51 protein-coding genes (2 of these 51 cut by a window edge) are annotated in these 56,993 nt (G+C 64.2%); 10 read left to right on the top strand and 41 right to left on the bottom strand.

The annotated features are described in order from the left end of the window. Positions 1–3,227, top strand: partial view of a DEAD/DEAH box helicase gene (locus BMY03_RS23625; RefSeq protein ID WP_094012403.1) — the 3' portion only. The gene continues 1,057 nt to the left of window position 1, outside the view; the window shows 3,227 of its 4,284 coding nt (coding positions 1,058–4,284); the start codon falls outside the window, past its left edge; it ends in the stop codon at positions 3,225–3,227. Positions 3,228–3,258: 31 nt separating this feature from the next. On the opposite strand, the gene BMY03_RS23630 is transcribed toward BMY03_RS23625, so the two are convergent. Continuing rightward, positions 3,259–3,516, bottom strand: a complete 258-nt coding sequence (locus BMY03_RS23630; protein WP_046854432.1) for a type B 50S ribosomal protein L31 — start codon at positions 3,514–3,516, stop codon at positions 3,259–3,261. Positions 3,517–3,697: 181 nt separating this feature from the next. On the opposite strand from BMY03_RS23630, the gene BMY03_RS23635 reads away from it, so the two are divergent. Continuing rightward, entirely contained in the window at positions 3,698–5,317 is a 1,620-nt protein-coding gene (locus BMY03_RS23635) for an FMN-binding glutamate synthase family protein (RefSeq protein ID WP_094012404.1), read from the top strand. Between the two features lie 94 nt (positions 5,318–5,411). Here the strand turns inward: BMY03_RS23635 and BMY03_RS23640 are convergent, their stop codons facing one another. Then, entirely contained in the window at positions 5,412–6,830 is a 1,419-nt protein-coding gene (locus tag BMY03_RS23640) for an amino acid permease (protein WP_046854430.1), read from the bottom strand. 425 nt (positions 6,831–7,255) lie between these two features. On the opposite strand from BMY03_RS23640, the gene BMY03_RS23645 reads away from it, so the two are divergent. The 3 genes from BMY03_RS23645 to BMY03_RS23655 all read left to right on the top strand — a co-directional run bounded on the left by BMY03_RS23645 (position 7,256) and on the right by BMY03_RS23655 (position 11,770). Further along, positions 7,256–10,375, top strand: coding sequence for a biosynthetic peptidoglycan transglycosylase (locus BMY03_RS23645; RefSeq protein WP_094012405.1), 3,120 nt, complete (start codon positions 7,256–7,258; stop codon positions 10,373–10,375). A 103-nt stretch (positions 10,376–10,478) separates the two neighbouring features. Further along, positions 10,479–11,012, top strand: a complete 534-nt coding sequence (locus tag BMY03_RS23650; RefSeq protein ID WP_038706671.1) for a PadR family transcriptional regulator — start codon at positions 10,479–10,481, stop codon at positions 11,010–11,012. Further along, on the top strand, positions 11,009–11,770 hold the full coding sequence (locus BMY03_RS23655) for a siderophore-interacting protein (RefSeq protein ID WP_094012406.1): 762 nt from the start codon (positions 11,009–11,011) through the stop codon (positions 11,768–11,770). The genes BMY03_RS23650 and BMY03_RS23655 overlap by 4 nt, the downstream gene beginning before the upstream one ends. 49 nt (positions 11,771–11,819) lie before the next feature. Here BMY03_RS23655 and BMY03_RS23660 read toward each other — a convergent pair whose 3' ends face one another. The 8 genes from BMY03_RS23660 to BMY03_RS23695 all read right to left on the bottom strand — a co-directional run bounded on the left by BMY03_RS23660 (position 11,820) and on the right by BMY03_RS23695 (position 19,420). Further along, complete coding sequence (locus BMY03_RS23660; RefSeq protein WP_094012407.1) at positions 11,820–12,149, bottom strand: PA3694 family proteiin; 330 nt, start codon at positions 12,147–12,149, stop codon at positions 11,820–11,822. Then, positions 12,146–13,069, bottom strand: a complete 924-nt coding sequence (locus BMY03_RS23665; protein WP_023632435.1) for an alpha/beta hydrolase — start codon at positions 13,067–13,069, stop codon at positions 12,146–12,148. Before BMY03_RS23665 ends, BMY03_RS23660 begins: the two co-directional genes overlap by 4 nt. Continuing rightward, positions 13,041–14,318, bottom strand: a complete 1,278-nt coding sequence (locus BMY03_RS23670) for a flavohemoglobin expression-modulating QEGLA motif protein (protein WP_023632436.1) — start codon at positions 14,316–14,318, stop codon at positions 13,041–13,043. The genes BMY03_RS23665 and BMY03_RS23670 overlap by 29 nt, the downstream gene beginning before the upstream one ends. A gap of 78 nt (positions 14,319–14,396) precedes the next feature. Next, complete coding sequence (locus BMY03_RS23675) at positions 14,397–14,945, bottom strand: LolA-like protein (RefSeq protein WP_094012408.1); 549 nt, start codon at positions 14,943–14,945, stop codon at positions 14,397–14,399. Between the two features lie 29 nt (positions 14,946–14,974). After that, complete coding sequence (locus BMY03_RS23680) at positions 14,975–15,679, bottom strand: TetR/AcrR family transcriptional regulator (protein WP_046854423.1); 705 nt, start codon at positions 15,677–15,679, stop codon at positions 14,975–14,977. Between the two features lie 130 nt (positions 15,680–15,809). Continuing rightward, a complete protein-coding gene (lysS, locus tag BMY03_RS23685) occupies positions 15,810–17,312 on the bottom strand; it encodes a lysine--tRNA ligase (protein WP_023630948.1) in 1,503 nt (500 codons plus the stop codon). 92 nt (positions 17,313–17,404) lie between these two features. Next, positions 17,405–18,500 (bottom strand): peptide chain release factor 2 gene (gene prfB, locus BMY03_RS23690; RefSeq protein ID WP_104444985.1). Its coding sequence is split into 2 segments (ribosomal slippage): positions 17,405–18,427 and positions 18,429–18,500, totalling 1,095 coding nucleotides; the frame shifts between segments, so codons are not numbered across the junction. 137 nt (positions 18,501–18,637) lie between these two features. Then, complete coding sequence (locus BMY03_RS23695; RefSeq protein ID WP_094012409.1) at positions 18,638–19,420, bottom strand: class I SAM-dependent methyltransferase; 783 nt, start codon at positions 19,418–19,420, stop codon at positions 18,638–18,640. 96 nt (positions 19,421–19,516) lie between these two features. Here BMY03_RS23695 and BMY03_RS23700 point away from each other — a divergent pair, with 96 nt between their 5' ends. Then, positions 19,517–20,137 (top strand): energy transducer TonB, encoded by a 621-nt coding sequence (locus BMY03_RS23700; RefSeq protein ID WP_094012410.1) that lies wholly within the window; start codon positions 19,517–19,519, stop codon positions 20,135–20,137. A gap of 3 nt (positions 20,138–20,140) precedes the next feature. On the opposite strand, the gene BMY03_RS23705 is transcribed toward BMY03_RS23700, so the two are convergent. The 7 genes from BMY03_RS23705 to ppc form a co-directional block, all read right to left on the bottom strand. Continuing rightward, a complete protein-coding gene (locus tag BMY03_RS23705; RefSeq protein WP_094012411.1) occupies positions 20,141–20,830 on the bottom strand; it encodes an extensin-like domain-containing protein in 690 nt (229 codons plus the stop codon). 6 nt (positions 20,831–20,836) lie between these two features. Then, positions 20,837–21,667, bottom strand: coding sequence for an isocitrate lyase/PEP mutase family protein (locus BMY03_RS23710; RefSeq protein WP_094012412.1), 831 nt, complete (start codon positions 21,665–21,667; stop codon positions 20,837–20,839). 23 nt (positions 21,668–21,690) lie between these two features. Then, the gene (locus BMY03_RS23715) at positions 21,691–22,560 is read right to left on the bottom strand and encodes a DUF72 domain-containing protein (RefSeq protein WP_094012413.1); all 870 of its coding nucleotides are present in this window, start codon (positions 22,558–22,560) and stop codon (positions 21,691–21,693) included. 3 nt (positions 22,561–22,563) lie between these two features. Continuing rightward, on the bottom strand, positions 22,564–22,854 hold the full coding sequence (locus BMY03_RS23720) for a hypothetical protein (RefSeq protein WP_094012427.1): 291 nt from the start codon (positions 22,852–22,854) through the stop codon (positions 22,564–22,566). Between the two features lie 132 nt (positions 22,855–22,986). Further along, positions 22,987–23,661 carry a tRNA (adenosine(37)-N6)-threonylcarbamoyltransferase complex dimerization subunit type 1 TsaB gene (tsaB, locus tag BMY03_RS23725; RefSeq protein WP_094012414.1) on the bottom strand — a complete coding sequence of 225 codons (675 nt, stop codon included), beginning with the start codon at positions 23,659–23,661 and terminating at the stop codon, positions 22,987–22,989. Between the two features lie 88 nt (positions 23,662–23,749). Then, complete coding sequence (adk, locus tag BMY03_RS23730) at positions 23,750–24,400, bottom strand: adenylate kinase (RefSeq protein WP_023632584.1); 651 nt, start codon at positions 24,398–24,400, stop codon at positions 23,750–23,752. 258 nt (positions 24,401–24,658) lie between these two features. Then, positions 24,659–27,286 carry a phosphoenolpyruvate carboxylase gene (gene ppc, locus BMY03_RS23735; RefSeq protein WP_094012415.1) on the bottom strand — a complete coding sequence of 876 codons (2,628 nt, stop codon included), beginning with the start codon at positions 27,284–27,286 and terminating at the stop codon, positions 24,659–24,661. A gap of 143 nt (positions 27,287–27,429) precedes the next feature. Here ppc and BMY03_RS23740 point away from each other — a divergent pair, with 143 nt between their 5' ends. The 3 genes from BMY03_RS23740 (at position 27,430) to lptF (ending at position 29,280) form a co-directional block, all read left to right on the top strand. Then, entirely contained in the window at positions 27,430–27,774 is a 345-nt protein-coding gene (locus BMY03_RS23740; protein WP_023630100.1) for a hypothetical protein, read from the top strand. A gap of 255 nt (positions 27,775–28,029) precedes the next feature. Next, on the top strand, positions 28,030–28,443 hold the full coding sequence (locus tag BMY03_RS23745) for a DUF4398 domain-containing protein (RefSeq protein WP_023630101.1): 414 nt from the start codon (positions 28,030–28,032) through the stop codon (positions 28,441–28,443). Positions 28,444–28,491: 48 nt separating this feature from the next. Beyond that, positions 28,492–29,280, top strand: coding sequence for a lipotoxin F family OmpA-related lipoprotein LptF (gene lptF, locus BMY03_RS23750; RefSeq protein ID WP_023630102.1), 789 nt, complete (start codon positions 28,492–28,494; stop codon positions 29,278–29,280). Between the two features lie 128 nt (positions 29,281–29,408). Here the strand turns inward: lptF and rpoS are convergent, their stop codons facing one another. The 8 genes from rpoS to BMY03_RS23790 form a co-directional block, all read right to left on the bottom strand. Continuing rightward, positions 29,409–30,416: an RNA polymerase sigma factor RpoS gene (gene rpoS / locus BMY03_RS23755; RefSeq protein WP_011535249.1), complete on the bottom strand. Its 1,008-nt coding sequence runs from the start codon at positions 30,414–30,416 to the stop codon at positions 29,409–29,411. A 105-nt stretch (positions 30,417–30,521) separates the two neighbouring features. Next, a complete protein-coding gene (locus BMY03_RS23760) occupies positions 30,522–31,376 on the bottom strand; it encodes a peptidoglycan DD-metalloendopeptidase family protein (RefSeq protein ID WP_038706680.1) in 855 nt (284 codons plus the stop codon). Between the two features lie 183 nt (positions 31,377–31,559). Beyond that, positions 31,560–32,198 (bottom strand): protein-L-isoaspartate(D-aspartate) O-methyltransferase, encoded by a 639-nt coding sequence (locus BMY03_RS23765; RefSeq protein ID WP_177182947.1) that lies wholly within the window; start codon positions 32,196–32,198, stop codon positions 31,560–31,562. 38 nt (positions 32,199–32,236) lie between these two features. Next, positions 32,237–32,986: a 5'/3'-nucleotidase SurE gene (gene surE / locus BMY03_RS23770; RefSeq protein WP_038706681.1), complete on the bottom strand. Its 750-nt coding sequence runs from the start codon at positions 32,984–32,986 to the stop codon at positions 32,237–32,239. Beyond that, on the bottom strand, positions 32,974–34,032 hold the full coding sequence (gene truD / locus BMY03_RS23775) for a tRNA pseudouridine(13) synthase TruD (protein WP_094012417.1): 1,059 nt from the start codon (positions 34,030–34,032) through the stop codon (positions 32,974–32,976). The genes surE and truD overlap by 13 nt, the downstream gene beginning before the upstream one ends. Further along, a complete protein-coding gene (gene ispF / locus BMY03_RS23780) occupies positions 34,029–34,502 on the bottom strand; it encodes a 2-C-methyl-D-erythritol 2,4-cyclodiphosphate synthase (RefSeq protein WP_023630834.1) in 474 nt (157 codons plus the stop codon). The genes truD and ispF overlap by 4 nt, the downstream gene beginning before the upstream one ends. 76 nt (positions 34,503–34,578) lie before the next feature. Then, positions 34,579–35,427, bottom strand: coding sequence for an S-formylglutathione hydrolase (gene fghA, locus BMY03_RS23785; protein ID WP_094012418.1), 849 nt, complete (start codon positions 35,425–35,427; stop codon positions 34,579–34,581). Between the two features lie 10 nt (positions 35,428–35,437). After that, positions 35,438–36,550 carry an S-(hydroxymethyl)glutathione dehydrogenase/class III alcohol dehydrogenase gene (locus BMY03_RS23790; RefSeq protein ID WP_031315222.1) on the bottom strand — a complete coding sequence of 371 codons (1,113 nt, stop codon included), beginning with the start codon at positions 36,548–36,550 and terminating at the stop codon, positions 35,438–35,440. A gap of 108 nt (positions 36,551–36,658) precedes the next feature. On the opposite strand from BMY03_RS23790, the gene BMY03_RS23795 reads away from it, so the two are divergent. Further along, positions 36,659–37,555: a LysR substrate-binding domain-containing protein gene (locus BMY03_RS23795; protein ID WP_038706683.1), complete on the top strand. Its 897-nt coding sequence runs from the start codon at positions 36,659–36,661 to the stop codon at positions 37,553–37,555. A gap of 20 nt (positions 37,556–37,575) precedes the next feature. On the opposite strand, the gene ispD is transcribed toward BMY03_RS23795, so the two are convergent. From ispD to rseP, 16 genes are all read right to left on the bottom strand, one after another. Continuing rightward, positions 37,576–38,283 (bottom strand): 2-C-methyl-D-erythritol 4-phosphate cytidylyltransferase, encoded by a 708-nt coding sequence (gene ispD / locus BMY03_RS23800; RefSeq protein ID WP_094012419.1) that lies wholly within the window; start codon positions 38,281–38,283, stop codon positions 37,576–37,578. Further along, entirely contained in the window at positions 38,280–38,561 is a 282-nt protein-coding gene (ftsB, locus tag BMY03_RS23805; protein ID WP_011535259.1) for a cell division protein FtsB, read from the bottom strand. Before ftsB ends, ispD begins: the two co-directional genes overlap by 4 nt. A 157-nt stretch (positions 38,562–38,718) precedes the next feature. Continuing rightward, positions 38,719–40,008: a phosphopyruvate hydratase gene (gene eno / locus BMY03_RS23810; protein ID WP_094012420.1), complete on the bottom strand. Its 1,290-nt coding sequence runs from the start codon at positions 40,006–40,008 to the stop codon at positions 38,719–38,721. A 152-nt stretch (positions 40,009–40,160) separates the two neighbouring features. Then, positions 40,161–41,006, bottom strand: coding sequence for a 3-deoxy-8-phosphooctulonate synthase (gene kdsA / locus BMY03_RS23815; RefSeq protein ID WP_094012421.1), 846 nt, complete (start codon positions 41,004–41,006; stop codon positions 40,161–40,163). Positions 41,007–41,009: 3 nt separating this feature from the next. Next, on the bottom strand, positions 41,010–42,638 hold the full coding sequence (locus BMY03_RS23820; RefSeq protein WP_023630712.1) for a CTP synthase: 1,629 nt from the start codon (positions 42,636–42,638) through the stop codon (positions 41,010–41,012). A 270-nt stretch (positions 42,639–42,908) separates the two neighbouring features. Beyond that, positions 42,909–44,204 (bottom strand): tRNA lysidine(34) synthetase TilS, encoded by a 1,296-nt coding sequence (tilS, locus tag BMY03_RS23825; RefSeq protein ID WP_038706685.1) that lies wholly within the window; start codon positions 44,202–44,204, stop codon positions 42,909–42,911. Positions 44,205–44,342: 138 nt separating this feature from the next. After that, positions 44,343–45,290: an acetyl-CoA carboxylase carboxyltransferase subunit alpha gene (locus BMY03_RS23830; protein WP_023628729.1), complete on the bottom strand. Its 948-nt coding sequence runs from the start codon at positions 45,288–45,290 to the stop codon at positions 44,343–44,345. Between the two features lie 105 nt (positions 45,291–45,395). Then, positions 45,396–48,920 carry a DNA polymerase III subunit alpha gene (gene dnaE, locus BMY03_RS23835; protein WP_023628728.1) on the bottom strand — a complete coding sequence of 1,175 codons (3,525 nt, stop codon included), beginning with the start codon at positions 48,918–48,920 and terminating at the stop codon, positions 45,396–45,398. A 167-nt stretch (positions 48,921–49,087) separates the two neighbouring features. After that, positions 49,088–49,711, bottom strand: a complete 624-nt coding sequence (rnhB, locus tag BMY03_RS23840) for a ribonuclease HII (RefSeq protein ID WP_023628727.1) — start codon at positions 49,709–49,711, stop codon at positions 49,088–49,090. 1 nt (position 49,712) lies between these two features. Continuing rightward, the gene (gene lpxB, locus BMY03_RS23845) at positions 49,713–50,840 is read right to left on the bottom strand and encodes a lipid-A-disaccharide synthase (protein WP_038706686.1); all 1,128 of its coding nucleotides are present in this window, start codon (positions 50,838–50,840) and stop codon (positions 49,713–49,715) included. A 1-nt stretch (position 50,841) separates the two neighbouring features. Next, positions 50,842–51,618, bottom strand: coding sequence for an acyl-ACP--UDP-N-acetylglucosamine O-acyltransferase (gene lpxA / locus BMY03_RS23850; RefSeq protein WP_023629836.1), 777 nt, complete (start codon positions 51,616–51,618; stop codon positions 50,842–50,844). Beyond that, on the bottom strand, positions 51,615–52,055 hold the full coding sequence (gene fabZ, locus BMY03_RS23855) for a 3-hydroxyacyl-ACP dehydratase FabZ (RefSeq protein WP_003252314.1): 441 nt from the start codon (positions 52,053–52,055) through the stop codon (positions 51,615–51,617). Before fabZ ends, lpxA begins: the two co-directional genes overlap by 4 nt. Before the next feature lie 112 nt (positions 52,056–52,167). Further along, complete coding sequence (lpxD, locus tag BMY03_RS23860; RefSeq protein WP_094012422.1) at positions 52,168–53,223, bottom strand: UDP-3-O-(3-hydroxymyristoyl)glucosamine N-acyltransferase; 1,056 nt, start codon at positions 53,221–53,223, stop codon at positions 52,168–52,170. A 1-nt stretch (position 53,224) separates the two neighbouring features. Further along, entirely contained in the window at positions 53,225–53,728 is a 504-nt protein-coding gene (locus BMY03_RS23865; RefSeq protein ID WP_023629834.1) for an OmpH/Skp family outer membrane protein, read from the bottom strand. Positions 53,729–53,772: 44 nt separating this feature from the next. Then, positions 53,773–56,133: an outer membrane protein assembly factor BamA gene (gene bamA, locus BMY03_RS23870; protein ID WP_094012423.1), complete on the bottom strand. Its 2,361-nt coding sequence runs from the start codon at positions 56,131–56,133 to the stop codon at positions 53,773–53,775. A gap of 76 nt (positions 56,134–56,209) precedes the next feature. After that, a protein-coding gene (rseP, locus tag BMY03_RS23875; RefSeq protein ID WP_094012424.1) for an RIP metalloprotease RseP crosses the window boundary here: on the bottom strand, positions 56,210–56,993 show its 3' portion. 569 nt of this gene lie beyond the right edge of the window; only the last 784 of its 1,353 coding nucleotides appear in the window; the start codon falls outside the window, past its right edge — the gene reads right to left on this strand; the stop codon is at positions 56,210–56,212.

The following is a 56,993-nucleotide window of genomic DNA, read 5'->3' on the forward strand; positions in this document are numbered from 1 at the left end:
AGATCGCCTCGCCCGGCTCGATTGCCGCGTTCCTACAGCGGGTCGGACGCTCCGGCCACCAGGTCAATGGCACCCCCAAGGGCCGCCTGTTCCCCACCTCGCGGGATGACCTGATCGAATGCGTGGCGTTGCTCGACTGCGTGCGCCAGGGCGAGCTGGATACCTTGCACATCCCTCACGCGCCGCTTGACGTGCTGGCCCAGCAAATCGTCGCCGAGGTCAGCAACCTGCCGTGGTCCGAACGCGCCCTGTTCGACCTGCTGCGCCAGGCGACGCCTTATGCCGAGCTGGACGAGCGCCATTACCAGGCCTTGCTGCGCATGCTCGCCGAGGGCTACAACGGCCGCCAGGGGGTGCGCGGCGCCTACCTGCACCGCGATGCGGTGAACGGCACCCTGCGCGGGCGTCGCGGCAGCCAACTCACCGCGCTCACCAGCGGTGGCACCATCCCCGAGACGGCCGACTACGCCGTGCTGCTCGAACCCCAGGCGCTGAACATCGGCAGCGTCAACGAGGATTTCGCCGTCGAGAGCATTGCCGGTGACATCTTCCAGCTGGGCAACGCGTCGTACCGCATCCTGCGCGTCGAGCCCGGGCGGGTGCGGGTCGAGGACGCGCACGGCCTGCCACCGACCATTCCGTTCTGGCTCGGCGAGGCGCCTGGGCGCAGTGACGAGCTGTCTGCTGCGGTAGCCCGGCTGCAGCAGCGTCTCGACCAGCAATTGCAGGACGGCGACGCTCAACAGGTGCAGGCCTGGCTCCAGGCGACTTATGAACTGGACGAAGCCTGCGCCAGCCAGCTGCTGGATTACCTCGGCCGTACCTGGCAGGTACTCGGCGCCCTGCCCTCGCAGCAGACGCTGGTGATGGAGCGCTTTTTCGACGAGTCCGGCGGCACCCAGCTGATCATCCACTCGCCCTTTGGCAGCCGTATCAACCGCGCCTGGGGCCTGGCCCTGCGCAAGCGCTTCTGCCGCACCTTCAACTTCGAACTGCAGGCGGCGGCCAGCGAGGACGCCATCGTGCTGTCACTGTCCACCAGCCACAGTTTCGACCTGGACGAGGTGTGGCGCTACCTGAACAGCGGCAGTGCCGAAGCGATCCTGATCCAGGCTTTGCTCGACGCCCCGCTGTTCGGCGTGCGCTGGCGCTGGAATGCCGCGGTGGCCATGGCCCTGCCGCGTTACGTGGGCGGGCGCAAGGTGGCGCCGCAGATCCAGCGCATGAAAAGCGAGGACCTGGTGGCGTCGGTATTTCCCGACCAGCTCGCCTGCCTGGAGAACATCGTCGGCGAGCGGCAAATCCCCGATCATCCATTGGTCGAGCAGACCCTCGACGACTGTCTGCACGAGGCCATGGACAGCGAAGGCTGGCTGGCGCTGCTGCGGCGCATGGAGCACGGTGAAGTAGGCTTGCTCAGTCGCGATTTGCCGGCCCCCTCGCCGCTGGCCTCGGCGATCCTCAATGCCCGCCCCTACACCTTCCTCGACGACGCGCCGCTGGAAGAGCGGCGCACCCAGGCCGTGCTCAACCGACGCTGGAGCGACGTGCATAGCGCCGACGACCTGGGCGCGCTCGACGCCGACGCCATTGCCGCGGTGCAGGCCGAAGCCTGGCCCCAGGCTCGCAACCCCGATGAAATGCATGAGACGCTGATGAGCCTGGGGGCTGTGGCCGAGCACGAAGTAGATGCCAATGGCGCCTGGCGCGACCTGTTGCAGCAATTGGCCAAGGCGGGCCGGGCCTGTCGCCTGGATACGGGCGAACACCGTCTGTGGCTGGCCCGTGAGCGCCAGCAGGCGCTGTTGACGCTATACCCGGATGCTCGCCTGGAACCGGACATGCCGCTATTGCCGGGCTATGACGCCCCCGTCGATAGCGATACCGCCCTCACGGAACTGCTGCGCTGCCGCCTAGATGGCTTTGGCCCGATGACGCTGGAGCAGATCGCGACACCTCTGGCGCTGAAGGCCGGCGACTGCGAACAGGCCCTGGCCCGCCTGGAGGGCCAGGGCCATGTGATGCGTGGTCATTTCAGCCCCGGCCAGCCGCGCCTGCAGTGGTGCGAACGGCACCTGCTGGCGCGTATTCATCGCTACACGGTCAAACGCCTGCGCCAGGAGATCGAACCGGTCAGCCTGCAGGACTACCTGCGCTTCCTGTTCGACTGGCAGCACATGAGCGGCGAAACCCGGCTGCGTGGGCCGCAGGCGGTATCCGAGGTGCTCGCCCAGCTGCAAGGTTTTCCCGCCGCCGCCGGGGCCTGGGAGAGCGACCTGCTGCCAGCGCGAATCAAGGACTACAGCCCCCATTGGCTCGATGAGGCCTGCCGCAGCGGCCAGTGGGCCTGGAGTCGGCTGGCGGCGACGCTGGCGGCCAGCACCCTGGCCAGCACGCCCCTGGTGCTGCTGCCCCGCGAGCAACTGGGGCTGTGGCGCAGCCTCACCCCCGCGCCCGACCTCGAACAACTGGGTGCCCGCGCGCATCGGGTCCTGCAGACCTTGCAGGAGCAAGGCGCGCTGTTCTTCGACGAACTGGCCCATGAAGCCCACCTGCTGCCCAGCGAACTGGAATCGGCGCTGCAGGAACTGGTGGGCTCAGGCCTGGCGAGCGCCGACGGTTTCAGCGGCCTGCGCAGCCTCATCAGCCCAGCGGCCAGGCGCAGGCCGCGCACCAGCCGGCGCGGGCACCCAGCACTGTCGAGCAGTATGGTCCATGCCGGGCGCTGGGCCTTGCTGCGCCGCTCGGCCGCCACGGTCGACAGCGACCAGCGCCTGGAACACGTGGCCCGCAGCCTGCTGCGCCGCTATGGCGTGGTGTGCTGGCGCTTGCTGGAGCGCGAGAGCGATGTGCTGCCCCCGTGGCGCGCACTGCTGCGCTGCTATCAGCGTCTCGAGGCGCGAGGCGAGATCCGCGGGGGGCGCTTCATTGCCGGGCTGGCGGGCGAGCAGTTCGCCCTGCCCGAAGCGGTAGGGTTGCTGCGCCAGGTGCGCAACCGCGCGCCAGGCGGGGAACTGGTGTTAGTCAGCGGCTGCGACCCCCTGAACCTGGTTGGCACACTGCTGCCGGGAACGAAAGTGCCGGCAGTGGCGGGCAATCGGCTGCTGTACCGCGACGGGGTGCCAGTCGCCAGTCGCGTGGCAGGGAAGTACCTGTTTGCGGTCGAGGCAGCGGCCAGCGAACAGGAGCACTGGCGCCAGCTTCTGTTGCGCGGTACAGCAACCTAGAGAGCGGCGGTGTACCGCCGCTACCGCAGGTTCAGCCCTTGGCCTGGAACCCGGCGAAGCGCTTGTTGAACCCGGCCACCCGCCCTTCCACCGTGGTCTTGCGCTGCTGCCCGGTGTACACCGGATGCGAGGCGCTGGAGACATCCAGCGCGACGTAGGGGTAGGTCTGGCCATCGCTGTGCACCTGGGTGCGATCGGTATCCACCGTGGAACCGATCAGGAAGTACACATCGGCAGCCGTATCGTGGAACAGCACCGGGCGATAGTCGGGGTGAATGCCAGCTTTCATGACGCAATCTCCTGGAAAGCAATAGTGATACTTTATAACGTATCACAATGCGAATGATTTTCGATACACGAGTTTTCATTTTTCTGCCGCCCGGTGCGCTGGCAAAACGCCGCCCAACCGGGCTATGGTCGGCCTTTGCCCAGGCCCCTGAGCCTGACCGAGCCATCCGCAAGGACCCCGTATGAGCCTGTCACTTCTCAGCCGTTACGCCTTCTTCGCCGCCTGCGTGCTGTTCACCCTCGCCAGCCTGCCGTTCCTCGCCCACGACTGGCTGTGGCCGTTCGCCCTGACCACCGGCGTCCTGAGCCTGATCGGCGTGTTCGACCTGCTGCAGCAGCGCCACGCGGTGCGCCGTAACTATCCGATCCTCGGCAATATCCGCTACCTGGTCGAGGGCATCCGCCCGGAGATCCGCCAGTACCTGCTGGAGTCCGACAGCGATGCGCTGCCCTTCTCCCGCGCCCAGCGCTCGCTGGTGTATGCCCGTGCCAAGAACGAGGCCTCGGACAAACCCTTCGGCACCCTGATCGATGTGTACGAGTCGGGCTTCGAATTCATCGGCCATTCCATGCGCCCCGCGCCGCTGGCCGACCCGGCCGCCTTTCGTGTCGTGGTCGGCGGCCCGCAATGTACCCAGCCGTACTCCGCGTCGATCTTCAACATCTCGGCCATGAGCTTCGGCTCGCTCAGCGCCAACGCCATCCGCGCCCTCAACCAGGGCGCCAAGCTGGGCAACTTCCACCACGACACCGGCGAAGGCAGCATCAGCCCCTACCACCGCGAGCACGGCGGCGACCTGGTGTGGGAGCTGGGCAGTGGCTACTTCGGCTGCCGCACCGCGGATGGCCGCTTCGACCCCGAGCGCTTCGCCGCCCAGGCGCAGAGCCCGCAGGTACGGATGATCGAGATCAAGATGAGCCAGGGCGCCAAGCCCGGCCACGGCGGCATCCTGCCCAAGCACAAGGTGACCAGGGAGATCGCCGAGACCCGCGGCATCCTGATGGGCGAGGACTGCATCTCGCCGTCGCGTCACAGCGCCTTCTCCACGCCGATCGAAATGATGCAGTTCATCGCCCAGTTGCGTGAGCTGTCCGGCGGCAAGCCAGTGGGCTTCAAGTTCTGCCTCGGCCACCCGTGGGAGTTCATGGGCATTGCCAAGGCCATGCTGGAAACCGGCATCCTCCCGGACTTCATCGTCGTCGACGGCAAGGAAGGCGGCACCGGCGCCGCCCCGGTGGAGTTCACCGACCATATCGGCGTGCCGCTGCGCGAAGGCCTGCTGTTCGTGCATAACACCCTTGTCGGCCTGAACCTGCGCGACAAGATCAAGCTCGGCGCCAGCGGCAAGATCGTCAGCGCCTTCGACATCGCCAGCGTGCTGGCCATCGGCGCCGACTGGGCCAACTCGGCACGCGGCTTCATGTTCGCCATCGGCTGCATCCAGTCGCAGAGTTGCCACACCAACAAGTGCCCGACCGGCGTGGCCACCCAGGACGCCCTGCGCCAGCGCGCACTGGTGGTGCCAGACAAGGCCCAGCGGGTGTACAACTTCCATCAAAACACCCTGCGCGCCCTGGCCGAAATGCTCGCCGCCGCAGGGCTGGAGCACCCAGCGCAACTGGAGGCCAAGCACCTGGTGCGGCGTATCTCGGCTACCGAGATCAAGCTGTTCTCGCAGATGCATGTGTTCCTCAAGCCGGGGGAGTTACTCACTGGCGAGGTGAACGGGCAGTTCTATTCGCGGATGTGGCAGCTGGCGCGGGCGGACAGCTTCGAGCCGCACAGCGAGGTAGCGGCCTGATCAGACTTCATCGCAGGTCAAGCCCGCTCCCAGGCCAGGCCACGATGGTCGCCACACGAAAACAAAGCCCCGGCACTGGCCGGGGCTTTGTTCATCAGGAGGCGGTACTCACCGTACCCTGCGCCTCTTTGGGCGCCAGGCGGAAGGTGTAGTACAGCGCCGTCAACAGCACCAGGAATGCCGGGCCGATGTACAGGGCCACGCGGGTGTCCGGGAAGTACGCCATCAGGCCCACCACCAGCACCAGGAACGCCAGCGCCAGGTACGAGCTCAGCGGCCACAGCCACATGCGGTACTTCAGCGCGTTGCGCTCGGCGGTGGTGAGCCCGGCGCGGAACTTCAGTTGCGCAAGCAGGATCATCACCCAGGTCCAGATCGCGCCGAAGGTGGCGATCGAGGTTACCCAGACGAACACTTTCTCCGGCACCAGGTAGTTGGCCAGCACGCCCAGCAGCAGCGCGCCGATCGACAGCAGCAAGGCGTTGCGCGGCACGCCGCTCTTCGAGGTGCGGGCGAAGGTGGCCGGGGCCTGGCCGTTCTGCGCCAGGCTGTAGAGCATGCGCCCGGTGCTGAAGATGCCGCCGTTGCACGACGACAGCGCGGCGGTGATCACCACGAAGTTGATGATGCCGGCGGCAGTCTTGATGCCGAGGCGCTCAAAGGTCATCACGAACGGGCTGCCCTGGCTGCCGATCTCATTCCACGGGTAGATCGACAGGATCACGAACAGCGCGCCCACGTAGAACAGCAGGATGCGCCAGAACACCGAGCCGATGGCCTGGGGGATGGTCTTCTGCGGGTTGCGCGCTTCGCCGGCGGTCAGGCCGATCATCTCCACGCCCAGGTAGGCGAACATCACCATCTGCAGCGACATCAGCACGCCGGTCACGCCGTTGGGCATGAAACCGCCGTTGCTCCACAGGTTGGAGACGCCCATGGCCACACCGTCGTTGCCGAAACCGAAGGCGATGATGCCGATGCCGCCCAGCACCATGGCGATGATGGTGACGATCTTGATCAGGGCGAACCAGAACTCGAACTCACCGAATGCCTTGACCGCGATCAGGTTGATCGCGCCCATGCTGCCCAGGGCCATCAACGCCCAGATCCAGCGCGGCACGTCGGGGAACCAGATGCCCATGTAGATGGCCACCGCGGTGATTTCGGCGACGCAGGTCACCAGCCACAGGAACCAGTAGTTCCAGCCGGTCAGGAAGCCCGCCAGCGGACCGAGATAGTCTTGGGCGTAGCGGCTGAACGACCCGGCGACCGGATTGTGCACGGCCATTTCGCCGAGGGCGCGCATGATCACCAGGATGGCCAGGCCACCGATGATGTAGGAAAGCATGATGGCAGGGCCGGCCATTTCGATGGCCTTGGCAGAACCGAGGAACAGACCGACGCCGATACAGGCGCCGAGGGCCATCAGACGGATGTGCCGTTCGCCCAGCTCGCGCTTGAGCGGGCCGCCCTGGGCGGACTCGCCCTGGGCAGGGTGGTTGCCGACTGGCATAGCAATACAACCTCATTTTGTTATTGGATTTGACCTTCGTGCAGCACCGGCCGCGCCGATAGGCGGGGCGTCGTCTCGCCAGGCCGCCTTGTGGGCGGGCCTGTCCACCGGGCACACAGCACCGACGGGTCGAAGGGGGCGAGCAGTATAGGAAGCAGCTTGTAGGGCTTTTCACTATATACAGCAGGAAATTTGGCGAGAATTCTCGGCCAAATCCCCTTCACCGGAGGGGCATCCTGGCCTCGCTCCGCCCATGCACAGGAATGGGGCAGCTACCTTAGCAACATTGCCGAAGAATGGAAGTCGCACCAAAGGCGCATGTTCATACGTGATTCCCCGAAGCTACTTACAAATTTTTCACCAAACTCGGCCACCGTCTAAGCTTCAGGCAAGCAACGCGAAAACACCTGGCCGGACTCAAGACTATGGGCGCACTGTGGCAATCGGAACCAACCAGAACGGAAGCACCCAAAGAAACTCAGGCTGAAGCCCCCTTGTCCAAGACTCCACGTCAGCGCCGCCTGTGGTGGCGCCTGATCCTGCTTATCCTGCTGGTGGCACTGGTGGCGGTAGGTTTGGCCGCCTACGACGAATTCCAGACCTCGCGCCTGCAGTCCCGTGAATTCAGCCGCCTGGCCGGCACCCTGACCTATGCCCTGGAGCCCGGCCCGAGCGATGCCATCGTCTACCCGGGCGACGGCCCGTTCGACAAACGCCTGGGCTACAGCGCCCTGGGCGAGTTCCTGCCACGACTGCTCAAGCGCGACTACCTGATCAACCAGCAAGTGCGCTTCTCCCCGGCGCTGATGAACTACGTCGAACACGGCCTGTTCGTGCCCTACGTGGAGAAGATCCAGGCTGGCCTGTCGATCACCGACTGCCGCGGCGACATGCTCTACCAGTACAACTACCCGCAGCACCTGTATCCGAATTTCGCCGCGATCCCGCCGGTGATGGTCAACAGCCTGCTGTTCATCGAGAACCGCGACCTGCTCGACCCGAAGGACCCGCAGAACAACCCGGCGGTGGATTGGCCCCGCTTCGCCAAGGCGGCCTACAGCCAGATTGCCAAATACCTGGCCCTGCCCGGCCAATCTGCCGGTGGCAGCACCCTGGCCACCCAGCTTGAGAAGTATCGCCACTCGCCGGACGGGCTGACCGTCTCCGGCGCCGAGAAGATCCGCCAGATGATCTCCGCCAGCGTACGCGCCTACCAGGGCGGCCCCGACACCACCGAGGCCCGCGAACGCATCGTGCGCGACTACCTCAACAGCGTGCCGCTGTCGGCCGTCCCTGGCCACGGTGAGGTGCACGGCATGGCGGAAGGCTTGCGGGTGTGGTACGGCGCCGACTTCGATCAGGTCAACCAGGCCCTCACCTCCATCGCCACCGACGACAAGAGCATGGCCGAGCGCGGACTGGCCCTGCGCCAGGTGCTGTCGCTGATGATCGCCCAGCGCCGCCCCTCGCATTACCTGTCCAAGGGCCGCATCGAACTGGCGGAACTGACCGATTCGCATATACGGGTACTCGCCGCCAACGCAGTCATCGACCGTCCACTGGCCGACGCTGCCCTTGCCAGCAAGGCGGTGTACCGCGACTGGGTGGCCCAGCCGACCATCGTGCCGATCATCACCAACAAAGGCATCAGCCTGGCCCGTAACCGCCTGGCAGCCATGCTCAACCGGCCGCTGTACGACCTCGACCGCCTCGACCTGTCAGCCACAAGCACCCTGCAGGCCGACCTGCAAGTGCAGGTCAGCCAGTATCTGAAGAACCTCGCCGACCCGGCGTTCGCCGCACAGCTCGGCCTGATCGGCGAACGCCTGCTGACCAGCAAGACCACCGACCAGGTCAGCTACAGCTTCACCCTGTTCGAACGCACCGCCGACGGCTCGCGGGTACGGGTGCAGACCGACAGCACCAACCAGCCCTTCGACATCAACGAAGGCAGCAAGCTTGAACTGGGCTCCACCGCCAAGCTGCGGGTGCTTACCACCTACCTGGAAATCGTTGCCGAGCTGCACGACAAATACGCCGGCAAACCCGCCGCCGAACTGAAGAAAGTCCCGGTGGCCGAGCTCGACCGCATCAGCCAGTGGTCACTCGAATGGCTGATGCAGAACGGCAAGAACCAGAGCCTGGACGCCATGCTCGATGCAGCCCTCGAGCGCAAGTACTCGGCCAACACCGGCGAAGCCTTCTTCACCGGCGGCGGCATGCACGTGTTCAACAACTTCCGCAAGGAAGACAACAACCGCAACCCGACCCTCAAGGATGCCCTGCGCGAGTCGATCAACCTGCCGTTCATCCGCCTGATGCGCGACATCGTGCGCTACGTCACCTACCAGCAGCCGTTCAATCGCGAGCCGCTGCTCAGGGACGACAGCGACCCGCGCCGCCAGGAATACCTGGCGCGTTTCGCCGACCGCGAAGGCTCCAACTACACCATGCGCTTCTGGAAGAAATACCAGCGCAAGACCTCGCAGCAGCGCCTGGACACCTTCCTCGACAGCATGCGCGTGACCCCGCAGCGCCTGGCCGCGGTGCACCGCTACCTGTTCCCCGAAGCCGGCCAGGAAACCTTCAACGCCTTCGTCCGCGCCCACAGCAAGGACGACAAGAAGGCCATGGCCAAGCTCACCGATGGCCGTCTGGTGGAGATGTACGAGGCCTATGGCCCGGGCAAGTACGACCTGCCCGACCAGGGCTACATCGCCAAGGTCCACCCCTTGGACCTGTGGCTGCTCGGCTACCTGCTGAAAAACCCTGGCGCATCGCTCAAGGACGCCCTCAACGCCAGCCGCTTCGAACGCCAGGAGGTCTATAGCTGGCTGTTCAAGAGCCGCCACCAGGGCGCCCGCGACAGCCGCATCCGCACCATGGTCGAAATCGAGGCGTTCACCGACATCCACCAGCGCTGGAAGCGCGTGGGTTATCCGTTCGACCACCTGGTACCGTCGCTGGCGACCGCCATCGGCAGCTCCGGCGACCGGCCGGCCGCCCTCTCCGAACTGGTCGGGATCATCCAGAACGATGGCGTGCGCCTGCCGACCCTGCGCATCGACACCTTGCACTTCGCCCAGAACACCCCGTACGAGACGCAACTGATCAGCGATCCGGACCGCGGTCAGCGGATATTGCCCGTCGAGGTCGCCCGGGCGCTCAAGGGCGCCATGTCGCAGGTGGTCGATGCCGGTACCGCGCGGCGCATCTCCGGCAGCTTCAAGTTGCACGACGGCACGCCGCTGGTGATGGGCGGCAAGACCGGCACCGGCGACAACCGTATCGAAAGCTTCGGCGCCGGCGGCCGGCTGATCGGCTCGCGCTCGCTGAACCGCACCGCCACCTTCGTGTTCTTCCTCGGCGACAACCACTTCGGCACCCTCACCGCGTTCGTTCCGGGGCGCACGGCCGAGGCCTTCACCTTTACCTCGGCACTGCCGGTGCAGGTGCTCAAGGGCATGGCGCCGATCCTCATGCCCTACCTGGAACCAGGCAACCCAACCGCCTGCAAGGCGCCGCAGGTGGCGGGCCAGTCGTGAATCATCAAGAAAACAGATGATAATCATCTGCATTTGAAGGCTTGTCTTTAGATATATCTTGAGTAATATCTTGCGATATATCTAAACAGACGGAGCCCTCTCCATGCGTGACCACGATCCCTTCGAACGCCGCCCCGGCCGCGGCGAACGTGGCCCACGGGTATTCGCCCCGGGCGACCTGAAACTGCTGATGCTGTCGATGCTGGCCGAGCAACCGGGCCACGGCTACGACCTGATCCGCCAGATCGAGAGCCTATTCGACGGCAGCTACAGCCCCAGCCCCGGGGTGATCTACCCGACCCTCAGCTACCTCGAGGAAGCCGAGCTGGTCACTGGCGCCATCCAGGGCAGCAAGCGCCTTTACGCCATCACCGATGCCGGTCGCAGCGCCCTGGCGGAACAGGCCGTTGCCCTCGATGGCGTGCGCATGCGCATCGAGGTGAGCAAGCGTGCCTTGCGCGGTCATGACCGCCCCGCGGAAATCCACGAAGCCGTCGGCAACCTGCGCCATGCCTTGCACATGCACAGCGGCCGCTGGAGCGCCGAAGAGATCGAGCGGGTGCGCAACCTGCTCAACGAAACCGCCAAGGCCATCGCCTCCGGGCCGGCCATCCCTGTTACGGAGAACACCCCATGAGCAACACCATCCACCGCGTCAACCACGAGATCCGCCAACGCCGCCTCAACGTGCTGCGGGTCACCGACCTGACCCCGCGCATGCGCCGCATCACCCTGGGTGGCGCGGAGCTGGTGGGCTTCGCCAGCGTCGGCAGCGACGACCACATCAAGCTGCTGTTCGCCTGCACGCCCGAAGAACAGCAGGCCATCGACGCCCGCAACCTCGGCCGCGACGGCGGCGCCCGACCAACCATGCGCGAGTACACGCCACGGCGTATCGACCTGGAGAACCTTGAACTGGATATCGACTTCGTCCTGCATGGCGACGGCCCCGCCTCCACCTGGGCCGCCCAGGCGGCGCCCGGCCAGACCCTGGACATCGCCGGCCCACGCGCCTCGATGGTGGTGCCGGACATCTTCGACAGCTACCTGCTGATCGGTGACGAAACCGCAATCCCGGCCATCGCCCGGCGCCTTGAAGAATTGCCGGCGGGGCGCCAGGTACTCGCGGTGATCCAGATCGAGGACGAGCAAGAGCGCCAGGCACTGGCCAGCAAGGCGCAAGTGGAGGTGATCTGGGTGCGCCGGCATGCAGAAGACCTGCTGGAGCGGGTCAAGCACCTGGCGCTGCCTCAAGGCCGGCTGTATGGCTGGGTGGCGCTGGAGAAGGCACTGACCCGGCAGGCCAAGGCGCTGCTGCTGGAAAAGGGCGTGCAGGAAGACGCCCTCAAGGCTGCCGCCTACTGGCGGGCCGACGGCACTGCCGACGACGAATGACGCCGGCCGGGCCGGTGGCAGCGGACGAGCCCCTTGCCTGGGGTGCCTGTCACTGCAGCTCCTGCTGCGGCGTCTCCTGCCCGGCGCAACGCACCGCGCGCTTGCGGTTGTCCACCAGTACGCCGGTCAGCCCTTTCTGCTCGGTATCGAACAGCACCAGCACGCCGTCGATACATTGCGCCACCTGCGGCGCCGGGGTCAGCGAGAGCTTGTAGTCCTCGCCGGGAATGGTCTTGAGCATGGTGAAGTCCTGCAGCAACAGGGCGTCCTCCGGCTTGGCGAAATGCAGGTAACCGTAGTACCAGAGGGCTCCCACCGTCACGATGATGCTGCCGACACCGGTCAGGATCAGTGGGATGGCGTTGCGTTCTTCACTCATTGCTTGTTCTTCTCGTCAGGATAGTTGGGTACTTCGGCCAGCCGACGCAGGCCGTTGAAGTGCGTGGGATCGTCCAGGAAGCGCAGCATCACCTGGCGCCAGGTCGGGTCGGCGAAGGTCTGCACATGATCGCCACGAGTCAGTTGCAGCACCCGCGGCGGTGGTGCATGTCGGTAGAGGCGCAGGCCGTTGTCCAGCGGCACCAGGTTGTCGTCGATGCTGTGGAAGAACAGCTTCGGCGGGCTGTCCAGACGCTCGATCGAGTGGATCGCGCTGTCGCCATCGGGCACCAGCCACGACAGCGGCACCTGCAGCGGCCAGGTCATCCACGAGGTACTCAGGGCATAACGCCCCACGGCCCGGTAGCTGGCCGGCACACCGTCGAATACCAAGGCGCTGAAACGCCGACGCTGCTCGGGATGCTGTGCCAGATAGTGAATGGCCATCGCCCCGCCGAGGCTCTGGCCCAGCAGCACCAGCGGCTTGTCTTGCACCTGGGGAGCGGCGTGCAGCCAGTCCAGGGCCGCGCCGATGTCGCCATACACCTCGGGCAACGTCGGTTTGCCCTGGGACAACCCATACCCGCGATAGTCAAGCATCAACACCTGGTAGCCCTCTTTCGGGAGCCAGTAGCTGCCACCTAGATGCCAGGCCAGGTTACCGCCGTTGCCATGCAGGTGCAGCACGGTGCCCTTGACCTCGACCCCCTGCGGCACCGGGATCCACCAGGCGTGCAGGCGCGTGCCGTCGGCGGCGGCGAGGCTCACGTCCTGATACTGCAAATGCGCCTGTGCCGGAGTGAACGGCTGGCCCGGCTCGGGGTAGAACAGCAGGCTGCTGCAGCCCCCCAGCAGCAGCAAACCGAGGCCGAAGGCGAGGTGACGGCAGGCGTCAGAGAATGTTCGCGTAGTCGGCTTCAATACGGTCCAGGCTCAGGTGGTTGAGGAAGTTGGAGAAGCACATCCACGCCGACAGCGCGTTGAGGTCGCGGAACTGTTCCGGCAGGTATTTGGGCGGCTCCACCAACCCCTCTTCGACCAGTTGGCGCAGGGTGCGCATGTCTTCCAGGGTGGTCTTGCCGCAGAACAACAACGGGATCTGTTCGAGCTTGCCCTTCTTCACGGCCAACTGAATGTAGTTGTAAACCATGATGAAGCCCTTGAGGTAGGACAAGTCCTTGGTGAATGGCAGGCCGTTGGGCACCGAGCCACGGAAGACGCGGCTGGCGTTGCTGTAGCTCTGGCCCATCTCGAAGCCCTGGCCACGGAAGAACTCGAAGACCTGCAGGAAGTCCGCGCCCTCCTCGACCATGTGGATGGCCCGGGTGCGGTTGGTGAGCTTGCGCAGGCGGCTGGGGTAGGAAGCGAAGGCGATCACTTCCATGAGGATCGCCAGGCCCTCCTGGGTCACCGTCGACGAGGGCGGCCCCTTGGCCAGGAAGGTGCAGATCGGCTGGTTCAGGCCATTGAGGGTGGTGCCGACATGCACCAACCCTTCGTGTACCTCCAGGGCCCGCACGTCGCGGCTGTTGAACATGGCGTCGGCGCGCACCTTGATGTAGTCGGCACCGGCCGCCGCGTCGGCGACGATACCGTCAGACTCGAACACGCGGATTGTTTCCTCGGCTTCACCGAACACCTTGTTCAAACGCCGCTGGAGAATCTCCACCGCTTCCTTGGCGGTGAGATTCTTCGGCTCGTCCTTCAGGTCGCCGCGGCCGTCGATGTTGTTCAGGTAGTCCGAGAGCATCAGGCCCAGGTCGGCCAGGGTCGGGTCACCGGCGTGGAAGGCATCGGAGGCGGCGCCATAGAGCTCCTGGGAGATCAGGCCGAAATCCTCCGTGCCTCGCGCCTCGAGCATACGCACCACCATGCGGTACTCCTTGCACATGCGCCGCATGATCTGGCCGACCGGGTTGAACTGGCCCAGCTGCCGGGTGATGTCGCGCTCGATGCTCTGGAACTCGGCCTTCACCGCGCTGGAATCGAACGACAACGGCCGGTTCTGGTAATAGGCGCGATCCACCGCAGGCGGCTCCTTGCCCTTGGCCTTGAGGAAGCCCTGGCGGATGCCGTCGTCCCATTTCACTGCGTCAAGCACGCGGATCGGGGTCTGCGTGGCGACAATGCGATCGGACAGGCTGCGGATGGTTTGCTGGTATTCGTCCACCGGGGACTCCTTGTTGAAGCCTGTCGCAACGTTGCGTGGAAGTAGGCTTGCCCCGCGAGGAGGCCGGTATGCTCAGTGCTATTTGGCGGAACGCTGGAAGCGTGCCACTTCGACGAACAGGTCGGAGTTGGCCGGGTCGTCCAGGTAGGCCAGCACACGCTCCGTCGGGCTGTCGATCACCACGCCGGGGCCATTGTCCTCGGGCACCTGGGTGCTGCGTCCGCTCAGCTCCTTCTCGTCCACGGCCTGCTGGACCTGCTCGACATCGAGGTTGTAGACCACCAGTTGCTTGCCGTCGATTACCTCGAAGCCGCCGATCAGGAAGTTGCCACCCAGCCGCTTGGGCACGCCCGCCGACAGGTACCAGCGGTTGCCGTGCCGGGCCACGGTGAAGACGTATTCCTCGGGCGCCTTGCCCTGGGCACGGGCCACTGCCTTGTAGGTGTTGCCACCGGCACGGCTGATACTCAGCTTGAGCGGCTGGCCCCAGGCGTCCTTGCTGCTCCACTGCCCGAGTAGGGCCTTAGGCGCTGGCTGGTTGGCCGGCAGCGGTTCGTCGAAGGTCACCAGACAACCGCCCAGCAGGAGGAATGATAAGGTCAACAACACCACACGCCAGGCTTTCATCAGGTTCTCCTTGAAAAATCGTTCGCCACTCAGGCCGAGGCCAGCACCATCTGCAGGTATCGGACAAGGATAGCGAGCATCTGCTCATCGGCCTGCGCATTCGCATCCTTGAGCAGGCCCTGATATTCCATCTGCTCGATAATCGCCGTCAACATCTGGGCATCCTGTTCCGGCTGGCGCGAGCCGACCACCTGCAGTATCTGGCGCGCGCCATGCAGCAGGATCTGCTCGTGAGCCTGCACCAGCTCGGCCAGGCGCGGGCACAGCAGCGCCTCCTGGCGGAAGGCCTGTTCGGCCATGAGGAAGTCGCGGCGGTTGTTCAGTTGGCGCAGCACGTAGTCGGCCAGCATGCGCGCCACTTCATCGGCCAGGTGCGCCCGTGCCTCGTGGCTGCCGTCGCCCTGGGCCAGCAACTGGCGCAGCACGCCTTCGGTGTTGGTCCAGAGCTTGGCCATGTAGGCCGCGCTGCGCTCGACGTACTGGGCGAAGGTGTCGGCCAGCAGGTCCTGTATATCCTTGAAGTAGTAGGTGGTGGCCGACAGCGGCACGCCGGCCTCGGCGGCCACGGCGCGGTGGCGCACACCGCGCACGCCATCGCGCACGACGATGCGCATGGCGGCGTCGAGGATCTGCTGGCGGCGTTGCTCGCTGCCCTGTCGGGCGGTCTTGCGGCCTTGGTACTGCACGCTTTCGGCGACGGCGGTGGCGATGCCGGCGGCGCCCTGGTGGGGCATGGCGGGGGTCACTCGGGTTTACCTCACGAACAGTGGGTTGCCTGTACCGGCCTCATCGCGAGGCCCGTAGAAACAACATAAAGTTTCAGGCAAGAAAAAGCCGCCTCGAAAGGCGGCTTGTTCAGATCACTCAGGCCTGTGGACGCATGTGCGGGAACAGGATCACGTCGCGGATCGACGGCGAGTTGGTCAGCAGCATCACCAGGCGGTCGATGCCGATGCCTTCACCGGCGGTCGGCGGCATGCCGTACTCCAGTGCGCGGACGAAATCGGCGTCGTAGTGCATGGCTTCGTCGTCACCGGCGTCCTTTTCGGCCACCTGGGCCAGGAAGCGCTCGGCCTGGTCTTCGGCATCGTTGAGCTCGGAGTAGGCGTTGGCGATCTCGCGGCCACCGATGAACAGCTCGAAGCGGTCGGTCACGGCCGGGTTGTCGTCGTTGCGACGGGCCAGCGGCGAGACTTCGAACGGGTACTCGGTGATGAAGTGCGGCTGCTCCAGCTTGTGCTCGACCAGCTCTTCGAAAATCATCACCTGCAGCTTGCCCAAGCCCTCGTGGCCGAGCACCTTGGCGCCAGCCTTCTTGGCGATCTCGCGGGCACGGTCGACGTCCTGCAGGTCGGCGGCGGTGAGTTCCGGGTTGTACTTGAGGATCGAGTCGAACACCGACAGGCGCACGAACGGCTCGCCGAAGTGGAACACCTTGTCGCCGTACGGCACGTCGGTGCTGCCCAGCACCAGCTGCGCCAGCTCGCGGAACAGTTCCTCGGTGAGGTCCATGTTGTCGCGGTAGTCGGCGTAGGCCTGGTAGAACTCGAGCATGGTGAATTCTGGGTTGTGACGAGTCGAAACGCCTTCGTTACGGAAGTTGCGGTTGATCTCGAACACTTTCTCGAAACCACCGACCACCAGGCGCTTGAGGTACAGCTCCGGGGCGATGCGCAGGAACATGGCCATGTCCAGCGCGTTGTGGTGGGTTTCGAACGGCTTGGCCGCGGCGCCGCCGGGGATGGTCTGCAGCATCGGGGTTTCCACTTCGAGGAAGTCGCGCTCGATGAGGAACTTGCGGATGTGCGAGATCACCTGCGAACGCACACGGAAGGTGTGGCGGGTTTCCTCGTTGACCATCAGATCGACGTAGCGCTGGCGGTAGCGCTGCTCGGTGTCGGTCAGGCCGTGGTGCTTGTCCGGCAGCGGGCGCAGCGACTTGGTCAGCAGGCGCACGTTGGTCATTTCGACGTACAGGTCGCCCTTGCCGGAACGGGCCAGGGTACCTTCGGCGCTGATGATGTCGCCCAGGTCCCAGGTCTTGACCGCGGCCAGGGTCTCTTCCGGCAGGGTCTTGCGGTTGACGTAGACCTGGATGCGGCCGGTCATGTCCTGGATGACCATGAACGAGCCACGGTTGAGCATGATGCGACCAGCAACCTTGACCGGAATGGCGGCGGCTTCCAGCTCTTCCTTGGTCTTGTCCGCGTACTGTTTCTGCAGGTCGTTGCAGTAGCTGTCGCGACGGAAGTCGTTGGGGAAGGCGTTGCCCTTGGCGCGCTCGGCGGCAAGTTTTTCCTTGCGCAGCGCGATCAGGGTGTTTTCTTCCTGTTGCAGGTCTTGCGCTTCGGTCTTGAGGTCGCTCATGTCGTCATTCTTTCCATCAGGTGTTCGTTGCCCTCGCGGGTGAGGGATCGCGGGGCAAGCCCGCTCCCACGGGCCCGCCACGGCGGTGATGCTTACAGCCCCTGCTTGAGGCTCGCTTCCAGGTACTGGTCGAGGTCGCCGTCCAGGACCTTCTGGCAGTCGCTGCGCTCGACGCCGGTACGCAGGTCCTTGATGCGCGAGTCGTCGAGCACGTAGGAACGGATCTGGTGACCCCAGCCGATGTCCGACTTGCTGTCTTCCAGCGCCTGCGAGGCGGCATTGCGCTTCTGCATCTCCAGCTCGTACAACTTGGCCCGCAGCATTTTCATGGCGGTGTCCTTGTTGGCGTGCTGGGAACGTTCGTTCTGGCAAGCCACCACGGTGTTGGTCGGCACGTGGGTGATACGCACCGCCGAGTCGGTGGTGTTGACGTGCTGGCCACCGGCGCCGGAGGAGCGGTAGGTGTCGATGCGCAGGTCGGACGGGTTGATCTCGATCTCGACCTTGTCGTCGATCTCGGGCGAGACGAACACCGCCGAGAACGAGGTGTGGCGACGGGCGCCGGAGTCGAACGGGCTCTTGCGCACCAGGCGGTGCACGCCGATCTCGGTGCGCAGCCAGCCGAAGGCGTACTCGCCCTTGATGTGCACGGTGGCGCCCTTGATGCCGGCGACTTCACCTTCGGACAGTTCGATGATGGTGGCGTCGAAGCCGCGCTTGTCGGCCCAGCGCAGGTACATGCGCAGCAGAATGTTGGCCCAGTCCTGGGCCTCGGTGCCGCCGGAGCCGGCCTGGATATCCAGATAGGCGTTGTTCATGTCCATCTCGCCGCTGAACATGCGACGGAACTCGAGCTGGGCGAGGGATTCCTCGAGCCCTTGCAGCTCGGTCTCGACATCGCCGACAGCGCCTTCATCGCCCTCTTCGACAGCCATGTCGAGCAGGTCCTTGCAGTCGGACAGACCGTTGGCCAGTTTATCGAGGGTCTCGACCACCTGTGCCAGCATCGCGCGCTCACGGCCCAAGGCCTGGGCATACTCGGGCTTGTTCCAGACTGCGGCGTCTTCCAGCTCGCGGTTTACTTCGACCAGACGATCATGTTTGTGATCGTAGTCAAAGATACCCCCGAATAGACTGGGAACGCTCGGTGAGGTCCTTGATGGTGTTCAGGATCGGTTGGATTTCCATGGGCGGGCAGCTCTCGTGCGAATTCGGTGAAAAGCCCGCGAGTATAACCGAGTCTGCGCCACCGCGGCAGACCCGCCGGGCGGTATCGCCGGGCGCAGGGGTCGCCACAACCCACAGATTGAGTCAACGACCGACATTCACCCCTTCAGCGCCTTCTTGGGATAGATATCGTACCGGCTCGATTTCCCCTCGAGACTGTGACTCGGCTTGCCTCCCTCGATGATCGGCGCCTTGCGCGGCCGCTTGACCACCACCCGGTGGGTGGCCAGCGCCAGGGCGGCCTCGAGCAGGGCAGGTGCATCGAGGTCATCGCCGACCAGCGGCCTGAACACCCGCATCTCCTTCTTCACCAGCGCGCTCTTGTCGCGATGCGGGAACATCGGATCGAGGTAGATCACCTGCGGCGCCTCCCTCTCCCACGCACGCATGCGCTCGATGGCATTGCCTGTCAGCAGTTGCATGCGCGCGACGATCGGGCCGATTTCGGCATCCCCCCGCGCCCGCGCCAAACCGTCCTCCAGCAGCGCGGCAATCAATGGCTGGCGCTCGATCAGGGTCATCTCGCAGCCCAGGCTGGCCAGCACGAACGCGTCCTTGCCCAGCCCCGCCGTGGCATCGAGCACCCGCGGCCGCACGCCTTGGGCGATACCGACCGCCTTGGCGATCATCTGCCCGTTGCCACCGCCGTACAGCCGTCGATGCGCCGCCTGCCCCTCGACGAAATCCACCCGCACAGGCCCGGGCGCCTGCGGCCCCAGTTGCTGGATCTGCAGGCCCTCGGCGCCCAACTGCACGGCAAACTCCGCCGCCTCGTCAACCAGCGGCAAGCCCAGTCGCTGCGCCCATGCTTCGGCCTGCGCCTGGAATTGCGCGGCCAACGCCTCGACCCTGATACCCGCCGCCTGTTGTTGCTCTAACATCGATTCGCGCACTCGAAAAAAATTAATGTAACCCCGGCCAGAGCCGATACAGGCAATATCCCGCTATTCTGCCAGAGCACAACGCCCGCGACTGCCATGACAGACACTCTTCCCATTGGCTTGACCTACTTGTCGCCCGTCGGCAACTACGGTCGACAGAATACCCAGGCACTGGGTGGCGTCAGCCACCTGTGGCAGGATTTCTTTGCCCGCGCCATGGCAGAGCAACAAAAAGGCGAAGTCGACGGTTTCAGCCAGGCGCTGATGCAGTGCGACCAGGAGAGCGGCGAACCGATCGGCGGCGCCCGCGCCCTGGCCCTGATCGATGCCCAGCGCGCCCTGCCGGTTCACGACACCGAGGTGGCACCACCCGAGCCGCTGTTCCTGCCCAAGGCGGAACTCGAGGCCAAACTGCTGCCACCTGCCCCCGAGCCCTTCGACACCGTCGAGTTGATCGAGCAGCAACGCCAGCTCGACATCGACAACAGCTGGGTGCGTCCAGTGGTCATGAGCCAGGGCCACCCCATCGCCGAGCCCGGCCCTGGCCCAACGCCACGCCCGCTGTTCCTGCCCATCGCCGAGTTCGAGACCGGCCTGCTCGACCCTGCGCCCGAGCCCTTCGACGACAGCACGCTGGCCAAACAGCAGAACGACCTGGAATTCGATATCCACTGGGCGCGCCCGGTTGTGCTGAACAACGTGCGCCTGCACGCCTGAACCTCAGCGGCAGATCTGCCAGAAACCCATGTCCGCATGGAAGTGATTGTGATGGGCGGCGTTGTACTCCGGCCCCAGCACCGTGCTGAAACTTGCGCACGCCGCCTCCTGCACCTGGCGCAGGAAGTCCGCCTTGCGCCCATCTCCCTGCCAGTCCCGCGCCAGCACGATGCGCTGGCCGTCCTGCAGGCGAAAACCACTGATATCCAGGGCATTGGCGCTGGCATGCTGGCTGAGCCGACCTTGCTTGCGGTGGTAGACGTTGCGGCAGGCAAAGCTGCCCAGGTGATCGACCTGGGTCACTGGCTGGCCGAACACCCGCTGCGCAGCCGGTTGCAACCCATGCACTTCGAACAGCGCATAGGCCACGGCCAGCGGGCAGCTGGCGAGGAAGCTGCTGCTGAGCCGCGCCTGCCCGCCTTCGATGCGCCAGACGTTGCGCAACGGGCAGTTGGCCGCCGCCGGGCTGTCGCTTTGCGGCCGATAGCGCAATGATGAAGTCTGCAAGGCCTGGCGGCACAGCTCGGGGTCGGCGCGCAGGCGCGACAGCTTGTAGGGTGTCAGCAGGTTCGGCGGCTGCCGCACATCCAGCACCGCCCATGGGTTCCAGGCATCCGCCGGGCGCAAACCGAGCCACCAGGCAACAAGCACGGCCAGCAGCAGGCTGGCCAGTACGGTCAACGTTTTGCCCATGCAGCCTCAGCGACGGAAAAGGTCATTGAGCTGAGCGAATGGCAAAGCCTGCTCGCCATAACTGAAAGTGCCCTGCTCATGGATCTCCAGCGCGGCCCGCTGCAAAGCGCCCAGGGCGGCACGCGCCAGCGATGAGCCGACACTGATGCGCTTGACGCCCAGGTCTTGCAACTGGTTCACGCTCAAGGGTACGCCCGCCATGCCCATCAGCACGTTCACCGGCCTTGGCGCCACGGCCTGCACCACCGCACGGATCTCATCGACGCTGCGCAGCCCCGGGGCATACAGCACATCGGCGCCGGCCTCGGCATAGGCTTGCAGCCTGCGAATGGTGTCATCCAGGTCGAGACGCCCGTGCAGCAGGTTCTCGGCGCGCGCGCAAAGGGTGAAGGGGAACGGCAGGCCGCGGGCAGCCTGCACGGCGGCGCGTACACGCGCCACGGACAGGTCGAAGTCGTAGATCGGCACTTCGGCGCGACCGCTGGCATCTTCGATCGAACCGCCCACCAACCCCACCTCGGCGGCGCGCAGAATGCTCTGTGCGCAGTCTTCGGGCAATTCGCCGAAGCCGTTTTCCAGGTCCGCCGCCACCGGCAATGGCGTGGCATCGACGATCGCCTGGGCGTTGCCCAGGGTTTCCTCGAGCGTCAGCGCGCCCTCGGCATCCGGCCGCCCCAGGCTGAACGCCAGCCCCGCGCTGGTCGTGGCCAGCGCTTCGTATCCCAGGCTGGCCAACAGCCTGGCGGAGCCGGCGTCCCACGGGTTGGGGATGACGAACGCGCCATCTCGCTCGTGGAGCGCCTTGAAAGCTTCGGCTCGCAGGGTTTGCACATCCATGGTTCAACCTCCCGGCAGTCAGATCAAAGTAACCCCAGTTGTTCGACCTCAGGGGCGCGGGGCAATTCAGGCAGCGCTGCAAGGCCCGGCAGGCGAGCCATCAGCCGCTGGTGAAAACGCTGGGCCAGCGCCGCCGCCAGGCGATTGTCGGAGGTATGCAGGAACACGTAGGGGCTGCGGCCCTCTTCAATCCATGCAGCGACCTTGTCGATCCATGGGGTGAGGAAGGTCTCGTTGGCCTCGAGCTGCGGATGGCCGATGAAGCGCACCTGCGGAGACTGGCTGAAGGCCGCTGGCCGCGGCGGCACCTTGGGCTTCTTAGCCTGGGCATGGAGCACCGCGGGCTCGCGCGAGGTGCAACTGAACAACGCACGCGGATCCAGGCAGATACGCTCGACTCCACGTTCATGCAGCAGGCGATTGAGCTGACGCTCCTCCTCGCCCCGGGCGAAGAAGGCGTCGTTGCGCACCTCAACCGCTACCGCCACACCGATCTCATCAAGGAAATGCGCCAGCTCGCCCAGCCGCGACGGGCCGAACATTGCCGGCAACTGCAGCCAATACGGCGCCACGCGCTCACCCAGGGGAGCCATCAGCCGAGTGAAGTCGACGGCCGCATCGAGTTGTTCACGCAGGTCGCCGGCATGGCTCACATCGCCGGGAAACTTGGCGGTGAAGCGAAACCCCGACGGCATGATCTGCGCCCAACGCTCGACGGTCGCCGGCGCGGGACGGGCATAGAAGGTGGTATTGCCTTCAACGGCGTTGAATACCTGGCTGTAGAGCCCGAGGAACTCGCCGCTACGGGCGTCGGCGGGATAGAGGTAATCGCGCCAGGCGTTTTCAGCCCAGGACGGGCAACCGAGGAAATAAGGCAGAGATGATGGCGTCATCCATCAAATGTACAGGTCCAGCCCCAGCACTTCCATCTCCCAGTCGGTGAAGCCGGCGGTGGTCAGGTAGCTGGCCAGGGCGGTGGAGGTACGGCGGTTGCGGCCGCGGGGGAAGATCAGGTCCTGCTGGCGGGCCGGCAGGTTCTCGCCGCGACGGCTGGCGCGGCTGATCTGCGCGTCGATGTCCTCGATGATCTCGGCATCGGCTTCATCGATGGCTTCGTCACGCGCCGGCGCCTTGCGTGGCGCACGCTTGATGGGGTAGCTCTGTGAGGAGAAGCCGTCGATACGCATGACAAAGGCACTCAGGATCAATGATGGCAATTTAGCAGCATCAGGAATCCTTCGCTAATGCCCGAACTGATAACTGGACCACAGTTCGCGCAAAAGGTTTTATCGTGAACGGCGATAGCCGACGAAATGCCTTCAACGCGCCTTGGGCGTAGCCACATTATCGCGCAAGTAGACCGGTTGCGCCTGCTCGGCGACCACCGCCTCGCCCCGTGCCCAGGCGAAGCCGGCCAGGGAGAGGATATCCAGGGCGCTGGGCAACGCACCCGCATCGATGGCAGATACCTGCACGGCCAGGCGCTCGGCGTAGCCCCAGCCGGTACCGGCACCGAACCATGCCTCGCCCGCGCCTTGTGGCAGGGCCACACCCTCCGGTGGCAGTACCGCCTCGTGGCCGACCAGACGCATCTCGCCCTGTTCGGCGCGGTAGCAACCCCAGTACACCTCGTCCATGCGCGCATCGATGGCCGCGGCCACCTGCTGCACGCCACGCTCACGCAAGGCGCCCTGAGCCAAGGCCGCCAGGTTGGATGTCGGCAGCACTGGGCGCTCCAAGGCGAAAGCCAGGCCCTGGACCACGCCGATGGCGATACGCACGCCGGTGAAGGCGCCCGGGCCACGGCCGAAGGCGATGGCATCCAGCGCGCTCAGCGCCACGCCCGATTCGGCCAGCAACTGCTTGATCATCGGAAGCAGCTTCTGCGCGTGCATGCGCGGGATCACCTCGTAATGGCTGGTCACCTTGCCGTCATGCAGCAGGGCGACGGAACAGGCTTCGGTAGCGGTATCCAGGGCCAGCAAGGTGGTCATCGAGCAAGGTATCCAGGCAACAGGGAAAAGAGCGGCAGTATAAACGACAACGGCCCGCAAGCGGGCCGTCGTGACACACGGTGATGGATCAGCTCAGGGCTGCCAGCACCTTGGCAGTGATCGATTCGACCGAACCGACGCCCTCGATGTGGCTGTACTTCGGTTTGCCGGCGTTGGCGGCCGACAGCTTCTGGTAGAAGTCCACCAGCGGCTTGGTCTGGCTGTGGTAGACCGACAGGCGGTGACGCACGGTTTCTTCCTTGTCGTCATCGCGCTGGATCAGGTCTTCGCCGGTGACGTCGTCCTTGCCTTCCACCTTCGGCGGATTGTACTGGATGTGGTAGGTGCGGCCGGATGCCAGGTGCACGCGGCGGCCAGCCATGCGGCCGACGATTTCTTCGTCGTCCACGGCGATTTCGACCACTGCGTCGATGTCGACGCCAGCGGCGACCATGGCTTCAGCCTGCGGGATGGTGCGCGGGAAGCCGTCGAACAGGCAGCCGTTGGCGCAGTCAGCCTGCGCGATGCGCTCCTTGACCAGGCTGATGATCAGCTCGTCGGAGACCAGCTGGCCGGCATCCATGACCTTTTTCAGCTCCAGGCCCAGTGGGGTACCGGCCTTGACGGCGGCACGCAGCATGTCACCGGTGGAGATCTGGGGAATACCGAACTTCTCGGTGATGAACTTTGCCTGAGTACCTTTACCGGCCCCGGGAGCTCCCAGCAGAATTACGCGCATCTTGTGCTCCTCATATTTTTTATGCAAATCAACGGATTCGGCGCACAAGGCCAATTCCGGAAAAATCGGTCGAGACCGCAAAATCGGTCAAAAGGCTGCTCAAGATACACAGCACCCGCCCCCCCGACAAGCGTCCCAAAGTGGCAGGAACGCGCCACTTGTAGCCTGCCAGAGGACAGGTTGCGCCAGGCGCAACCGGCCGCGCGAGGACCGATCACGATCCAGCGCGGCCCTCACCACGCCCGGACTGGGCTGAACTCAACCGGTGTTGCGCAACCCAGCCGCGATCCCGGCCACGGTCACCAGCAAGGCCTGCTCCAACGGGCTGTCCAGAGCGGCTTCGCGGCTGCGCGAGCGTGCCAGCAACTCGGCCTGCAGGCGGTGCAGCGGGTCCAGGTAGGTGTTGCGCAGGCGGATGAATTCCAAGGTTTCCGGGCTGTGCGCCAGTAGCACCGACTGCCCGGTCAGACCCAGTACCACCTGGCACGACTGCGACAATAGGTCGCGCAGGTGCGCGCCCAACGGCAGCAGTTCGGGTTGCACCAGACGTTCGTCGTAGGCCTCGGCGATCTGCGCATCGGCCTTGGCCAGGACCATCTCCAGCATGTCGATGCGGGTACGGAAGAACGGCCATTGTTCGCGCATCTGCGCCAGCAGCGCCCCCTGCCCGCGTGCCAGGGCATTGCTCAGCGCGGTCTCCCAGCCGAGCCAGGCCGGCAGCATCAGCCGTGTCTGGGTCCAGCCGAAGATCCAAGGGATCGCCCTCAGGCTTTCGATGCCGCCGGCGCGGCGCTTGGCCGGGCGACTGCCCAGCGGCAGGCGGCCAAGCTCCTGCTCGGGGGTGGACTGACGGAAGTACTCGACGAAGTCCGGATTTTCGCGCACCACGGCCCGGTAGGCCTTGACCCCGTCGGCGGCCAGCTGGTCCATCAGTACGCGCCAGGCCGGCTCAGGCGGCGGCGGTGGCAACAGGGTCGCCTCCAGCACCGCGGCCAGGTAGAGATTGAGGTTCTGTTCGGCGATGCCCGGCAGACCGAACTTGAAGCGGATCATCTCGCCCTGTTCGGTGGTGCGGAAACGGCCACCCACCGACCCCGGCGGCTGCGACAGGATCGCCGCGTGGGCTGGGCCGCCGCCACGCCCGACCGTGCCACCGCGACCATGGAACAGCAGCAACTCTACCTGGTGCTCACGGCAGATACGTACCAGGTTTTCCTGGGCGCGGTACTGGGCCCATGCCGCCGCCGTGGTGCCGGCATCCTTGGCCGAGTCGGAATAGCCGATCATCACCTCCTGCGGGCCGTGCAGGCCGGCACGATAGCCGGGGAGCCCGAGCAGGCGCTCCATGACCGGGCCTGCGTTGTCAAGGTCGGCCAGGGTCTCGAACAGGGGTACCACGCGCATCGGCCGGGTCAGCCCGGCCTCCTTGAGCAACAGCTGCACCGCCAGTACATCGGACGCCGCGCCGGCCATGGAAATCACGTACGACCCCAGCGACGCCGCCGGGGCCGCAGCGATTTCGCGGCAGGTGGCGAGTACTTCGGCGGTATCGGTCTGGGGCTGGAAATGCGCCGGCAGCAGGGGGCGGCGGTTCTTCAGTTCGGTCTGGAGGAAGGTGATGCGTCGCTCTTCGTCCCACTCGGCGTAGCGGCCCAGGCCGAGGTAGTCGGTGATTTCCGACAGCGCGTCGCGATGGCGGGCAGCGTCCTGACGTACGTCCAGGCGCACCAGGAACAGACCGAAAGTCACCGCCCGGCGCAGGCAGTCGAGCAACGGGCCGTCGGCGATCACGCCCATGCCACACTCATGCAGCGACTGGTAGCACAGCTCCAGCGGCGCGATGAGGTCGCGATTGTCCACCAGCACCGCCGCGCTGGCCGGCTGCGTCGCGGCCAACGAGGCGTGGGCCCAGGCGCGGGTGGCACGCAGGCGGTCGCGCAACTGCTTGAGCAGCGCCCGGTATGGTTCGGCGCTGTCCCCGACCTTTTCCTTGAGCGCGGCGCTGGCCTGCTGCATGGACAGCTCGGCGGCCAGGTAGTCGATATCGCGCAGGAACAGGTCGGCGGCCATCCAGCGCGCCAGCAAGAGCACTTCGCGGGTTACCGCCGCCGTGACATTGGGATTGCCGTCACGATCACCGCCCATCCACGAGGCGAAGCGAATCGGCGCCGCCTCCAGCGGCAGGTGCAGGCCAGTCGCCTCGAACAGAGCCGCATCGACCTTGCGCAGGTGGCTGGGCACAGCCTGCCACAATGAGTGCTCGATCACGGCGAAGCCCCACTTGGCCTCGTCCACCGGTGTGGGCCGGGTCCTGCGGATTTCCTCGGTGTGCCAGGATTCGGCGATCAGCCGGCGCAGGCGTTCGCGCACCTGCTGGCGCTCGGCCGGGATCAGATCGCGGTGATCCTGCGCGGCCAGCTGCGCGGCAATGGCGTCGTACTTCTGGATCAAGGTGCGGCGCGCCACCTCGGTGGGGTGCGCGGTGAGCACCAGTTCGATGTTCAACTTGCCCAGTTGCCTGGCCAGCTCATCGTTGCCATGGCCAGCGGCCTTCAGGCGCGCCAGCAACTCGGGGAGCACCCGCGCCTCGAACGGTTCGGGTTGGCCAGCGTCACGGCGGCGGATCAGCTGGTACTGCTCGGCGATGTTGGCCAGGTTGAGGAACTGGTTGAACGCCCGCGCCACCGGCAGCAGGTCTTGCTCGGCCAGGTCGCCCAGGGTCGAGCTCAGTTGCTCGCCCGCTCCACGGCGGTCGGCCTTGGCGCTGTGGCGGATATCCTCGATCTTCTGCAGGAATGCCTCGCCATGCTGCTGGCGGATAGTCTCGCCAAGCAGTTCTCCTAAAAGGTGCACATCCTCGCGCAAGCGCAGATCGATATCACTCATCAGCCTTCTCCACTCCAGGAAACCGCATGCGCCCAAGAGTGCCCACTCGCGACCATTCCTGGCAAGGCGCATGCTGCCAAAGCAACTAAAGTGAACACAGATCATTCGAAGCAATGCCACTCCAGGCTTTGACAGAGGTCATCATGAAAATTCGCCAACTCGCCCAGCACTGGGAACAAAACGCCGCCGGCCGCCTGAGCCCCACCGGCCATGTCCTGCACCTGGACATGGAAGCAGAAGCGCGTCTGGCCGCGCTGATCGACATGTATCCCAAGCGTAGCCCCGAGGAGCTCTTGGGCGAGTTGGTGGCGGCGGCACTGGAAGAGCTGGAGGCCAGCTTCCCCTACGTCAAGGGCCAGCAAGTGATTGCCACCGACGAGGAAGGTGACCCGCTGTACGAGGACATCGGCCCTACTCCGCGCTTTCTGGCTCTCTCCAGGCGCCATCTGCAAGCCCTTGGCCGTGTGCATAAAGACCCCTCGCACTGAGCCACTTCGGGTGCCGGGCACTGCCCGGCATACCGTCATTTACAGCGGAAGTTCCAGGCGAAAACCGCTGACTGATTAGTCAGAAAAAAATACCTTTAGCGTGCAAATTTTTCTGAACTATTCAAAAAACACTCCGGTCACAGCCAATAGCCATCACGGCAAAACCCTGTAAACACGGGCCTTTGCGCCCGACACTGGCAACAGGGGAACAGCGATTGTCACGGCGTGGCATCGTCGTTTAACAGGAGTGACCCAATGGAGTTGACCACCATGAAGACCCGCATCGCACAACCTTCCTCCACTCATCTGCGCGGGCTCAAGCTGGCCGCGCTGGCCCTGGGCAGCAGCCTGGTGCTGGCCGGCTGCGCGGGCAAGCCGCCTACCGAGCAATACGCCGTGACCCAATCGGCGGTCAACTCGGCGGTCAGTGCCGGTGGCACCGAGTTCGCAGCAGTGGAGATGAAGGCTGCCCAGGACAAGTTCAAGAAAGCCGAAATCGCCATGCACGACAAGAAGTATGACGAGGCCAAGCTGCTGGCCGAGCAAGCCGAATGGGACGCTCGCCTTGCCGAGCGCAAAGCCCAGGCAGCCAAGGCCCAGAAGGCCGTGCAGGATGCTCGCCAGGGTGTCCAGGACGTACGTGAGGAAGGCCTGCGCAGCGCTGAATAAGCCTGCTCAGCTTCCACTGCCTTCGTTAAAGATCAAAGGATGAACACTATGCGCAATTACGTCATGATTCCCGCCCTGCTGGCCCTCAGCGTCGGCCTCGCCGCCTGCTCCCACGACCCGAACGCCAACCTCGAGTCGGCCCGCACCAATTTCTCCGCCCTGCAGAGCGATCCGCAGTCGAGCAAAGTGGCCGCGCTCGAGACCAAGGACGCTCAGGACTGGCTGAACAAGGCCGACAAGGCCTACATGGATCGCGAGGATGAGAAGAAGGTCGACCAGCTCGCCTACCTCACCAATCAACGCGTTGAAGTGGCCAAGCAGACCATTGCCCTGCGCACCGCAGAGGGTGAACTGAAAAACGCCGCGGCACAACGCGCCCAGGCCAAGCTCGACGCCCGCGATGCGCAGATCAAGAAACTGCAGGACAGCCTCAACGCCAAGCAGACCGACCGTGGCACCCTGGTGACCTTCGGCGACGTGCTGTTCGACTTCAACAAGGCGGAGCTCAAGAGCAGCGCCTACCCGAACGTCACCAAGCTGGCGCAGTTCCTTCAGGAGAACCCTGAACGCAAGGTGATCGTCGAGGGCTACACCGACAGCGTTGGTTCTGCCAACTACAACCAGACCCTGTCCGAACGTCGCGCCTCCGCAGTGCGCATGGCCCTGGTGCGTGCCGGTGTGGATCCTGCGCGCATCGTTGCCCAGGGTTACGGCAAGGAGTATCCGGTTGCTGACAACAGCAGCAACTCCGGCCGCGCGCAAAACCGTCGTGTGGAAGTAACCATCTCCAACGACAACCAGCCGGTGGCACCACGCTCGGTCAGCCAGATCCAGTAACGGTTGCACGTTGCGTTGAATGAAAAGCCCCGCCTTGATGGCGGGGCTTTTCGTTGCAACCACTCTTGCAAGCCGCTAACGAAAACGCCCCGAACGGGTCGGGGCGTTTACCTGGCACCTGTCACCGGCTACTGGAACAGCGACTCGCTAGACAGGCCATTCTTCTCAAGGATCTCACGCAGGCGCTTCAGGCCTTCGACTTGAATCTGCCGTACCCGCTCGCGGGTCAGGCCGATCTCCAACCCGACATCCTCCAAGGTACTGCTTTCATGCCCACGCAGGCCGAAGCGTCGTACCACCACCTCACGTTGCTTGTCGGTCAACTCACCCAGCCACTGGTCTATGCTCTGCGACAGATCATCATCCTGCAGCAGTTCGCATGGGTCGGTTGGACGATCATCGGTCAGTGTGTCGAGCAGTGTCTTGTCGGAGTCCGGCCCCAACGAGACATCCACCGAAGACACCCGCTCGTTCAGGCCAAGCATGCGCTTGACCTCGGCCACCGGTTTCTCGAGCAGGCTGGCGATTTCTTCCGGCGACGGCTCGTGGTCGAGTTTCTGCGTCAACTCGCGGGCAGCGCGCAGGTAGACGTTGAGCTCCTTTACCACGTGGATGGGCAGGCGAATGGTGCGGGTCTGGTTCATGATCGCCCGCTCGATGGTCTGGCGGATCCACCAGGTCGCGTAGGTCGAGAAGCGGAAGCCGCGCTCGGGGTCGAACTTCTCTACCGCACGAATCAGCCCCAGGTTGCCTTCCTCGATCAGGTCGAGCAACGACAGGCCGCGATTGACGTAACGGCGGGCGATCTTGACCACCAGGCGCAGGTTGCTTTCGATCATGCGCTTGCGGCCGGCCGGGTCGCCTTTTTGCGACAGACGCGCGAAATGCACTTCTTCCTCTGGCGAAAGCAGGGGCGAGAAGCCGATTTCGTTGAGATACAGTTGGGTCGCATCAAGTGCCCGACTGTAGTCGATGTACTTGTGCTGCTTGAGCGATGCGCCCTGTTTCGACTTGGTCCGAACCGAAGGTACAGCAGGTTCGTCTGACACCACATCCGTTTCCAAAACGATGCCCGTCTCCATCAGAAGCAGGTCATCGTCGATGTCAAACTCCGGCACTTCTTTACTGAGAGCCATTGTTATAGTCCTTTGCTGAGTTCGAACTCAGACTCGAGCGTCACCCTTCCATGGCAGCGCTGGAGCCTGTCCCCTCTACATCCAAGGAACAGGCTGGGACAATGATCAACGGCGTGGCAGGAACTGGAGTGGATCGACGGGTTTGCCCTGGCGGCGAATCTCGAAATGCAGCTTCACCCGATCAGTGCCCGTGGACCCCATTTCTGCGATCGTCTGCCCTGCCTTGACCTGCTGCCCCTCCCGAACCAAAAGCCTGCGGTTATGACCGTAGGCACTGACGTAGGTATCGCTGTGTTTGATGATGATGAGCTCGCCATAGCCCCTCAAGCCACTGCCGGCGTAGACCACCGCTCCATCAGACGCAGCAAAAACAGGCTGTCCCAAATCACCGGCGATATCAATGCCTTTATTCAAACTACCGTTTGAAGCGAATTTTCCAATCAGCACGCCGTTCGCCGGCCACGTCCAACCGCCGACGGCGCGCTCTGCGGCGGGCACCTGGGCAACCGTTTGCGAGGTGGTGGAAGGGGCAGTTGTGGCACTTTTGCCATTGCTGGTCGCCGGTGCCGTGGTGGCGACCGGCCGGCGGATCACGGTGGTCCGGCTCGACGACGAAGTGCTGCCGACGACCGTCGTGCTGCCCCCCGCGCCGCTGCTGAAACGGATCGGCTGGCCCGGGCGGATGGTGTAGGGGGCGGGAATATTGTTGCGCGCCGCCAGCTCCTTGTAGTCCCAACCGTAGCGGAAGGCGATGGAGAACAGCGTGTCGCCGGGTTTGACGATGTACTGGCCAGAGGTAACGGTCGGGCGCTTGGGCGCGGCGTTGTTGCGGTCGACCACGCGGGCGCCGTTCGAGCTGGTGCTGGAACAGCCAGCCAGCAGGGTCCCCATGGCCAGCGCGATCACCAGAAGCTTCAATACCGACCGATCCTTGCGCTGCCGCATGCCTGTGTGACCCACCCGCGCTCCCCTCATGCTGTCAAAAATGACGATACAAAATGCAATATTGTTTCAATTATAACCGAGCCATCCTGCTTGGGGTGACTCGCTGTTGGCCTGCTCGGTGTCCGAAAAGCGCCACGCCAGATAGACAGGGCCCAGACGCAAGAATTCGTCGTCGGCGCAAATATTCCGTGGCCCCGTTCAGGCCAGTGGGCCATTGAGCAACGGCACGAAGCGCACGGCCCCAAGTACCCGGCGCGAGAAGCCATGCTCTTCGCGCACGATCAGCATCAGTTGCTGGGTCTCCCCCGCCGCCCCGACCGGGATCACCATGCGCCCACCCGGCGCCAACTGATCGAGCAGTGCCTGCGGCACTTCAGGCGCGACTGCGGTGACGATGATGCCGTTGTACGGCGCCAGCGCCGGCCACCCTTCGCAGCCGTCGCCCCAGCGGAACACCACATTGCGCAGGTTGAGTTCGACCAGACGCTCCTTGGCCCGGTCCTGCAGCACCTTGATGCGCTCCACCGAGAACACCCGCTCGACCAGTTGGGCGAGGATCGCGGTCTGGTAGCCTGAACCGGTGCCGATCTCCAGCACCTTGTCCAAGGGGCCCGCCTCGAGCAACAGCTCGCTCATGTGCGCGACCATGAACGGCTGGGAAATCGTCTGGTTGTGGCCGATCGGCAGCGCCGTGTCTTCATAGGCGCGATGGGCTAGGGCTTCATCGACGAACAGGTGGCGCGGGGTACGACGAATGGCTTCGAGCACCTTGGCGTTCGACACGCCTTCCTCATAGAGCCGCTGGATCAGCCGCTCCCGAGTACGCTGGGAGGTCATGCCGATGCCGCGGCGCTGCAGATCGTCCTGTTCGCGCATCAGAGCAGGCCCTCCAGCCAACCGTCGAGGCGCTCGAAGGCATCGTTGAAGGTGCGGTCCAGCTGCAGTGGCGTTATCGATACGTAGCCCTGCATCACGGCATGGAAGTCGGTGCCCGGGCCGCCGTCTTCGGCATCGCCGGCCACGGCGATCCAGTAGCCTTCCTTGCCCCGCGGATTGACCACCTTGGTCGGCGCTGCGGCCCGCGCGCGGTGCCCCAGGCGGGTGAGCTGGATGCCACGGATATGCTCCAGCGGCAGGTTGGGGATGTTGACGTTGAGCACGGTGCGCGGCGGCAACGCCAGGCGCGACTGCGCCTCGACCAGGCGCCGGGCAATGTAGGCGGCGGTCGGCAGGTTGTCGGGCAGGCGCGACAGCAGCGAGAAGGCCAGCGAGGTGCCGCCGAGGAAGCGCCCCTCCAACGCCGCAGCCACCGTGCCCGAATAGAGCACGTCATCCCCCAGGTTGGCGCCCAGGTTGATGCCGGACACCACCATGTCGGGGGTTTCCGGCAGCAGGCCGTTGAGCCCCAGGTGCACGCAGTCGGTGGGCGTGCCGTTGAGGCTGATGAAGCCGTTGGCCAAGGTCTGCGGGTGCAGCGGCCGGTCCAGTGTCAGCGAACTGCCGGCACCGCTCTTGTCTTGATCCGGGGCAATCACCACGCACTCGGCATGGTCCACCAACGCTTCATGCAGCGCGGCGAGGCCGGGTGCGGTAACACCGTCGTCATTCGAAATCAGAATACGCATGGGCTGTCCGTCTGCCCTGCCGGCACCAGATCGACGAGTTCGCGCACCACCACGGTGGCGAAGCATCCGGCCGGAAGGACGAATTCCAGTTGCAGGATATCAGGCTCGGGATAATGCCACGTCAGCCGCCCAATAGGGAGCCGCAGGATGCGCCGTTCGTGATCCATGCCCGCTCGCGCCAGCCAATCGCACAGCGCCGGATGTCGTCCGGCCACCGTGGACTCAAGATCCAGGGTCGCGCCCTGGCTCGGTGCCGCACCGGCGCCCCACAGCGGGCCGGTCGGGTGCAGGTCGAGAATGGCCAGGCGCGGGTCGTTGCACTCGGCCTCGCCGGCCACGAAGAAGCTGCGCTTGTCGGTGAAGGCCAGCAGGTCGCCGACCTGGGCGCGCTGCCAGCTGCCGTCGGCGACACGGGCGGCAAGCACCTGGTTGAACAGGTAGCTGCGCCCGGCCGACAGCAGCCGCGAACGCAAGTTGCGCTGCTCGGGCAGCGCCTGGCGAGCGGCCCAGTCCTGGGCGTCGTGTACATTGCCACCGCCATGGCCGAAGCGCTGGCTACCGAAGTAGTTGGGCACGCCCTGCTGCTTGAGCTGCTCCAGGCGGGCATCGAGGGCCTGGTGGTCGGCCTGCAGCGCGGTCAGGCGCAAGGTGAAGCCATTGGCCGAATGCGCACCACGCTGCAGCTTGCGCTGGTGGCGCACCTGCTTGAGCACGCGCAGGGTGTCGTCCTCGGCACGGGACAGGTCTGGGTCGGCCTTGCCCGGCAGATGCAGGCTGAACCACTGGCGGGTCAGGGCCTGGCGGTCCTTGAGGCCGGCATAGCTGATGGCGCGCACCGGCACGCCGGCGGCGCGGGCCAGGCGGCGAGCCGCCTCCTCGGTGTTGAGGTCGCGCTTCTCGACCCACAGCCACAGGTGTTCGCCGTGGCCGGACAGCGGGATATCCAGGACTTCATCAACCTGGAAGTCTTCAGCCACCGCCTTGAGCACCGCGGTGCCCAAGACATCGCCCGAGGCCCGAGGGCCCAGCAGTTCCAGTTCGGTCATGCTGATAGCAGCAGGGCGACCGCATGCACGGCGATGCCCTCCTCGCGACCGGTGAAGCCCAGCTTTTCTTCAGTAGTGGCCTTGACGTTGACCTGGTCGAGCTCGACCTGCAGGTCTGCGGCGATCTGCTGGCGCATGGTCTCGATGTGCGGGGCCATCTTCGGTGCCTGGGCGACGATGGTGGCGTCGATGTTGCCGACCTTCCAGCCCTTGTCGCGCACGACAGCGACCACGTGGCGCAGCAGCACCCGGCTGTCGGCGCCCTTGAACTGCGGGTCGGTGTCGGGGAAATGCTTGCCGATGTCGCCCAGCGCCGCGGCGCCCAGCAAGGCATCGCTCAGGGCGTGCAACAGCACGTCGCCGTCGGAGTGGGCCAGCAGGCCGAACTTGTGGGGGATACGCACCCCGCCCAAGGTAATGAAATCACCGTCGCAGAAACGATGGACATCGTAGCCGTGGCCAATACGCATAGAAAACGCCCTGATTGAGTCAGGGCGTGATTCTACCTGCTTTTGCGGTAATGGGGCTGCTTCACGGCCCTGCGGCTCAGACCCTGCCCAGTGCCACCGCATGATGGCGCAGGTGTTCATCGATGAAGCTGGCGATGAAGTAGTAGCTATGGTCGTAGCCTGGCTGCAGGCGCAGGGTCAGCCCATGGCCGCCCTTGCGCGCCGCCTGCTCCAGCGCCTCTGGCTTGAGCTGCTTTTCAAGGAAGTCATCGCGATCCCCCTGGTCCACCAGCAACGGCGGGCACTCGTCCGCCTCGGCCAGCAGCACACTGGCATCCCACTCGCGCCACTGTGCCCGGTCTTCGCCCAGGTAGCGGCTGAAGGCCTTCTCGCCCCACGGGCAATCCATTGGATTGCTGATCGGTGAGAACGCCGACACCGAGCGGTAGCGCCCCGGGTTGCGCAAGGCGCAGACCAGCGCGCCATGCCCGCCCATCGAGTGGCCACTGATACTGCGCAGGTCGGACGCCGGGAAATGTTCCTCGATCAATGCCGGCAACTCGTGCACCACATAGTCGTGCATCTGGTAGTTGCGGGCCCAGGGCTGCTGGATGGCATTGAGGTAGAACCCCGCGCCGAGGCCGAAGTCCCAGGCACCATCCGGATCGCCCGGCACCTGCTCGCCACGCGGGCTGGTGTCCGGAGCAACGATGATCAGCCCAAGCTCCGCGGCCAGGCGCTGGGCGCCGGCCTTCTGCATGAAGTTCTCGTCGGTGCAGGTCAGGCCGCTGAGCCAGTACAGAACAGGCAGCTTTTCGCCCTGCTCGGCCTGGGGCGGCAGGTACACCGCGAACACCATGTCGCAGCCAAGCACCTTGGAACTGTGCCGGTAACGCTTGTGCCAGCCGCCGTAGCTTTTCTGGCAAGAGATGTTTTCCAGCGTCATGGCGAGGGCCTCAGAAGTGGATCACGCTGCGGATGCTCTTGCCTTCGTGCATCAGGTCGAAAGCTTTGTTGATGTCCTCCAGGCCCATGGTATGGGTAATGAAGGTGTCCAGCGGGATCTCGCCTTTCTCGGACATTTCCACGTAGCTCGGCAGCTCGCTGCGGCCACGCACACCGCCGAAGGCCGAACCGCGCCAGACGCGACCGGTGACCAGCTGGAACGGACGGGTGGCGATTTCCTGGCCGGCACCGGCCACGCCGATGATCACCGACTCGCCCCAGCCCTTGTGGCAGCATTCCAGCGCCGCGCGCATCAGTTGCACATTGCCGATGCACTCGAAGGAGAAGTCCACGCCACCGTCGGTGAGGTCGACGATCACTTCCTGGATCGGGCGATCGTAGTCTTTCGGGTTGATGCAGTCGGTGGCGCCCAGCTGGCGGGCGATCTCGAACTTGGCCGGGTTGATGTCGATGGCGATGATGCGCGAAGCCTTGGCCTTGACCGCGCCGATCACTGCCGACAGACCGATGCCGCCGAGGCCGAAGATGGCAACGGTGTCACCCGGCTTGACCTTGGCGGTATTGAGCACCGCGCCAATACCGGTAGTCACGCCGCAGCCGAGCAGGCAGACCTTCTCCAGCGGAGCCTCTTTCTGGATCTTGGCCACGGAAATTTCCGGCAGCACGGTGTACTCGGAAAAGGTCGAGGTGCCCATGTAGTGGAACAGCTGCTGGCCCTTGTAGCTGAAACGGGTGGTGCCGTCGGGCATCAGGCCCTTGCCCTGGGTGGCGCGGATGGCCTGGCACAGGTTGGTCTTGCCCGAGCGGCAGAACTTGCACTGGCCACATTCCGGGGTATACAGCGGGATGACATGGTCGCCCACCGCCACCGAGGTCACGCCCTCGCCAATCGCCTCGACGATCGCCCCGCCCTCATGGCCAAGGATCGAAGGGAAGATGCCTTCCGGGTCGGCGCCGGACAGGGTGTAGGCGTCAGTGTGGCAGACACCGGAGGCGACGACGCGCAGCAGCACTTCACCGGCCTTGGGCATGGCTACGTCGACTTCGACGATTTCCAGGGGTTTCTTGGCCTCGAAGGCGACGGCGGCACGGGACTTGATCATCAAGGGTCTCCAGAGAAGATGTCGATTGCAGGCTGTCAGTGTAATTCACTGACTTTTTGTGAATAATCCAGGCATTCACAAAACATTATTGCCATGCAGGGATAATCCATGAGCAGTCGCTGGGAAGGCATCGACGAATTCGTCGCGGTGGCAGAAATGGGCCAGTTCACCGCCGCCGCCGAACGCCTCGGAGTGTCGTCTTCGCACATCAGCCGGCAGATCGCCCGCCTGGAGGAGCGCCTACAGACTCGCCTGTTGTACCGCAGCACGCGGCGAGTGACCCTCAGCGAAGCCGGCCAGACATTCCTCCAGCACTGCCAGCGCCTGCAGGATGGCCGCGAGGAAGCGCTGCGCGCCATGGGCGACCTGGCCAGCGAACCCAAGGGCCTGCTACGCATGACCTGCGCGGTGGCCTATGGCGAGCGTTTCATCGTGCCGTTGGTGACGCGGTTCATGGCGCTGTATCCGCAGCTACGGGTGGAAGTGGAACTGAGCAACCGCACCTTAGACCTGTTGCACGAAGGCATGGACCTGGCAATCCGCCTGGGCCGCCTGCAGGATTCCCGGCTGGTGGCCACGCGCCTGGCGCCGCGGCGCATGTTCCTGTGCGCATCACCGGCGTACCTGGAGCGCTATGGGCGGCCGCACAGCGTGTCGGAGTTGGCGCGGCACAATTGCCTGGTCGGCAGCTCCGACCTGTGGGCGCTGCAACAGGAGGGTCGCGAGATCAGCCAGCGGGTGCAGGGCAACTGGCGCTGCAACAGCGGCCAGGCGGTGCTGGATGCGGCGCTGCAGGGGATGGGCTTGTGCCAGTTGCCGGACTACTACGTGCTCGAACACTTGCACAGCGGGGCGCTGGTATCACTGCTGGAGGGGCACCAACCGCCGAATACAGCGGTGTGGGCGTTGTATCCGCAGCAGCGGCATCTGTCACCAAAGGTGCGGCGGTTGGTGGACTATCTCAAGGAAGGATTGGCGCAGTTGCCGGAGTATAGGACTCTCTAAACAGCGTGGGAGCGCCTATTTCAGCAACGCCCAGCCCATCGCTGGCGCAGCCACTCCAGGTCCTCTGGCCGGGTCACCTTTATATTGTCGCTGCGCCCTTCGACCAGGCGCGGCGCATACCCGGCCCACTCGATGGCGGACGACTCATCGGTGACTGCTACATCGGACACCAGGCACTCGGCCAGCGCCCGATGCAACATGCCGAGGCGGAACATCTGCGGGGTGTAGGCTTGCCAGACGGTGCTGCGGTCGACCGTCGCCGCCACCCTGCCCTCGCCGTCGGCACGCTTGAGCGTGTCCCGAGCGGGTACGGCGAGCAATCCACCGACGGGATCTTCAGCCAGGGCTGACAGCAACTTGTCCAGATCGCTGCGCGCCAGATTCGGCCGCGCGGCATCGTGCACCAGCACCCAGTCGTCATCCGACGCGCCCTGGGCGTGCAGCAGCAATAGCGCATTGAGCACCGAGTCAGCGCGCTCGTCACCACCTGGGGCACGCTGGATACGCGGATCGCTGGCACAGCGCAGGCCGGGCCAGTAAGGGTCGTGTTCGGCAATACTGACCACCACCCCCTTGAGCATGGGATGGTCGAGGAAACAGTCGAGGCTATGCTCGAGAATGGTCTGCCCGCCCAGTTGCAGGTATTGCTTGGGCCGGTCGGCAGCCATGCGGGCACCAATGCCCGCGGCGGGAATCACGGCCCAGAAGGCCGGCAGTTCGTTTGTCATTTCTGTGGCAGCTGGTAGAGGGTTTCACCCTCCTTGACCATCCCCAGTTCATGACGAGCCCGTTCTTCCACGGTCTCCATACCTTTCTTCAACTCCAGGACCTCGGCATCGAGCACACGATTGCGCTCCAGCAGGCGCTCGTTTTCCGCATGCTGGTCGGCGATCTGTTGCTTGAGTTCGGTCACTTGCGCGAGGCTGCCATTACCTACCCAAAGGCGATATTGCAGGCCGCCGAGCAGCAGGAGCAGGACGAGGAACAACCAATAGGGACTGCGCATGAAGATATCCAGGGTAAAAAAGGCCGCCGCAGCGAGCTTCCGATAGCACGAAGCCTGGCCGAGGCCAGGCTTCGTCGACAGAAACCCGTTGAGACAGCCAAACGATCAGTACGAACGTTCAGCGGGCCCCGGCTGCTGCCTTTTTACCATCTCTTGCTTAGCCGCGAAACTCGGCACGACCGCGATACACGGCTTTGGCGCCCAGTTGCTCTTCGATACGCAGCAGTTGGTTGTACTTGCTGACGCGGTCGGAGCGGCACAGCGAGCCGGTCTTGATCTGGCCAGCGGCAGTACCCACGGCCAGGTCGGCGATGGTCGAATCCTCGGTTTCACCGGAACGGTGCGAGATCACCGGGGTGTAGCCAGCGGCCTTGGCCATCTGGATGGCTTCGAGGGTTTCGGTCAGCGAGCCGATCTGGTTGAACTTGATCAGGATCGAGTTACCGATGCCCTTCTCGATACCCTCTTTCAGGATCTTGGTGTTGGTCACGAACAGGTCGTCACCAACCAGCTGAACCTTCTCGCCAATCTTGTCGGTCAGGATCTTCCAGCCAGCCCAGTCGGACTCGTCCAGGCCGTCTTCGATCGAGATGATCGGGAAACGCTCGGTCAGGCCCTTCAGGTACTCGGCGAAACCTTCGGCGTCGAACGACTTGCCTTCGCCGGACAGGCTGTACTTGCCGTCTTCATAGAACTCGGAAGCGGCGCAGTCCAGGGCTAGGGTCACGTCGGTGCCCAGCTTGTAGCCGGCTTTCTCGACAGCTTCGGCGATGGCGGCCAGGGCGTCTTCGTTGGAAGCCAGGTTCGGCGCGAAGCCACCTTCGTCACCGACGGCGGTGTTCAGGCCACGGGCCTTCAGTACGGCCTTGAGGTGGTGGAAGATCTCGGTGCCCATGCGCAGGCCGTCGGAGAAGGTCTTGGCGCCAACCGGCTGGACCATGAACTCCTGGATATCGACGTTGTTGTCGGCGTGCTCGCCGCCGTTGATGATGTTCATCATCGGTACCGGCATGGAGTACTGGCCCGGGGTGCCGTTGAGGTTGGCGATGTGCGCGTACAGCGGCAGGTCCTGGTCCTGGGCGGCGGCCTTGGCGGCAGCCAGGGACACGGCGAGGATGGCGTTGGCGCCCAGCTTGGCCTTGTTCTCGGTGCCGTCCAGCTCGATCATCGCGCGGTCCAGGGCTTTCTGGTCCGATGGGTCCTTGCCCAGCAGCAGGTCGCGGATCGGGCCGTTGATGTTGGCGACAGCCTTCAGCACGCCTTTGCCCAGGTAACGGCTCTTGTCGCCATCACGCAGCTCCAGCGCTTCGCGCGAGCCAGTGGAAGCACCCGACGGCGCGCAGGCGCTGCCGATGATGCCGTTGTCGAGCAGTACATCGGCTTCCACGGTGGGGTTGCCACGGGAATCGAGAACTTCACGACCTTTGATGTCGACGATCTTTGCCATTGTTGTAAGCACTCCAGAATTGACGAAAACAACGCAGCTTTGGGAATTCTTGCCGTTCACCAGGCGACATGGCACGGGCAGGCCTGGCGAAGGGAGCCCCTGACCGAAAGGTCAGGGGTGGAACGGGCGGTACTTTACCCGAGAAATGAGCTTTACGCGGTTTCTACCGTCGGAAAACTTTTCACCAGGTCATCCAGCTGCTTGAGCTGGCTGAGGAACGGTTCCAGCTTGTCCAGGCGCAGGGCGCACGGGCCATCGCACTTGGCGTTGTCCGGGTCCGGATGTGCCTCGAGGAACAGGCCGGCCAGGCCCTGGCTCATGCCGGCCTTGGCCAGGTCAGTAACCTGGGCGCGGCGGCCACCGGCGGAATCGGCGCGACCGCCCGGGGTCTGCAACGAGTGGGTCACGTCGAAGAACACCGGGTACTCGAACTGCTTCATGATGCCGAAGCCGAGCATGTCCACAACGAGGTTGTTGTAGCCGAAGCTCGAACCACGCTCGCAGAGGATCAGCTGGTCGTTGCCGGCCTCGACGCACTTGGCGAGGATGTGCTTCATCTCGTGGGGCGCCAGGAACTGCGCCTTCTTGATGTTGATCACAGCGCCGGTCTTGGCCATCGCCACGACCAGGTCGGTCTGGCGCGACAGGAAGGCCGGCAGCTGGATGATGTCGCACACCTTGGCCACCGGTTCGCACTGGTAAGGTTCGTGCACGTCGGTGATCACCGGCACGTTGAAGGTCTGCTTGATCTCCTCGAAGATCTTCAGGCCCTCTTCCATGCCCGGGCCCCGGTACGAGCTGACCGACGAACGGTTGGCCTTGTCGAAGCTGGCCTTGAACACGTACGGGATGCCGAGCTTCTCGGTAACTCGTACATACTCCTCGCAGACCTTCATGGCCAGGTCACGGGACTCCAGGACGTTCATGCCGCCGAACAGGACGAACGGCTTGTCGTTGGCGATCTCGATGTTACCGACGCGAATGATCTTCTGAGTCATGGATCAGGCCTTGTTCTTCTGTGCCAGGGCCGCCTTGACGAAGCCGCTGAACAGCGGGTGACCGTCACGCGGGGTGGAGGTGAACTCCGGGTGGAACTGGCAGGCGACAAACCATGGGTGATCCTTCGACTCGACCACCTCGACCAGCGCGCCATCTTCGGAGCGGCCGGATACCTGCAGGCCAGCTTCAACCAACTGCGGCAGCAGCACGTTGTTGACTTCGTAGCGGTGACGATGGCGCTCGGTAATGATGTCCTTACCGTAGCAGTCGTGCACCTTGGAGCCGGCTGCCAGCTGGCAGTCCTGAGCGCCCAGGCGCATGGTGCCGCCCAGGTCGGACGCTTCGGTACGGGTCTCGACCGCGCCGGTGGCATCGGCCCACTCGGTGATCAGGCCAACAACCGGGTGGCCGCTGTTGCGGTCGAACTCGGTGGAGTTGGCGTCTTTCCAGCCCATCACGTTACGGGCGAATTCGATCACGGCGACCTGCATGCCGAGGCAGATGCCCAGGTACGGGACCTTGTTCTCACGGGCGTACTGCACCGCGGTGATCTTGCCTTCGACGCCGCGCAGGCCGAAACCGCCCGGGACCAGGATGGCATCGGCGCCTTCGAGCAGGCTGGTGCCCTGGTTCTCGATGTCTTCGGAGTCGATGTAGCGCAGGTTGACCTTGGTGCGGTTGGTGATGCCGGCGTGGCTCATCGCTTCGATCAGCGACTTGTACGCGTCCAGCAGCTCCATGTACTTGCCGACCATGGCGATGGTCACTTCCTGCTCAGGGTTGAGCTTGGCGTCGACGACCTTGTCCCACTCGGACAGGTCGGCGCTGTTGCACTGCAGGCCGAAGCGCTCGACGACGAAGTCGTCCAGGCCCTGGGCATGCAGAACGCCTGGGATCTTGTAGATGGTGTCGACGTCTTCCAGCGAAATCACCGCACGCTCTTCGACGTTGGTGAACAGCGCGATCTTGCGGCGCGACGAGGCGTCGACCGGGTGGTCGGAGCGGCAGATCAGCACGTCAGGCTGCAGGCCGATGGAGCGCAGTTCCTTGACCGAGTGCTGGGTCGGCTTGGTCTTGGTTTCCCCGGCGGTGGCGATGTACGGCACCAGGGTCAGGTGCATCAGCATGGCGCGCTTGGAGCCCACTTCGACGCGCAGCTGGCGGATGGCCTCGAGGAATGGCTGCGACTCGATGTCACCCACGGTGCCGCCGATCTCGACCAGCGCGACGTCGGCATCGCCGGCGCCCTTGATGATGCGGCGCTTGATTTCGTCGGTGATGTGCGGGATGACCTGGATGGTCGCGCCCAGGTAATCACCACGACGCTCCTTGCGCAGCACGTGCTCGTAGATACGGCCGGTGGTGAAGTTGTTGTTCTGGGTCATCGTGGTGCGGATGAACCGCTCGTAGTGGCCCAGGTCGAGGTCGGTCTCGGCGCCGTCGTGGGTGACGAACACTTCACCGTGCTGGAACGGGCTCATGGTGCCCGGGTCGACGTTGATGTACGGGTCCAGCTTGAGCATGGTGACTTTAAGCCCCCGCGCTTCCAGGATGGCCGCCAGGGAAGCCGAGGCAATGCCTTTCCCCAATGAAGAAACAACACCGCCCGTGACGAATATGTAGCGCGTCATGAAAAACCCTAGAAGTCTGCGTTAAGGCGGCCAGCGCCGCCGGAGAAAGCGAAGGAAGGCCGAAGCCCCCGATCACCTGCGTCAATCACAGTGCATCTCGAAAAACTGCCGCGTCTGTACAGACCAGGGGTATCCCCGGCATGGAGCTCGCTCGTCATTTTAAGAAATCAGCCCAGCAAAAAACTGCTTGGTAATCGGCAACCTCTGTGTTTTCGCGGAACCCACAGAAGTTGTATCAAGAAGGGAGGGTAGTCTACCGGAATGTACCCTTCAGCTCAAACCTTGCACGTTCGTCGGCGGTTGCCAGTGCAGTTGGCCTTCGGCCTGAGCGAGTCCGGGCAGATTGGCCACCGCCAGCAATTGCTCGCCGCGGTACAGCAGCGGCAGGCGCGGGCGCACGAAGTGCGGGACCTGCAGCTCGTTGAGCAGACGCTTGAGGTCGCGCCGGCCACGGCCGCTGACCTCCAGCACTTCGCCGCCTTGACGGTAGGCGATGCGCAGGCCGGCGGCGTCCACGCAGCCCTCCAGCCACACCTGGCCGTTGCCCGGCAACGCCAGGGGCCTGGACGGGTTCGGCCACGCCCATTCACCCGCCGGAGCCTGGAGCCATTGCCCGTCCAGCCACCAGATGCGCCCGTGGCTGCGCTGCAACTGACCGTCGGTCAGGCGCCAGATCGGGCAGGCATCGCCTGCCGCGTCACGCAGGTCGTCCCAGCCGGCCCAGTGGCGACTGTCCGGCTGGCGCGTGCGGCGGCCGAGCCAGTATTGCAGGGCATTGCGCTGGCGCGCCGGTGACAGCGCCTTGAGTACGGCGAGGTCGAGGGAGGCAAGACCGAGCCAGGGCAGCGGCGCATTGTCGCAGGCCGGAGCCAGGTCGGTGGCGGCCAGTTCGTCCAGCAGGCCCATCGCCTCGCCCAGGTGTTCGGCACTGCGTGCCAGGTTGGCTTCGGCCTGTAGCCAGCGCTGGCGCAGGATTGGGAAGACCTCGCCGCGCAGGAAGTTGCGGGCAAAGGCCGTATCGCTATTGGAAGGGTCGTCGATCCATACCAGCCCGTGCATGTCGGCGTAGGCCTGCAGCTGCTGGCGCGACAGCCCCAGCAATGGGCGCACCAGGCTGCCCTGCCCTAGCGGCCGCTGTTGCGGCATGGCGGACAACCCACGCAGGCCGGCGCCGCGCAGCAAGCGAAACAGCAGGGTCTCGGCCTGATCGTCACGGTGCTGGCCGGTGAACAGCACTTCGCCTGAGCCCAGCCGTTTTTCGAAGGCGTCGTAGCGGGCGTTGCGGGCCGACTGTTCGAGGCTGGCGCCAGGGGCGACCTGGACAGGGACCACATCGAGTTCGACACCCAGGGCGGCACACACCGCTCGGCAGTGATCGGGCCAGGCATCGGCGGCGGCTTGCAGGCCGTGATGGACATGGATGGCGCGCAGGGGCGGCGTTGAATGGTTGCGGGTGTAATCGGCGAGCTGGTGCAGGAGGACGGTGGAGTCCAGGCCGCCGGAGAAGGCGACGTACCAGGCGGGGGCGTTGAGCCAAGGGGCAAACTGGCGAGTAAGGTTGATCACCTGGACCTCACCGTGATGGAAATCGCGGGGGGCGTTTCACACCCCTTTCGCCGGCAAGCCGGCTCCCACAGAAGTATGCATTCCCCCATGGGAGCCGGCTTGCCGGCGAAAGGGCCGCAAAGCGGCCCCTGGAATCCATCAGAGACCGTAGCTCATCAGGCGATCGTAACGCCGCTTGAGCAGCGCGTCGTTGTCGAGCTTGCCGAGCATGTCCAGCTGTTCGATCAGGTCGGCGCGGATGCTCGCCGACATTTTGGCCGGATCACGGTGGGCGCCGCCCAGCGGTTCCTGGATGACCTTGTCGACGATGTTCAGGCTCTTCAGGCGCTCGGCGGTGATACCCATGGCCTCGGCGGCGTCGGCGGCCTTGTCGGCAGTCTTCCACAGGATCGAGGCGCAGCCTTCCGGCGAGATCACCGAGTAGGTGGAATACTGCAGCATGTTCAGCTGGTCGCACACGCCGATGGCCAGTGCGCCGCCGGAACCACCCTCACCGATCACGGTGGCGATGATCGGCGTCTTCAGACGCGCCATGACGCGCAGGTTCCAGGCAATGGCCTCGCTCTGGTTGCGCTCTTCGGCGTCGATGCCCGGATAGGCGCCCGGGGTGTCGATGAAGGTCAGGATCGGCATCTTGAAGCGCTCGGCCATTTCCATCAGGCGGCAGGCCTTGCGATAACCTTCAGGGCGCGGCATGCCGAAGTTGCGGCGCACCTTCTCGCGCACTTCACGGCCCTTCTGGTGGCCGATGACCATCACCGGCTTGTCGTCCAGGCGCGCGGTGCCACCAACGATGGCGGCGTCGTCGGAGAAGTGACGGTCGCCGTGCAGCTCTTCGAACTCGGTGAAGAGGTGGTCGATGTAGTCGAGGGTGTAAGGGCGGCGTGGGTGACGGGCCAGGCGGGCGATCTGCCAGCTGGTCAGGTTGCCGAAGATGCTCTCGGTCAGGGTGCTGCTCTTGTCCTGCAGACGGGCAATTTCATCGCTGATGTTCAGCGAGTTGTCGTTACCCACCAGGCGCAGCTCTTCGATCTTGGCTTGCAGGTCGGCAATCGGCTGTTCGAAATCGAGGAAATTCGGGTTCATAGGCTTCCGTCTTGGGTCTACGGCCAGGCGGCCGGCCGGTTGATCCGTTTGGCGCCCTACCTTAAGGGATCAGGCGCATATAGGTCGAGATTAAAATTCGTCGTTTCAACGGTATTGCAGGAAGACGTTCTCACGTCCGAACTGGTCACGCAGCGCCTGAATCAGGCCATCGGCCGGGTCGATGGACCACTGGTCGCCGAACTGCAGCATGGCCTTGGCGTCGCTGCCGGTGTACTCCAGGGTGATCGGGCAGCCACCGCGGTGACGGGTGATCAGCTCGCCCAGCCAGTTCAGGCGGTCACCCTTGAGCGCGTCGTGGGCGACCTTCAGGCGCAGGCTTTCGGCCAGCTTGGTACGCGCATCCTCCATGGTCATCACCGTTTTGACCCGCAGGCGCAGGCCACCGGAGAAGTCGTCGTTGCTGACCTCCCCTTCCACCACCACCATGGCGTCGGTCTGCAGCAGGGCCTGGGCGCCCATGAAGGCATCGGCGAACAACGAGGCCTCGATGCGCCCGGAACGGTCGTCGAGGGTGACGAAGCCCATCTTGTCACCCTTCTTGTTCTTCATCACGCGCAGGGCAATGATCATCCCGGCGATGGTCTGGGTATCCCGCGCGGGCTTCAGATCAACAATGCGCTGACGGGCGAAACGGCGGATCTCGGTCTCATACTCATCGATCGGATGCCCGGTGAGGTACAGGCCGAGGGTGTCCTTTTCGCCTTTCAGGCGCTCCTTGAGCGTCAGTTCGCGCACCTTGCGATGATTGGCATAGACGTCGACATCTACCTCGTCGAACATGCCGCCGAACAGGTCGACATGGCCACTGTCGGCGGTATGAGCCGCCTGTTCGGCGGCCTTGACGGCCTCACCCAGTGCCGAGAGCAGGATCGCGCGATTGATGTCGATGTTGGCCTGGTAGGCCTTGATCTCGTCATGGAAGTGCGGCCCGAGACGATCCAGCGCGCCACTGCGGATCAACGCATCCAGGGTACGTTTGTTGACGCGTTTGAGATCGATGCGCTCACAGAAATCGAACAGGTCCTTGAACGGGCCGCCCTGCGCGCGCGCCTCGACGATCGCCTCTACCGGGCCTTCGCCCACGCCCTTGATCGCACCCAGGCCATAAACGATACGGCCATCGTTGTTGACGGTGAACTTGAAGTCGGAGAAGTTCACATCCGGGGCATCGAGACGCAGCTTCATGCTGCGAACTTCCTCGACCAGCACCACTACCTTGTCGGTGTTGTGCATATCCGCCGACAGCACCGCAGCCATGAACGGCGCCGGATAGTGGGTCTTCAACCATGCTGTCTGGTAGGAGACCAGGCCATAGGCGGCGGAGTGGGATTTGTTGAAGCCGTAACCGGCGAACTTTTCTACCAGATCGAAGATGTTACCGGCAAGGTCTGCATCGATGTTGTTGGCAACGCAGCCTTCGATGAAACCGCCGCGCTGCTTGGCCATCTCCTCGGGTTTTTTCTTACCCATGGCCCGGCGCAGCATGTCGGCGCCACCGAGGGTGTAGCCGGCCATCACCTGGGCGATCTGCATCACCTGTTCCTGGTACAAGATGATGCCGTAGGTGGGCGCCAGTACCGGCTTGAGGCCCTCGTACTGGTAATCGGAATGCGGGTAGGCGAGCTCCGCACGGCCGTGCTTGCGGTTGATGAAGTCGTCCACCATGCCCGACTGCAGCGGGCCGGGACGGAACAGCGCCACTAATGCGATAAGGTCTTCCAGGCAGTCGGGCTTGAGCTTCTTGATCAGCTCTTTCATGCCGCGTGATTCGAGCTGGAACACCGCGGTGGTCTCGGCCTTCTGCAACAGCTCGTAGGTCTTGCGGTCGTCCAGCGGGATGAAGTCGATATTGACGTCAGGCAGGTTCTTCTTGGCCTGCTCGCGGTTGATGATCTCCATCGCCCACTTGATGATCGTCAGCGTCCGCAGACCAAGGAAGTCGAACTTCACCAGGCCCGCGGCCTCGACATCGTCCTTGTCGAACTGGGTCACCAGGCCGCCGCCCTCTTCGTCGCAGGCAATCGGCGAAAAATCGGTGAGTTTGGTCGGTGCAATCACCACGCCACCGGCGTGCTTGCCGGTACCCCGGGTCACACCCTCTAGCTTGAGGGCCATGTCCCAGATTTCGCGCGCATCCTCATCGCCCTTGAGGAAGTCGCGCAGGATCTCTTCCTGCTCGTAGGCCTTCTCCAGGGTCATGCCCACTTCGAACGGAATCATCTTCGACAGGCGGTCGGCCAGGCCATAGGACTTGCCCTGCACCCGCGCCACATCACGCACCACCGCCTTGGCGGCCATGGTGCCGAAAGTGATGATCTGGCTCACCGCGTTGCGCCCGTAGGCCTCGGCCACGTAGTCGATCACCCGGTCGCGGCCGTCCATGCAGAAGTCGACGTCGAAGTCGGGCATGGAAATACGTTCAGGGTTGAGGAAGCGCTCGAACAGCAGGTCGTAGGCCAACGGGTCGAGGTCGGTGATCTTCAGCACGTAGGCCACCAACGAACCGGCACCCGAACCCCGGCCCGGGCCGACCGGCACGTCGTTGTTCTTCGCCCACTTGATGAAGTCCATAACGATCAGGAAGTAACCGGGGAAGCCCATCTGGATGATGATGTCCAGCTCGAACTTCAGGCGGTCCAGGTAGACCTGGCGCTTCTCTTCGTAATTGGGCGTGGTCTCCTTCGGCCAGAGCACCGCCAGGCGCTCCTCCAGGCCTTCGTGGGAAACATGCCGCAGGTAGTCGTCGATGCCCATGCCGTTGGGCGTCGGGAAGTCGGGGAGGAAGTACTTGCCCAGCTGCACGGTGATGTTGCAGCGCTTGGCGATCTCCACGGTGTTGGCAATGGCGTCCGGCAGGTCGCTGAACAGCTCGGCCATTTCTTCGGCGGACTTGAGGTACTGCTGGTCGCTGTAGCCACGCGGGCGGCGCGGATCGTCCAGGGTCCAGCCCTCGCCGATGCACACGCGGGTCTCGTGGGCATCGAAGTCCGACTGCTTGACGAAACGCACGTCGTTGGTTGCCACCAGCGGCGCACCGAGCTTGTCGGCCAAGGCCACGGCAGCGTGCACGTACTCCTCGTCACCGGCGCGGTTGGTGCGCTGAACCTCGACGTAGAAGCGCTCGGGGAACATGCTCATCCAGTCGGCGAGCAGGGCCTGGGCTTCGTCCTGACGATTGGCCATCAACGCCATGCCGATGTCGCCTTCCTTGCCGGCGGAGAGGGCAATCAGCCCTTCGCTGGCCGGGGCGATCCAGTCGCGCTGGATGATCACCAGGCCATTGCGCTGGCCATCGGTCCAACCACGCGAGATCAGCTCGGTGAGATTGCGGTAACCCTTGGGGTTCATGGCCAGGAAACAGATGCGCGACAACGGCGCTTCCGGATCGACCCCGGCCAGCCACAGGTCGGCACCGCAGATCGGCTTGATGCCGGCGCCCATGGCGGTCTTGTAGAACTTCACCAGCGAGCACATGTTGCTCTGGTCGGTGATCGCCACCGCCGGCATGTTCATCCCGGCCAGGGCCTTGGCCAGCGGCTTGATCCGCACCAGGCCGTCGACCAGGGAGAATTCGGAGTGCACGCGAAGGTGAACGAAGGAGACCGACATGGAGGATCCTGTAGCAGTGCTGAACGACAAGGGCGGGATTGTAGCGTATTGCTCTGCGCTTGCCTCGCCTGCAGGTCAGCGGTTGATTGCAGAATGCATCGCGGGGCAAGCGTGCTCCCACGCAACTCGGCGTGGGAGCAGGCTTGCCCCGCGATGAATGGCGCCGATCAGATCAGCAGGGTGGAAGCGCCCTCACGGGCTTCCCAGGCAGCTCGAACAGGCGCGAACGAGCGCCGGTGAATGGGCGTCGGCCCAAGACGGGCCAGGGCCTCAAGGTGCACTGGAGTCGGATACCCCTTGTGCCCGCCGATCCCATAACCCGGGTAGATCAGCTCGAACGCGCTCATCTCGCGGTCACGGGTGACCTTGGCCAGAATCGATGCGGCGGCGATCGCCGGCACCTGCGAATCCCCCTTGACCACCGGAGCCGCTGGCACCGAAAGTTTCGGGCAGCGGTTGCCATCGATCAGTGCCAGCTTCGGCGTGACGTGCAACCCTTCGACGGCACGCTGCATGGCCAGCATGGTCGCATGGAGGATGTTCAGACGGTCGATTTCCTCGACCTCGGCGCGAGCGATGCAGAAACTCAGCGCCTTCTCGCAGATCTCGTCGAACAGCGCATCGCGCTTGGCCTCGGTGAGTTTCTTCGAGTCGTTCAGGCCGAGGATCGGCCGGCGCGGATCGAGAATCACCGCTGCGGTTACCACCGCGCCGCACAGCGGACCACGGCCCACTTCATCGACGCCGGCCACCAGTTCCTCGACCAGGTTGAAATCCAGCCCCATCTGCATGTCAGTGGTCCTTCAACAGGGCAAGCACCGCGTCGGCCGCCTGGTTGGAGGCATCGCGGCGCAGGGTGCGGTGGATCTGGTCGAAGCTGTCGGTCTGCTGCGTACCATCCTTGACCAGCGGCGCCAGGGTTTGCGCCAAGGCCTCGCTGGTGGCGGCGTCCTGCAGCAGCTCGGGCACCAACAGGCGTTGGGCGAGCAAGTTGGGCAGCGACACGTAGGGGCTCTTGACCATGCGCTTGAGAATCCAGTACGTCAACGGCGCCAGGCGATAGGCCACCACCATCGGCCGCTTGTACAGCATCGCCTCCAGGGTGGCGGTACCCGAGGCAATCAGCACCGCGTCGCACGCCGCCAGGGCCTTGTGCGACTGGCCGTCGAGCAAGGTCAGCGGCAACTCGCGCCCTTCGAGCATCTGCTCGACCTGGGCGCGACGCGCGGCATTGGCGCACGGCAGCACGAAACGTGCGCCAGGCACCAGCTCGCGCAGGCGCTGGGCCGCGTCGAGGAACAGGGCGCCCAGGCGCCCCACTTCGCCGCCACGGCTGCCGGGCATCAGGGCAATCACCGGGCCATCGCCCAGGCCCAGCTCGGCACGCGCCGCGCCACGGTCAGCCTCGAGGGGAATGGTATCCGCCAACGGGTGGCCGACGAAGCGCACCGGCACGCCCTGCTCTTCATAGAAGCGAGCCTCGAACGGCAGCAGGGTGAGCATCAGGTCGCACCCCTCGCGGATCTTCAGCACACGCTTCTGCCGCCAGGCCCAGACCGACGGGCTGACGTAATGCACTGTCTTGATCCCGGCCTGGCGCAGCTTGAGTTCGATATTGAGGGTGAAATCAGGTGCATCGATACCGATGAACACGTCGGGCTTTTCACCGATCAGTGTCTCGATCAGCAGCTTTCGCCGCTTGAGCAGCTCGCGCAGACGCCCGAGTACCTCGACCAGACCCATGACGGCCAGGCGTTCCATCGGGAAGTAGGAAGTCATGCCTTCAGCTTCCATCAAGGGCCCACCGACGCCGATGAAACGTACATCGGGGTGGCGCGCCTTGATGGCACGCATCAAGCCGGAACCGAGGATGTCGCCGCTGGCCTCGCCCGCGACCAGCGCCACGCAAAGTTGGGCCATGTCAGCGCGTGATGCCGCGGGCGGAGTTGGCGATCGAATGACGGAACAGGTCGACTTCCGGGAACTGGCTCACCAGCTCGTCCAGCTCCTTGAGCGCCTCTTCGACGGTCAGGCCCTGGCGATAGACTATCTTGTAGGCGCGACGCAGTGCATGCAGCACCTCGTCGCTGAAACCGCGACGGCGCAAGCCTTCGAAGTTCATGCTGCGCGCCTCGGCCGGGCTGCCGAACACCGTCACGTAGGCCGGCACGTCCTTGCCGATCGCGGTACCCATGCCGGAAAAGGCATGAGCGCCGATATGGCAGTACTGGTGCACCAGCGTGTAGCCCGACAGGATCGCCCAGTCGCCCACGTGCACGTGCCCGGCCAACGCGGTGTTGTTGACCAGGATGCAGTGGTTGCCGATGACGCTGTCATGGCCGATGTGGGCATAGGCCATGATCAGGTTGTGATCGCCCAGCGTCGTTTCGGAACGGTCCTGCACGGTGCCGCGATGGATGGTGACACCCTCGCGGATCACGTTGTGGTCACCGATTACCAGGCGCGTCGGCTCACCCTTGTACTTCAGGTCAGGGGTGTCTTCACCGATCGAGGAGAACTGGTAGATGCGGTTGTGCTTGCCGATACGGGTCGGCCCTTTGAGCACGACGTGCGGGCCAATGATGGTGCCCTCCCCGATTTCGACATCGGGGCCTACGATCGACCAGGGGCCAACCTCGACACCCTCGGCCAGCCTGGCCGAAGGATCGATGATCGCCCGTGGGTCAATCGAACTCATAGGGAGCGTTCCGCGCAGGTGATCTCGGCCGAGCAAACTGGCTTGCCGTCCACCAGGGCACGGCATTCGAACTTCCAGATCATGCTCTTGCGGCTGAGGAACTTGGCTTCCAGGACCAGCTGGTCGCCCGGCAGCACTGGCTGGCGGAAACGCAGCTTGTCGGAGCCGACAAAGTAGTAAAGCGTGCCGTCAGCCGGTTTGGCGTCGAGCATCTTGAATCCGAGAATTCCGGCCGCCTGGGCCATCGCCTCGATGATCAGCACGCCCGGCATGATCGGATGTGCCGGGAAGTGGCCATTGAAGAACGGCTCGTTGATGCTGACATTCTTGTAGGCACGAATGCTTTGGGCCTCGAAGTCCAGGTCCGTCACCCGGTCCACCAGCAGGAACGGGTAACGGTGAGGCAGGTATTCGCGAATCTCGTTGATGTCCATCATTTCGGGGGGAAGCCTGTATAAGAATAGGGAGCGCAGGTGCTGACCACACGCTCCTTTTGCAGATCCAAAGAGGAGCCAGCTAGCGACGGTAACGCTCGCTCAGTAAATGGTATCAGCCTTCTGATGTCGGCTGGCCACCTGAGGTCACGGTGTCGACACGCTTTTCCAGCTGCTGGAGACGCTTGGACATCTCGTCCAGCTGGCGAATGCGAGCGGCGCTCTTGCGCCATTCAGCCAAAGGTTGCATGGCCGTTCCGGAAGAGTAGCCACCCGGTTCGGTAATAGAACGGGTCACCATGGTCATGCCGGAGACGAAAACATTGTCGCAGACGTCGATGTGACCGACCATCCCAACACCACCGGCAATCATGCAGTGCTTGCCGATGCGGGTACTGCCCGAGATACCGACGCAGGCCGCCATCGCCGTGTGGTCACCGACCTGCACGTTATGGGCGATCTGGATCTGGTTATCGAGCTTGACGCCATCACCGATGCGCGTATCCGACAGGGCGCCGCGGTCCACCGCGGTGTTCACGCCGATCTCGACATCGTCGCCCAGGGTGACGCCGCCAATCTGTGCGATCTTGCGCCAGACGCCCTTTTCGTTGGCAAAGCCGAAGCCCTCACCACCGATCACCGCCCCGGACTGGATGACCACACGCTTGCCAATGGTCACATCGTGATACAGCGTGACACGGGGTGCCAACCAGCCACCCTCGCCGATGAGGCAACGGGCACCGATGAAACAGTGCGCGCCGACCGTCACGTTGGCGCCAATGTGCGCACCACTTTCGATCACCGCAAACGGACCAATGCTGGCGCTGGCATCCACCTGGGCATCCTCGGCAACCACGGCGCTGGGATGGATTCCCGCCACAGCCTTGGGCTTCGGATCGAACAGGTGCGAGATGCGCGCGTAAGCCAGGTACGGGTCGGCGACGATCAAGGCGTTGCCGGCGAAACCTTCGGCGTCCTCGGCCTTGAGCAGTACCGCGCTGGCCGTGGAGTCGTCCAGGAACTTGCGGTACTGCTTGTTGGCCAGGAAACTCAGCTGCCCGGAAACGGCCTCCTGCAAGGTGGCCAACCCGGTAATTTCCAGCGCCTCGGGGCCTTTGAGCTCGGCCCCGAGGGCTTCGGCCAGCTGGCCGAGTGTCATGGTCACGGTCATATCAACGGGCTTGGTTCATGCGCTCGATGACCTGGCGGGTGATGTCGTACTGAGGCTTGACATCGATGACCGCGCCACGCTCGAGCACCAGGTCGAAGCCGCCCTTCTTGATCACTTCCTCGACAGCGCCATCAAGCTTGGGCTTGAGCTGCTTGAGCATGTCGCGATCGGCCACGGCCTTGGCTTCGTTGAGTTCCTTGGACTGGAACTGGAAGTCGCGGGCCTTTTGCTTGAACTCGAGCTCGAGGCGCTCGCGCTCTGGCTGAGGCATCTTGTCGCCGCCCTTGATCAGACGGTCCTGGATGCCCTTGGCGCTGCTTTCCAGGCCCTTGAGCTTGGTCAGTTGCGGGCCGAATTTCTTCTCCGCGTCAACGGCGTACTTCTTGGCCGCATCGGATTCCAGCAGGGCCATCTGATAGTTCAGCACGGCAACTTTCATTTCGGCGAAAGCCGGGGTGGCGACCAGCGCCGCGGCCACGAGGGCCAGTTGAGTCAACTTACGCACGATGCACTCCTGGATAATCCGTTGTCGTTATGCAAGGGCCGACCTCAGAAGGTCTGGCCCAGAGAGAATTGGAACACTTGCGTGTCGGCGTCGTCCGGTTTCTTGATCGGCATCGCCAGGCTGAAGCTCAGCGGGCCCAGCGCGGTGATCCAGGTTACGCCCAGACCGACGGAGCTGGCCATGTCCGAGAAACCGACCTTGGTGCAATCCGGCTTGGAACCGCAGTTGGTGTCGAACACGTTACCCACGTCCCAGAACACGGAGGTGCGCAGCGAACGCTGGTCCTTGACGAACGGCAGCGGGAACAGCAGCTCCACACCACCCTGAACGAGGACGTTACCACCGAACGGCAGCGGATCCTGGTCCGGGTCGGCGATGGTGCCCTGGTTGCCGGTCACGGCCGCGCCACGGCTCGGCGTACTGCGTGGGCCCAGGGTGCTGTCCTTGAAGCCACGCACGGAGTTGAAGCCGCCCGCGTAGTAGTTCTCGTAGAACGGCAGACCATTGGTCGAACCATAGCCGTCACCGTAGCCCAGCTCGGTGTGCAGGCGCAGGGTGTAGTCATTGTTGATCGGCTTGAACAGCTGGCCACGGTAGTCGAGCTTGTAGAACGACAGGTCGCTGCCCGGCACGGTGGTCTCGAGGGTCAGGCTCTGCGAGTGACCACGGGTGGCAAGCACGCCCTTGTTCAGGGTCGACTCGGACCAGCCGATCGAAGCCTTGAAGTTGAGGAAGTTGTCGCCTTCGTCCTGGATGAACTTGAAGATCTCATCGACGGTGTAGCGGCCGGTCTTCAACTTGTCCTGCTGCACGGTCAGGCCGTAAGTCAGGCGCGAGGTCTCGCTGATCGGGTAGCCGAGGCTGACACCGGCACCCAAACTGTCCACCGCATAGCTGGCCACGTCGACGTCGAGGTCGTCGTAGTCGGTGCTGCGGTAGAAGGCGTTGTAGCCCAGGCTCACACCATCGGGGGTGAAGTAGGGATCGACGTAGCCGAAGTTGTAGCGGGTCTGGTATTCGGAGCGGGTCAGGCCGATGGAGACCTTGTTACCGGTACCCAGGAAGTTGTTCTGGCTGATCGAGCCACCGAGGATCAGGCCCGCGCTCTGGGCGAAACCGACGCTGGCGGTGATCGAGCCGGAGGCCTGCTCTTCGACGCTGTAGTTGACGTCGACCTGGTCATCGGTGCCCGGCACCGGCGGCGTCTCGACGTTGACTTCCTTGAAGAAGCCCAGGCGCTCGAGGCGGGTCTTGGATTGGTCGATGAGGTAGGTCGACGCCCAGCCGCCTTCCATCTGGCGCATTTCGCGGCGCAGCACTTCGTCTTCGGTCTTGGTGTTGCCGCGGTAGTTGATGCGGTTGACGTAGGCACGCTTGCCCGGATCGACGACGAACATGATGTCGACGGTGTGATCCTGGTCGTTCGGTTGCGGCACGCCGTTGACGTTGGCGAAGGTATAGCCTTCGTTACCCAGGCGACGGGTGATCAGGTCGGACGTGGTGGTCATCACCTTGCGCGAGAACACCTGGCCAGGCTGCACCAGCAGCAGCGACTTGACCTGGTCTTCCGGCACTTTCAGGTCACCGGACAGCTTGACGTCGCGTACGGTGTACTTCTCGCCTTCATTGATGTTGACGGTAATGTAGACGTGCTTCTTGTCCGGAGTGATCGACACCTGGGTGGAGGCGATGTCCATGTTGATGTAGCCGCGGTCCAGGTAGTAGGAACGCAGGCGCTCCAGGTCACCAGACAGTTTTTCGCGGGCGTACTTGTCGTCGTTCTTGAAGAACGACAGCCAGTTGGTGGTCTTGAGTTCGAACAGCTGGCCGAGGGTCTCGTCGTCGAAGACCGTGTTGCCCACCACGTTGATGTGCTGGATCGCGGCCACGGTACCTTCGTTGATCTTGATCTTCAGGCCGACACGGTTGCGCGGTTGCGGCACGACCTCGGCGTCAACTTCAGCGGAGTAGCGGCCCTGGGCCACATACTGGCGCTGCAGCTCGTTACGCACGCCTTCCAGCGTCGCGCGCTGGAAAATCTCGCCCTCGGCCAGGCCCGACTGCTTGAGCCCCTTCATCAGGTCTTCGGTGCTGATCGCCTTGTTGCCTTCGATCTCGATGCTCGACACCGAAGGGCGCTCGACCACGTTGATGATCAGGACATTGCCGTCGCGGTTCAGCTGGATGTCCTGGAAAAAGCCGGTTTTGAACAGCGAGCGAGTGGAGTCCACCAGACGGCGGTCGTCGACCTGGTCACCGACGTTCAGCGGCAACGCGCCAAACACGCTGCCGGCGGAAACCCGCTGCAGGCCGTTGACACGAATATCGGAGATGGTGAAGGACTCGGCGTGAACTTCAGCGATCATCAGTGCGGAGAGCACCGCAGTTAGCAGCAGACGTTTCATGAAGTCCTTTTATTCCAACTGGCAATAAACAACCCGCCGCAAAGAAAGCGGCAGGTTTCGCGATTGAGCGAAGCTTTTATAGTCGACCCAGATCGTTGATCAGGGCGAGCAACATCACCCCAACGACCAAACTGATACCGATCTGGACCCCCCAACCTTGCACCCGATCCGAGAGTGGACGACCGCGCGCCCACTCGATCAGGTAGAACAGCAAATGCCCCCCATCCAGTACGGGGATGGGCAGCAGGTTCAGAACCCCTAGGCTTATGCTCAGGTAGGCCAGGAAATTCAGGAAATCCCCAACGCCCGACTGGGCTGAAGCGCCCGCCACTTTAGCAATGGTTATCGGTCCGCTCAAGTTTTTTACCGAGAGCTCTCCGAACAGCATTTTCTTCAGCGATTCGAGGGTCAGGACGCTCATGTTCCATGTGCGGGACAAGCCCTCGCCCACCGCCTCCAGCGGGCCGTAACTGACCTCGCGGAGCATCTTCGCCGGCCATTCGCCGGCCTTGACCCCGGCGCCGAGGTAACCACCGGATGCCTGGCCTTCGCCCTTGCGCGCCAGGGTGACCGGTACTTCGAGCGTCGCGCCGTCGCGCTCGATGCTCAGGCTCACCGTACGCTCGGGGCGAGCACGGACCGCGTCGACCACCTGCTGCCAGTCGCCCAGCGCCACACCGTCGAGTGCCAGGAGCTTGTCACCGGTCTTGAGCCCGGCGGCAGCGGCCGGCCCTTTTGGATCGATCTCCGCCAGCACCGGAACCATCGCAGGTCGCCACGGGCGCAGCCCCAGTGACTGGATCGGGTCAGGCTCATCGGCGCCTTTAAGCCAATTGTTCAGAGTAATGTCGAGCTGGCGC

Source organism: Pseudomonas soli (assembly GCF_900110655.1).
Classification (GTDB): domain Bacteria; phylum Pseudomonadota; class Gammaproteobacteria; order Pseudomonadales; family Pseudomonadaceae; genus Aquipseudomonas; species Aquipseudomonas soli.

What these genes read in the sequence shown, in the direction of transcription:
- lpxB (WP_038706686.1), bottom strand. Translation starts at nt 50,840, where the DNA reads ATGGCCCAACTTTGCGTGGCGCTGGTCGCGGGCGAGGCCAGCGGCGAC.
- BMY03_RS23790 (WP_031315222.1), bottom strand. Translation starts at nt 36,550, where the DNA reads ATGATCAAGTCCCGTGCCGCCGTCGCCTTCGAGGCCAAGAAACCCCTG.
- surE (WP_038706681.1), bottom strand. Translation starts at nt 32,986, where the DNA reads ATGCGTATTCTGATTTCGAATGACGACGGTGTTACCGCACCCGGCCTC.
- BMY03_RS23680 (WP_046854423.1), bottom strand. Translation starts at nt 15,679, where the DNA reads ATGCCCCACCAGGGCGCCGCCGGCATCGCCACCGCCGTCGCCGAAAGC.
- BMY03_RS23635 (WP_094012404.1), top strand. Translation starts at nt 3,698, where the DNA reads ATGAGCCTGTCACTTCTCAGCCGTTACGCCTTCTTCGCCGCCTGCGTG.
- lpxA (WP_023629836.1), bottom strand. Translation starts at nt 51,618, where the DNA reads ATGAGTTCGATTGACCCACGGGCGATCATCGATCCTTCGGCCAGGCTG.
- BMY03_RS23655 (WP_094012406.1), top strand. Translation starts at nt 11,009, where the DNA reads ATGAGCAACACCATCCACCGCGTCAACCACGAGATCCGCCAACGCCGC.
- BMY03_RS23715 (WP_094012413.1), bottom strand. Translation starts at nt 22,560, where the DNA reads ATGACGCCATCATCTCTGCCTTATTTCCTCGGTTGCCCGTCCTGGGCT.
- rnhB (WP_023628727.1), bottom strand. Translation starts at nt 49,711, where the DNA reads ATGCAGATGGGGCTGGATTTCAACCTGGTCGAGGAACTGGTGGCCGGC.
- BMY03_RS23740 (WP_023630100.1), top strand. Translation starts at nt 27,430, where the DNA reads ATGAAAATTCGCCAACTCGCCCAGCACTGGGAACAAAACGCCGCCGGC.
- BMY03_RS23720 (WP_094012427.1), bottom strand. Translation starts at nt 22,854, where the DNA reads ATGCGTATCGACGGCTTCTCCTCACAGAGCTACCCCATCAAGCGTGCG.
- adk (WP_023632584.1), bottom strand. Translation starts at nt 24,400, where the DNA reads ATGCGCGTAATTCTGCTGGGAGCTCCCGGGGCCGGTAAAGGTACTCAG.
- eno (WP_094012420.1), bottom strand. Translation starts at nt 40,008, where the DNA reads ATGGCAAAGATCGTCGACATCAAAGGTCGTGAAGTTCTCGATTCCCGT.
- lptF (WP_023630102.1), top strand. Translation starts at nt 28,492, where the DNA reads ATGCGCAATTACGTCATGATTCCCGCCCTGCTGGCCCTCAGCGTCGGC.
- BMY03_RS23795 (WP_038706683.1), top strand. Translation starts at nt 36,659, where the DNA reads ATGAGCAGTCGCTGGGAAGGCATCGACGAATTCGTCGCGGTGGCAGAA.
- rpoS (WP_011535249.1), bottom strand. Translation starts at nt 30,416, where the DNA reads ATGGCTCTCAGTAAAGAAGTGCCGGAGTTTGACATCGACGATGACCTG.
- BMY03_RS23640 (WP_046854430.1), bottom strand. Translation starts at nt 6,830, where the DNA reads ATGCCAGTCGGCAACCACCCTGCCCAGGGCGAGTCCGCCCAGGGCGGC.
- bamA (WP_094012423.1), bottom strand. Translation starts at nt 56,133, where the DNA reads ATGAAACGTCTGCTGCTAACTGCGGTGCTCTCCGCACTGATGATCGCT.
- BMY03_RS23660 (WP_094012407.1), bottom strand. Translation starts at nt 12,149, where the DNA reads ATGAGTGAAGAACGCAACGCCATCCCACTGATCCTGACCGGTGTCGGC.
- BMY03_RS23820 (WP_023630712.1), bottom strand. Translation starts at nt 42,638, where the DNA reads ATGACGCGCTACATATTCGTCACGGGCGGTGTTGTTTCTTCATTGGGG.
- BMY03_RS23630 (WP_046854432.1), bottom strand. Translation starts at nt 3,516, where the DNA reads ATGAAAGCTGGCATTCACCCCGACTATCGCCCGGTGCTGTTCCACGAT.
- BMY03_RS23650 (WP_038706671.1), top strand. Translation starts at nt 10,479, where the DNA reads ATGCGTGACCACGATCCCTTCGAACGCCGCCCCGGCCGCGGCGAACGT.
- dnaE (WP_023628728.1), bottom strand. Translation starts at nt 48,920, where the DNA reads ATGTCGGTCTCCTTCGTTCACCTTCGCGTGCACTCCGAATTCTCCCTG.
- BMY03_RS23745 (WP_023630101.1), top strand. Translation starts at nt 28,030, where the DNA reads ATGGAGTTGACCACCATGAAGACCCGCATCGCACAACCTTCCTCCACT.
- ppc (WP_094012415.1), bottom strand. Translation starts at nt 27,286, where the DNA reads ATGAGTGATATCGATCTGCGCTTGCGCGAGGATGTGCACCTTTTAGGA.
- BMY03_RS23710 (WP_094012412.1), bottom strand. Translation starts at nt 21,667, where the DNA reads ATGGATGTGCAAACCCTGCGAGCCGAAGCTTTCAAGGCGCTCCACGAG.
- lpxD (WP_094012422.1), bottom strand. Translation starts at nt 53,223, where the DNA reads ATGACCGTGACCATGACACTCGGCCAGCTGGCCGAAGCCCTCGGGGCC.
- ispD (WP_094012419.1), bottom strand. Translation starts at nt 38,283, where the DNA reads ATGACAAACGAACTGCCGGCCTTCTGGGCCGTGATTCCCGCCGCGGGC.
- truD (WP_094012417.1), bottom strand. Translation starts at nt 34,032, where the DNA reads ATGACCGAACTGGAACTGCTGGGCCCTCGGGCCTCGGGCGATGTCTTG.
- BMY03_RS23645 (WP_094012405.1), top strand. Translation starts at nt 7,256, where the DNA reads ATGGGCGCACTGTGGCAATCGGAACCAACCAGAACGGAAGCACCCAAA.
- BMY03_RS23700 (WP_094012410.1), top strand. Translation starts at nt 19,517, where the DNA reads ATGACAGACACTCTTCCCATTGGCTTGACCTACTTGTCGCCCGTCGGC.
- tsaB (WP_094012414.1), bottom strand. Translation starts at nt 23,661, where the DNA reads ATGACCACCTTGCTGGCCCTGGATACCGCTACCGAAGCCTGTTCCGTC.
- ispF (WP_023630834.1), bottom strand. Translation starts at nt 34,502, where the DNA reads ATGCGTATTGGCCACGGCTACGATGTCCATCGTTTCTGCGACGGTGAT.
- kdsA (WP_094012421.1), bottom strand. Translation starts at nt 41,006, where the DNA reads ATGACTCAGAAGATCATTCGCGTCGGTAACATCGAGATCGCCAACGAC.
- BMY03_RS23705 (WP_094012411.1), bottom strand. Translation starts at nt 20,830, where the DNA reads ATGGGCAAAACGTTGACCGTACTGGCCAGCCTGCTGCTGGCCGTGCTT.
- fghA (WP_094012418.1), bottom strand. Translation starts at nt 35,427, where the DNA reads ATGACGCTGGAAAACATCTCTTGCCAGAAAAGCTACGGCGGCTGGCAC.
- BMY03_RS23830 (WP_023628729.1), bottom strand. Translation starts at nt 45,290, where the DNA reads ATGAACCCGAATTTCCTCGATTTCGAACAGCCGATTGCCGACCTGCAA.
- BMY03_RS23695 (WP_094012409.1), bottom strand. Translation starts at nt 19,420, where the DNA reads ATGTTAGAGCAACAACAGGCGGCGGGTATCAGGGTCGAGGCGTTGGCC.
- ftsB (WP_011535259.1), bottom strand. Translation starts at nt 38,561, where the DNA reads ATGCGCAGTCCCTATTGGTTGTTCCTCGTCCTGCTCCTGCTGCTCGGC.
- BMY03_RS23765 (WP_177182947.1), bottom strand. Translation starts at nt 32,198, where the DNA reads ATGACCTCCCAGCGTACTCGGGAGCGGCTGATCCAGCGGCTCTATGAG.
- fabZ (WP_003252314.1), bottom strand. Translation starts at nt 52,055, where the DNA reads ATGATGGACATCAACGAGATTCGCGAATACCTGCCTCACCGTTACCCG.
- lysS (WP_023630948.1), bottom strand. Translation starts at nt 17,312, where the DNA reads ATGAGCGACCTCAAGACCGAAGCGCAAGACCTGCAACAGGAAGAAAAC.
- BMY03_RS23675 (WP_094012408.1), bottom strand. Translation starts at nt 14,945, where the DNA reads ATGAAAGCCTGGCGTGTGGTGTTGTTGACCTTATCATTCCTCCTGCTG.